54 protein-coding genes (2 of these 54 running past the window's edge) are annotated in these 56,984 nt (G+C 59.0%); 21 read left to right on the forward strand and 33 right to left on the reverse strand.

The window, feature by feature from the left end:
• A protein-coding gene (locus tag PL640_RS13280) for an MBL fold metallo-hydrolase (RefSeq protein ID WP_271362243.1) crosses the window boundary here: on the forward strand, positions 1-857 show its 3' portion. Its footprint begins 109 nt before the window's first position; 857 of the gene's 966 nt are visible here — the last part of the coding sequence; its start codon lies beyond the left edge, outside the window; its stop codon occupies positions 855-857.
• 57 nt (positions 858-914) lie between these two features.
• Here PL640_RS13280 and PL640_RS13285 read toward each other — a convergent pair whose 3' ends face one another.
• Positions 915-2,228, reverse strand: a complete 1,314-nt coding sequence (locus PL640_RS13285) for an MFS transporter (protein ID WP_110756092.1) — start codon at positions 2,226-2,228, stop codon at positions 915-917.
• Between the two features lie 338 nt (positions 2,229-2,566).
• Complete coding sequence (locus PL640_RS13290) at positions 2,567-3,136, reverse strand: GNAT family N-acetyltransferase (RefSeq protein WP_142840397.1); 570 nt, start codon at positions 3,134-3,136, stop codon at positions 2,567-2,569.
• Positions 3,137-3,432: 296 nt separating this feature from the next.
• On the opposite strand from PL640_RS13290, the gene PL640_RS13295 reads away from it, so the two are divergent.
• Positions 3,433-4,425: a glutathione S-transferase family protein gene (locus PL640_RS13295; RefSeq protein WP_271362244.1), complete on the forward strand. Its 993-nt coding sequence runs from the start codon at positions 3,433-3,435 to the stop codon at positions 4,423-4,425.
• 17 nt (positions 4,426-4,442) lie between these two features.
• Here the strand turns inward: PL640_RS13295 and PL640_RS13300 are convergent, their stop codons facing one another.
• The gene (locus PL640_RS13300; protein WP_271362245.1) at positions 4,443-4,934 is read right to left on the reverse strand and encodes an NUDIX domain-containing protein; all 492 of its coding nucleotides are present in this window, start codon (positions 4,932-4,934) and stop codon (positions 4,443-4,445) included.
• A gap of 66 nt (positions 4,935-5,000) precedes the next feature.
• Here PL640_RS13300 and PL640_RS13305 point away from each other — a divergent pair, with 66 nt between their 5' ends.
• The gene (locus PL640_RS13305) at positions 5,001-5,951 is read left to right on the forward strand and encodes a metallophosphoesterase family protein (RefSeq protein ID WP_271362246.1); all 951 of its coding nucleotides are present in this window, start codon (positions 5,001-5,003) and stop codon (positions 5,949-5,951) included.
• Positions 5,952-6,158: 207 nt separating this feature from the next.
• Here PL640_RS13305 and leuA read toward each other — a convergent pair whose 3' ends face one another.
• The 4 genes from leuA to PL640_RS13325 form a co-directional block, all read right to left on the reverse strand.
• Positions 6,159-7,868, reverse strand: coding sequence for a 2-isopropylmalate synthase (gene leuA / locus PL640_RS13310; RefSeq protein WP_271362247.1), 1,710 nt, complete (start codon positions 7,866-7,868; stop codon positions 6,159-6,161).
• A 319-nt stretch (positions 7,869-8,187) separates the two neighbouring features.
• On the reverse strand, positions 8,188-8,424 hold the full coding sequence (gene brnA / locus PL640_RS13315; protein ID WP_271362248.1) for a type II toxin-antitoxin system BrnA family antitoxin: 237 nt from the start codon (positions 8,422-8,424) through the stop codon (positions 8,188-8,190).
• Entirely contained in the window at positions 8,405-8,674 is a 270-nt protein-coding gene (locus PL640_RS13320) for a BrnT family toxin (RefSeq protein WP_271362249.1), read from the reverse strand. The genes brnA and PL640_RS13320 overlap by 20 nt, the downstream gene beginning before the upstream one ends.
• 34 nt (positions 8,675-8,708) lie before the next feature.
• Positions 8,709-9,887, reverse strand: a complete 1,179-nt coding sequence (locus tag PL640_RS13325) for a benzoate/H(+) symporter BenE family transporter (RefSeq protein WP_271362250.1) — start codon at positions 9,885-9,887, stop codon at positions 8,709-8,711.
• 281 nt (positions 9,888-10,168) lie between these two features.
• Here PL640_RS13325 and PL640_RS13330 point away from each other — a divergent pair, with 281 nt between their 5' ends.
• Positions 10,169-11,251, forward strand: coding sequence for an esterase-like activity of phytase family protein (locus PL640_RS13330; protein ID WP_271362251.1), 1,083 nt, complete (start codon positions 10,169-10,171; stop codon positions 11,249-11,251).
• Positions 11,252-11,314: 63 nt separating this feature from the next.
• Here the strand turns inward: PL640_RS13330 and PL640_RS13335 are convergent, their stop codons facing one another.
• Together PL640_RS13335 and PL640_RS13340 are read right to left on the reverse strand one after the other, a co-directional pair.
• Positions 11,315-11,959, reverse strand: a complete 645-nt coding sequence (locus tag PL640_RS13335; protein ID WP_271362252.1) for an NrsF family protein — start codon at positions 11,957-11,959, stop codon at positions 11,315-11,317.
• Positions 11,956-12,471 (reverse strand): sigma-70 family RNA polymerase sigma factor, encoded by a 516-nt coding sequence (locus PL640_RS13340; protein WP_161991280.1) that lies wholly within the window; start codon positions 12,469-12,471, stop codon positions 11,956-11,958. The genes PL640_RS13335 and PL640_RS13340 overlap by 4 nt, the downstream gene beginning before the upstream one ends.
• Before the next feature lie 219 nt (positions 12,472-12,690).
• Here PL640_RS13340 and PL640_RS13345 point away from each other — a divergent pair, with 219 nt between their 5' ends.
• A complete protein-coding gene (locus tag PL640_RS13345; protein WP_271362253.1) occupies positions 12,691-12,948 on the forward strand; it encodes a pentapeptide MXKDX repeat protein in 258 nt (85 codons plus the stop codon).
• Between the two features lie 172 nt (positions 12,949-13,120).
• On the opposite strand, the gene PL640_RS13350 is transcribed toward PL640_RS13345, so the two are convergent.
• Positions 13,121-13,702, reverse strand: a complete 582-nt coding sequence (locus PL640_RS13350; RefSeq protein ID WP_142840408.1) for an ATP-dependent Clp protease proteolytic subunit — start codon at positions 13,700-13,702, stop codon at positions 13,121-13,123.
• A gap of 232 nt (positions 13,703-13,934) precedes the next feature.
• On the opposite strand from PL640_RS13350, the gene PL640_RS13355 reads away from it, so the two are divergent.
• Both PL640_RS13355 and PL640_RS13360 read left to right on the forward strand, forming a co-directional pair.
• The gene (locus tag PL640_RS13355) at positions 13,935-14,525 is read left to right on the forward strand and encodes a HupE/UreJ family protein (RefSeq protein ID WP_271362254.1); all 591 of its coding nucleotides are present in this window, start codon (positions 13,935-13,937) and stop codon (positions 14,523-14,525) included.
• A 100-nt stretch (positions 14,526-14,625) separates the two neighbouring features.
• The gene (locus tag PL640_RS13360; protein ID WP_271362255.1) at positions 14,626-15,381 is read left to right on the forward strand and encodes a DUF2076 domain-containing protein; all 756 of its coding nucleotides are present in this window, start codon (positions 14,626-14,628) and stop codon (positions 15,379-15,381) included.
• Between the two features lie 25 nt (positions 15,382-15,406).
• Here the strand turns inward: PL640_RS13360 and queF are convergent, their stop codons facing one another.
• The 4 genes from queF to PL640_RS13380 form a co-directional block, all read right to left on the reverse strand.
• Positions 15,407-15,871 carry a preQ(1) synthase gene (queF, locus tag PL640_RS13365; RefSeq protein WP_142840411.1) on the reverse strand — a complete coding sequence of 155 codons (465 nt, stop codon included), beginning with the start codon at positions 15,869-15,871 and terminating at the stop codon, positions 15,407-15,409.
• Between the two features lie 17 nt (positions 15,872-15,888).
• Positions 15,889-16,791: a cation diffusion facilitator family transporter gene (locus PL640_RS13370; RefSeq protein WP_271362422.1), complete on the reverse strand. Its 903-nt coding sequence runs from the start codon at positions 16,789-16,791 to the stop codon at positions 15,889-15,891.
• Positions 16,792-16,946: 155 nt separating this feature from the next.
• On the reverse strand, positions 16,947-17,348 hold the full coding sequence (locus tag PL640_RS13375) for a glyoxalase superfamily protein (RefSeq protein ID WP_142840412.1): 402 nt from the start codon (positions 17,346-17,348) through the stop codon (positions 16,947-16,949).
• Positions 17,349-17,416: 68 nt separating this feature from the next.
• Entirely contained in the window at positions 17,417-18,523 is a 1,107-nt protein-coding gene (locus tag PL640_RS13380) for a branched-chain amino acid ABC transporter substrate-binding protein (protein WP_142840413.1), read from the reverse strand.
• 286 nt (positions 18,524-18,809) lie between these two features.
• Between PL640_RS13380 and PL640_RS13385 the strand changes: the two genes are divergently transcribed.
• Positions 18,810-19,985, forward strand: a complete 1,176-nt coding sequence (locus PL640_RS13385; protein WP_271362256.1) for a DUF3095 domain-containing protein — start codon at positions 18,810-18,812, stop codon at positions 19,983-19,985.
• A 139-nt stretch (positions 19,986-20,124) separates the two neighbouring features.
• Here PL640_RS13385 and PL640_RS13390 read toward each other — a convergent pair whose 3' ends face one another.
• The 4 genes from PL640_RS13390 to PL640_RS13405 all read right to left on the reverse strand — a co-directional run bounded on the left by PL640_RS13390 (position 20,125) and on the right by PL640_RS13405 (position 23,976).
• The gene (locus PL640_RS13390) at positions 20,125-20,448 is read right to left on the reverse strand and encodes an ArsR/SmtB family transcription factor (protein WP_046797913.1); all 324 of its coding nucleotides are present in this window, start codon (positions 20,446-20,448) and stop codon (positions 20,125-20,127) included.
• A 543-nt stretch (positions 20,449-20,991) separates the two neighbouring features.
• Positions 20,992-22,038 carry a choline ABC transporter ATP-binding protein gene (choV, locus tag PL640_RS13395; RefSeq protein ID WP_142840415.1) on the reverse strand — a complete coding sequence of 349 codons (1,047 nt, stop codon included), beginning with the start codon at positions 22,036-22,038 and terminating at the stop codon, positions 20,992-20,994.
• On the reverse strand, positions 22,035-22,886 hold the full coding sequence (gene choW / locus PL640_RS13400; protein WP_271362423.1) for a choline ABC transporter permease subunit: 852 nt from the start codon (positions 22,884-22,886) through the stop codon (positions 22,035-22,037). The genes choV and choW overlap by 4 nt, the downstream gene beginning before the upstream one ends.
• Positions 22,887-23,073: 187 nt before the next feature.
• Positions 23,074-23,976 (reverse strand): choline ABC transporter substrate-binding protein, encoded by a 903-nt coding sequence (locus PL640_RS13405; RefSeq protein ID WP_404944520.1) that lies wholly within the window; start codon positions 23,974-23,976, stop codon positions 23,074-23,076.
• A 385-nt stretch (positions 23,977-24,361) separates the two neighbouring features.
• On the opposite strand from PL640_RS13405, the gene PL640_RS13410 reads away from it, so the two are divergent.
• The 3 genes from PL640_RS13410 (at position 24,362) to PL640_RS13420 (ending at position 26,908) form a co-directional block, all read left to right on the forward strand.
• Positions 24,362-24,943: a thymidine kinase gene (locus PL640_RS13410; RefSeq protein ID WP_142840417.1), complete on the forward strand. Its 582-nt coding sequence runs from the start codon at positions 24,362-24,364 to the stop codon at positions 24,941-24,943.
• A 113-nt stretch (positions 24,944-25,056) separates the two neighbouring features.
• Entirely contained in the window at positions 25,057-25,509 is a 453-nt protein-coding gene (locus PL640_RS13415; RefSeq protein WP_065113916.1) for a pseudoazurin, read from the forward strand.
• 241 nt (positions 25,510-25,750) lie between these two features.
• Positions 25,751-26,908, forward strand: a complete 1,158-nt coding sequence (locus PL640_RS13420) for a DUF2333 family protein (protein WP_271362257.1) — start codon at positions 25,751-25,753, stop codon at positions 26,906-26,908.
• A 27-nt stretch (positions 26,909-26,935) separates the two neighbouring features.
• On the opposite strand, the gene PL640_RS13425 is transcribed toward PL640_RS13420, so the two are convergent.
• The gene (locus PL640_RS13425) at positions 26,936-27,652 is read right to left on the reverse strand and encodes a helix-turn-helix transcriptional regulator (protein WP_271362258.1); all 717 of its coding nucleotides are present in this window, start codon (positions 27,650-27,652) and stop codon (positions 26,936-26,938) included.
• Positions 27,653-27,752: 100 nt separating this feature from the next.
• The gene (locus PL640_RS13430) at positions 27,753-28,274 is read right to left on the reverse strand and encodes a TIGR00645 family protein (RefSeq protein WP_269702010.1); all 522 of its coding nucleotides are present in this window, start codon (positions 28,272-28,274) and stop codon (positions 27,753-27,755) included.
• A gap of 351 nt (positions 28,275-28,625) precedes the next feature.
• Between PL640_RS13430 and PL640_RS13435 the strand changes: the two genes are divergently transcribed.
• Positions 28,626-30,905, forward strand: coding sequence for a TonB-dependent hemoglobin/transferrin/lactoferrin family receptor (locus PL640_RS13435; RefSeq protein WP_271362259.1), 2,280 nt, complete (start codon positions 28,626-28,628; stop codon positions 30,903-30,905).
• Between the two features lie 56 nt (positions 30,906-30,961).
• Here the strand turns inward: PL640_RS13435 and PL640_RS13440 are convergent, their stop codons facing one another.
• Positions 30,962-31,870 carry an extensin-like domain-containing protein gene (locus tag PL640_RS13440; protein WP_271362260.1) on the reverse strand — a complete coding sequence of 303 codons (909 nt, stop codon included), beginning with the start codon at positions 31,868-31,870 and terminating at the stop codon, positions 30,962-30,964.
• A 282-nt stretch (positions 31,871-32,152) separates the two neighbouring features.
• Between PL640_RS13440 and PL640_RS13445 the strand changes: the two genes are divergently transcribed.
• Together PL640_RS13445 and PL640_RS13450 are read left to right on the forward strand one after the other, a co-directional pair.
• On the forward strand, positions 32,153-34,342 hold the full coding sequence (locus PL640_RS13445; protein WP_142840423.1) for an anthranilate synthase: 2,190 nt from the start codon (positions 32,153-32,155) through the stop codon (positions 34,340-34,342).
• Positions 34,339-34,851, forward strand: a complete 513-nt coding sequence (locus tag PL640_RS13450) for a GNAT family N-acetyltransferase (RefSeq protein WP_271362261.1) — start codon at positions 34,339-34,341, stop codon at positions 34,849-34,851. Before PL640_RS13445 ends, PL640_RS13450 begins: the two co-directional genes overlap by 4 nt.
• Here the strand turns inward: PL640_RS13450 and PL640_RS13455 are convergent.
• On the reverse strand, positions 34,848-35,795 hold the full coding sequence (locus tag PL640_RS13455; RefSeq protein WP_271362262.1) for an HD-GYP domain-containing protein: 948 nt from the start codon (positions 35,793-35,795) through the stop codon (positions 34,848-34,850). The genes PL640_RS13450 and PL640_RS13455 overlap by 4 nt on opposite strands.
• A gap of 272 nt (positions 35,796-36,067) precedes the next feature.
• On the opposite strand from PL640_RS13455, the gene ade reads away from it, so the two are divergent.
• A complete protein-coding gene (gene ade, locus PL640_RS13460; protein WP_271362263.1) occupies positions 36,068-37,762 on the forward strand; it encodes an adenine deaminase in 1,695 nt (564 codons plus the stop codon).
• Between the two features lie 100 nt (positions 37,763-37,862).
• On the opposite strand, the gene aac(6') is transcribed toward ade, so the two are convergent.
• Positions 37,863-38,315, reverse strand: coding sequence for an aminoglycoside 6'-N-acetyltransferase (gene aac(6'), locus PL640_RS13465; protein ID WP_271362264.1), 453 nt, complete (start codon positions 38,313-38,315; stop codon positions 37,863-37,865).
• A complete protein-coding gene (gene bglA, locus PL640_RS13470; RefSeq protein WP_271362265.1) occupies positions 38,312-39,976 on the reverse strand; it encodes a beta-galactosidase BglA in 1,665 nt (554 codons plus the stop codon). Before bglA ends, aac(6') begins: the two co-directional genes overlap by 4 nt.
• A 154-nt stretch (positions 39,977-40,130) precedes the next feature.
• On the opposite strand from bglA, the gene PL640_RS13475 reads away from it, so the two are divergent.
• Entirely contained in the window at positions 40,131-41,051 is a 921-nt protein-coding gene (locus tag PL640_RS13475) for a sugar kinase (protein ID WP_271362424.1), read from the forward strand.
• Positions 41,052-41,190: 139 nt separating this feature from the next.
• The gene (locus PL640_RS13480) at positions 41,191-42,240 is read left to right on the forward strand and encodes a bifunctional monoglucosyl/glucuronosyl diacylglycerol synthase (RefSeq protein ID WP_142840428.1); all 1,050 of its coding nucleotides are present in this window, start codon (positions 41,191-41,193) and stop codon (positions 42,238-42,240) included.
• A gap of 172 nt (positions 42,241-42,412) precedes the next feature.
• On the opposite strand, the gene PL640_RS13485 is transcribed toward PL640_RS13480, so the two are convergent.
• The 5 genes from PL640_RS13485 to PL640_RS13505 all read right to left on the reverse strand — a co-directional run bounded on the left by PL640_RS13485 (position 42,413) and on the right by PL640_RS13505 (position 46,946).
• Positions 42,413-43,048, reverse strand: coding sequence for a hypothetical protein (locus tag PL640_RS13485; protein WP_271362266.1), 636 nt, complete (start codon positions 43,046-43,048; stop codon positions 42,413-42,415).
• 120 nt (positions 43,049-43,168) lie between these two features.
• Positions 43,169-43,777: a DUF2026 family protein gene (locus PL640_RS13490; protein WP_142840429.1), complete on the reverse strand. Its 609-nt coding sequence runs from the start codon at positions 43,775-43,777 to the stop codon at positions 43,169-43,171.
• Between the two features lie 196 nt (positions 43,778-43,973).
• A complete protein-coding gene (der, locus tag PL640_RS13495) occupies positions 43,974-45,404 on the reverse strand; it encodes a ribosome biogenesis GTPase Der (protein ID WP_142840430.1) in 1,431 nt (476 codons plus the stop codon).
• 130 nt (positions 45,405-45,534) lie between these two features.
• Positions 45,535-46,206 (reverse strand): tetratricopeptide repeat protein, encoded by a 672-nt coding sequence (locus PL640_RS13500; protein ID WP_052818143.1) that lies wholly within the window; start codon positions 46,204-46,206, stop codon positions 45,535-45,537.
• A 155-nt stretch (positions 46,207-46,361) separates the two neighbouring features.
• Complete coding sequence (locus PL640_RS13505; RefSeq protein ID WP_271362267.1) at positions 46,362-46,946, reverse strand: NnrU family protein; 585 nt, start codon at positions 46,944-46,946, stop codon at positions 46,362-46,364.
• A gap of 151 nt (positions 46,947-47,097) precedes the next feature.
• Between PL640_RS13505 and PL640_RS13510 the strand changes: the two genes are divergently transcribed.
• Positions 47,098-48,081 carry a polysaccharide deacetylase family protein gene (locus PL640_RS13510; RefSeq protein WP_142840432.1) on the forward strand — a complete coding sequence of 328 codons (984 nt, stop codon included), beginning with the start codon at positions 47,098-47,100 and terminating at the stop codon, positions 48,079-48,081.
• A gap of 246 nt (positions 48,082-48,327) precedes the next feature.
• Here PL640_RS13510 and sbmA read toward each other — a convergent pair whose 3' ends face one another.
• The 4 genes from sbmA to PL640_RS13530 all read right to left on the reverse strand — a co-directional run bounded on the left by sbmA (position 48,328) and on the right by PL640_RS13530 (position 53,170).
• Positions 48,328-49,596, reverse strand: coding sequence for a peptide antibiotic transporter SbmA (gene sbmA / locus PL640_RS13515; protein ID WP_271362268.1), 1,269 nt, complete (start codon positions 49,594-49,596; stop codon positions 48,328-48,330).
• 183 nt (positions 49,597-49,779) lie between these two features.
• Complete coding sequence (locus tag PL640_RS13520) at positions 49,780-50,970, reverse strand: MFS transporter (RefSeq protein WP_271362269.1); 1,191 nt, start codon at positions 50,968-50,970, stop codon at positions 49,780-49,782.
• A 331-nt stretch (positions 50,971-51,301) separates the two neighbouring features.
• Complete coding sequence (map, locus tag PL640_RS13525; RefSeq protein WP_142840435.1) at positions 51,302-52,054, reverse strand: type I methionyl aminopeptidase; 753 nt, start codon at positions 52,052-52,054, stop codon at positions 51,302-51,304.
• Between the two features lie 54 nt (positions 52,055-52,108).
• Positions 52,109-53,170, reverse strand: a complete 1,062-nt coding sequence (locus PL640_RS13530) for an LLM class flavin-dependent oxidoreductase (RefSeq protein ID WP_142840436.1) — start codon at positions 53,168-53,170, stop codon at positions 52,109-52,111.
• A gap of 232 nt (positions 53,171-53,402) precedes the next feature.
• On the opposite strand from PL640_RS13530, the gene PL640_RS13535 reads away from it, so the two are divergent.
• The 3 genes from PL640_RS13535 to xdhB all read left to right on the forward strand — a co-directional run.
• A complete protein-coding gene (locus PL640_RS13535) occupies positions 53,403-54,179 on the forward strand; it encodes a 3-hydroxybutyrate dehydrogenase (protein ID WP_269701982.1) in 777 nt (258 codons plus the stop codon).
• 136 nt (positions 54,180-54,315) lie between these two features.
• A complete protein-coding gene (xdhA, locus tag PL640_RS13540; protein ID WP_271362270.1) occupies positions 54,316-55,785 on the forward strand; it encodes a xanthine dehydrogenase small subunit in 1,470 nt (489 codons plus the stop codon).
• Positions 55,786-55,788: 3 nt separating this feature from the next.
• Positions 55,789-56,984 carry the 5' portion of a xanthine dehydrogenase molybdopterin binding subunit gene (gene xdhB / locus PL640_RS13545; RefSeq protein ID WP_271362271.1) on the forward strand. Its footprint extends 1,144 nt past the window's final position, so 1,196 of the gene's 2,340 nt are visible here — the first part of the coding sequence; the start codon lies at positions 55,789-55,791; its stop codon lies beyond the right edge, outside the window.

The following is a 56,984-nucleotide window of genomic DNA, read 5'->3' on the forward strand; positions in this document are numbered from 1 at the left end:
CACCCGGCTTTTATCGGCTGATGGTCGGCAAGGTAGAAGTCACCGCCCTTTCGGACGGCGTCATTGCGCTGCCACTCGCCAAAATCTACACCAATACGACGCCGGAACATGCCGCCAAGGTGCTGCGGGATGCCTTCCTGCCGGAAGAGACGCCGACTTCGGTCAATGCATTTCTCGTCAACACCGGAGACAGGCTGGTGCTGATCGATGCCGGCACCGGCACCTATCTCGGCCCAAGCCTTGGCAGGCTCGTCGCCAATATCGAGGCCTCCGGTTACAACACCAACGAGATAGACGACATTGTCCTCACCCATATCCACACGGACCATTCCGGCGGGCTGTCCTCGAATGGCAACCGTGTCTTTGCCAATGCAACGCTCCGGGTCAATGCGCGTGAAGCCGCCTTCTGGCTTGACGAGGCAAAGGCCAAGGCAGCCCCGGAAGCGCTGAAGAAGGGTTATGCCGAAGCCAGGGAAAGCATCCAGCCCTATATCGATGCCGGTAAATTCGAGACTTTCGGCGACAATGCCGCACCGGTCTCCGGTCTTGGCTCGATCCTTTACGCCGGCCACACACCCGGCCACAGCGCTGTTGTTCTGGAAAGCGACGGCCAGAAGATCGTCTTCTGGGGCGATATCACCCATGGCGATATCCTCCAGTTTGATGAGCCTGACGTGGCGATCGAGTTCGATGTCGACCAGAAGGCCGCCGTCGTGGCACGCGATCTGGCGTTCAAACAGGCGGTGGAGGGCAGATATCTGGTGGCCGGCGCTCACATCGCTTTCCCCGGCATCGGCCATGTGCGCACCGACAGCACCAATTACGACTGGCTTCCTGTCAATTATACAACGCTGTAAGCGCAGAACAGAATGGCCTGATCGTGGATCAGATCAGGCCATCACCCTTGGCGGCAACTAAGTCAGCGCCACCTGCCGCGTTTCCGCATTGATCATCGTGGCCGCAATGGCAGCCAGCACCAGCAGTCCGGCAAATATGCCGATCGCGACACCAAAGCCCTGCGCAATGGCATAACCGAGCAGCGACGGCGCCAGCAGGCCGCCAAGCCTTGCCATGGCGCCCGCAGCCCCCATGCCGGTCGCCCGCGATTCCGTCGGGTAAAGCTCCGGCGTATAGGCATAAAGCGCGCCCCAGGTGCCGAGCAGGGCAAAACTCATGATGAGGAGCGAGGCGGCAATCATCGCTCCGCCGGAAGCGAGCGTAAACAGCAGGCAACCAAGCGCGGAGAGCAGGCAGAAGCCGATCAGCGTCGGCTTGCGGCCCCATTTTTCAACGCCATAGGCGGCAAGCGCGTAACCGGGGATCTGCGCCAGCGCCACCAGCACCAGAAAACCATAACCGCGCACGAAACCGAAACCATCGCCCGCCAGTTTCGCCGGCATCCAGGTGAAGACCCCGTAATAGGAAACGGAGACGAGGAACCAGATGGTGAGGATCATGATGCTGCGCTGCCGGAGCGCCGGTGAAAATATCCCCTGCCCCTTGGCCACATCAGGCTGGAAAAGCCCCGTCCCGGCATCGAGAGGCGCACGTCCATTTGTCACCAGCATACGGTTGACGACGGCCTTGGCTTCGTCCAATCGCCCGCTGCGCAGCAGGTAAAGCGGCGATTCGGGCACCAAAAAACGCAGGCCAAGACCAAGAACGGCCGGAAAAGCCGTCACGGCGAAGATATAACGCCAGGCATCGGCCACGCCGGCAAGGCTTGCACCCCAGGCCGCCAAGGCCACGATCAGCGTGCCGACAGCCCAGAAGCCCTCGAGAAAGACCAGCCAGCGGCCGCGATTTTTGGCAGGCAGGAACTCCGCCATCATTGCATAATCCACCGGCAGCGTGCCGCCCACCGCCGCGCCAGTGAGAAAACGCAGGATGAGTAGAATGGTGAAATCGGGCGAAAATATCGAAAGCACACCGAACAGCGCATCACAGGCGACGGTGACGATCAGCACACGACGACGCCCGTAACGGTCCGCCAGCCGCCCGAAACCGGCAGCACCGAGCAACATGCCGAAAAAGAATGCCGTTCCGGTCTGCAGGGCCTGCGGCACCGTCAGGCCGAAGGTTGCGGCAATCGAGGCGGCGGTGAAACCAACCGCCAGAACCTGCATGGCATCCGCCGCCCAGACGAGGCCGAAAATGCCCATCAGCCGCCGTTGATAGGCGCCTGCGCCCGCGCGCTCCAGCGCATCGTTCATGGTAATCGCCGTCATGCCCCGCCCCTTCGCAGTAATCGACTTTCACTAGCTATCGTATAGGGGGAGGAAACGGAATTGAATTCTGTGGAGGGGAGACGCGTTGTTTCGAGACAGACCATCGGAAGAAGATTTTACCACACAAAAAGATGTGCACGGCAGTCTCGATGTTTGCCATAGCGCGTAACGCCCCTTCCGTCATGCCGGACTTGATCCGGCATCCAGTCACGGCGCGTCTGCGCCGCGGGAAGAGTCCTTTCAGCCCAAAGACTTGGGTTGGCTGGATTCCGGCTCAAGGCCGGAATGACGGGGTTTAATGTTGCGCTAAAAAGCACACAGCCCCTTCCGATACCCCCTCAGCCGTAAACCCGAAGAGGCTCCTCAAAACCCTCATCGTCCGCCGCAGCGGCCGGCATCGCAGCCTCGCATTTGCGCCAGCCGATCTTGCCCTTCAGCCGCTGGTGCACGTCGTCACCAACAGGCACCACCAGCACCCGGTTCGGGTCGACCGGACCCGGAAAATCGAGCGCCGCATAAGCGACCTTCTCGAAACCGAGCGGCATGTAATAGGGCGGATCACCGATCAGGATAACGGCTTCGGAGCCCTTCCGCCGGGCCGCCGCAATGGCGATCCGCACCAGTTCCCGGCCGATGCCCTTGTTCTTGTGCGAGGGCCGCACCGCAAGCGGGCCAAGCATATGGCCCTTCACCCCGCCGGCCAGAACCGGCGTCATGCGCACCGAGGCAATCGTCTCACCATCATCGGCGCAGACGAAGGACAGAGACCGGTCATGTGGCCCCTGCTCGCGGATGCGCGCTGCCGCACGGGTGTGCCGGCCGGGACCAAAAGCTTCTTCGTTGATGACTTCGATGATGGCGTCGTGCGACGCGTCCTCGGTGAGGTAGACAAGATCGTGCTTGGACATGAAGAGACCGAAACTTCCAGAATGCGGATGCGACAATAGATGACGGCTGCGCCGGTAAGGGCGTTCAGGAGCGTCAGCGTCGTCGGAGCATCCGTGGTTCGATCATAGTCAGCAATTTCCTCAGATTTGTGAAAATCGCAATTATCAGGAAAATTCAAACCCGTCCAGAACAAATCTCGAAGCCATCTCATTCAGCCTATGCAAGAGCAGAAACGCATTGTTCAACGCCTTGCGGGTTCGCGAGACGACAGGGAACGGTTAGAATCGCCGTCAAGGAAACAATCAAGGAGATCGTCATGGGCATGCTGGTGGAAGGCGTATGGAAAGACGTCTGGTACGACACCAAGGAAACCAAGGGGCATTTCAAGCGCGGTGCCTCGCAATTCCGCAACTGGGTCACAGCAGATGGAGCCCCCGGCCCTTCGGGAGAGGGCGGTTTCAAGGCGGAGAAGGATCGCTACCACCTCTACGTCTCCTTCGCCTGCCCCTGGGCGCATCGGACCCTGATTTTCCGCAGGCTGAAAAAGCTGGAGGACCTGATCTCCGTCTCCGTTGTCGACCCGCTGATGCTGGAAAACGGCTGGGAATTCAAGCCTGAGAGCGAACGCACACCGGGAGCGACGGAAGACCACCTTTTCGGTTCCTCCACGCTCTGGCAGGTCTACACCAAAGCGGACCCCAAATATTCCGGACGTGTGACCGTGCCGGTGCTCTGGGACAAACAGCGCGGCATCATCGTCTCCAATGAATCCGCGGAAATCATCCGCATGTTCAACTCTGCCTTCAACGATCTCACCGGATCGAAGGCAGATTATTACCCCGAGGCGCTGCGCGCCGAGATCGATGCACTGAACGACGTCATCTACGACACCGTCAATAACGGCGTCTACAAGGCCGGTTTCGCCACCACGCAGGATGCTTATCAACAGAATGCCGTGAAGGTCTTCGAAACGCTGGATATGCTTGAGAACCGCCTGAAGGACCGGCGTTTCCTGTTCGGTTCAGAACAGACGGAAGCGGACTGGCGCCTGTTCACCACTTTAGTGCGGTTCGACCCGGTCTATGTCGGCCATTTCAAGTGCAACATCCGCCGCATCCACGACTATCCGCACCTGACGGGTTACCTGCGCGATCTCTACCAGACGCCGGGCGTGCCTGATACGGTGGATATGCGCCACATCAAGGAACATTATTACCGCAGCCACCGCACCATCAACCCGACCGGCATCGTGCCCGTCGGCCCGGAGCTGGATCTGACCATGGCCCATGGTCGCGAGGCGCTTCCCTGACCGGAAGCCTTCCGCCGCTACCAATGGTCGGCGATTTCCGCTTCGCCGGCAAGTTCGGCGAGGCGGCGGCGGGTGGCGGCTGTCACCCCTTCCGGCAAAGCCGAAAGGTCGAAAAAGCCGCTTTCGGCAATTTCATGATCCGGCTTTTTCGGCCGGGTCTGGGTGACATCAAGCCGGTAAAGCGCGACATGATCGCGATTGCTGCCTTCCAGATTGAGATAGACGTGGAAAAGCTCAGGCTTTGAAGCCGCTTCGAGATTGCCTTCCTCGCGGATTTCCTTGTGCAGTGCCGCGATCAGCGTCTCGCCACGCTCCACCCCGCCGCCCGGCAGATACCAACCCCGCAGATAAGTGTGCCGCACCAGGAAAATCCTGCCCTTTTCATCAAAACAGGCCGCACGCACGCCAAGCGTGGCGCCCCGCGTAAGCAGAAAAATGAAATGCAGAAAGCGGATGAAGACACGCATGTGGAACGGACGGGCCTTCTGCCCGGTTGTCTCGTCATTCACCCTGGTTTCTCCCCGCCGGCAGGCTTTTATTGGACGTGCCGCATATCATAGGTTATCTCTGCCGCCATGTTCAAACTTGCGCATATTTCAGACGTCCATTTGGGGCCACTGCCAAAACTCACTTTCCGGGAACTTGCATCCAAGCGTATCACCGGTTTCGTCAACTGGCACCGCAACCGCCGCAAGCACCTGTTCACCGATACGCTGGAAAAGCTGCTCGACGATCTCGAGACAAAGTCACCGGATCATCTGGCTATTACCGGCGATCTCGTCAATCTTGCGACCGGCATTGAAATTCGCGCCGCCGCCGACTGGCTGGAGGAAGTGGGCGATCCTGAAAAGACATCCGTCGTTCCCGGCAATCACGACGCCTATGTTTCCGGCGCGCACGACAAGGCCATGCAGGCCTGGTACCCCTATGTGCGCGGCGATGGCGACCCGCCGGAATGGGATGATGACCGCAAGATTTTCCCCTATATGCGCGTGCGCGGCCCCGTGGCGCTGATCGGCTGCTCGACCTCGATTGCCACGCCGCCCTTTTCAGCCACCGGCTATTTCGGCAACCGGCAGGCACGCGCCACGGCGGAACTTTTGAAAAAAGCTGGCGAACAGGGGCTGTTCCGCGTGGTGATGATCCATCACCCGCCCATCCGCGGCGCCACCGCCACCCACAAGCGCATGATCGGCATCCGCCGTTTCGCAGCGGCGCTGGGCGTCGGCGGCGCGGAACTCGTGCTGCATGGGCATACGCATCTGAACACGGTCTATTGGCTGAATACGCATCACGGGGAAGACCACATTCCGGTCGTCGGCATCGCCTCGGCCAGCCAGGGACCGGGTGGGGAAAAACCGCGCGCGGCCTATAATCTCTTCCACATTTCCGGTGGGCCGGGGACGTGGAACGTTACCTGCGAACGGCACAGCCTTGATGAGACAGGGACGGGCGTGGCGCTGGAGGATGTGCGGGTGTTTTATGACAACGGGCGTCCGCTGGGGTTTGCGCGGTTGGGGGAATAGCATTCGCCGGGTCGGAGGATGGGGCTTTACCCCCCTCTGCCCTGCCGGGCATCTCCCCCTCAAGGGGGGAGATCAGCAGGAAGCGCTACCGCCACTTCATTCGCAAACATTGAGATAGGCAAGACCCAACCACGAGTCGATCTCCCCCCTTGAGGGGGAGATGTCCGGCAGGACAGAGGGGGGTAAAGCCCCACCCTCAAGGCCCACTTACCGCGCCCGCTCTTCCAGCACCCGATTGGCCGCCGAAACGATCGCCTCCAGCGAAGCCGCCACAATATTCGTGTTGACCCCCGCCCCAAACAGCTTGCCGCCCGGATGCTCCATCTCGACATAAGCGATGGCCGAAGCATTCGACCCGTGCTGCAGCGAATGCTCCGAATAATCATTCACCGACAGGTCAATGCCGAGATAGACAGACAGCGCATTGATGAACCCGTCAATCGGGCCGGTGCCCTTGCCCTCAATGCGCTTCACCTCACCATTGTCGGTGATCTCGGCGGCAACGATGCGCACGCCCTTGAAATCGCCGGCCGGATAGGTGTGGTGATCGACGAACTTGATGCGCGCCTTCGGCTGCGTCACGTAACGCTCGATAAAGCGCTCATAGATGCGCTTGGCCGGCAGCTCGACGCCTTCTTCATCGGTAATGCGCTGGATATCCTCGCGGAACTCCACCTGCAGGTTGCGCGGCAGGTTGACGCCGTAATCCTGCTGCAGAATATAGGCGATGCCGCCCTTGCCGGATTGCGAGTTGATACGGATGATCGCCTCATAGGAGCGGCCGACATCCTTCGGGTCGATCGGCAGATAGGGCACTTCCCAGACGGGATGGTTGGCAACCTTGATCGCTTTCATGCCCTTGTTGATCGCATCCTGATGCGAACCGGAAAACGCCGTATAGACCAGTTCGCCGACATAAGGATGACGCTCGGGGATCGTCATCTCGTTGGAATATTCGTAAACCGACTTGATGCGCTCGATATCGCGGCAATCCAGCTCCGGATCGACACCCTGCGTATACATGTTCAGCGCCAGCGTCACGACGTCGACATTGCCGGTGCGCTCGCCATTGCCGAACAGCGTGCCTTCGACGCGGTCCGCACCGGCCATCAGGCCCAGCTCGGTCGCGGCAATGCCCGTCCCACGGTCATTATGCGGGTGCAGCGAGATGATGACGTTTTCGCGATTGTCGATATTGCGGCACATCCATTCGATCTGGTCGGCATAGATGTTCGGCGTCGCCATTTCCACCGTCGAAGGCAGGTTCAGGATCAGCTTGTTGTCGGCCGTCGGCTTCACAACCTCGACCACGGCGTTGCAGATTTCCAGCGCCACTTCCAGCTCGGTGCCGGTAAAGCTCTCAGGCGAATATTCGAAACGGTAACCGCCGCCGGCCTTGGCCGCCATGTCGGTGATCATCTTGGCCGCATCGACGGCGATCTGCTTGATGCCGTGCACATCCTTGCCGAACACCACGCGGCGCTGCAGTTCCGAAGTGGAATTGTAGAAGTGGATGATCGGCTTGTTGGCGCCTTCCAGCGCCTCGAAGGTGCGGGTGATCAGCTCCGGGCGGCACTGCACCAGCACCTGCAGGGACACATCGTCAGGCACATTGCCTTCTTCCACGCACCAGCGGGCGAAATCGAAATCCGTCTGCGAAGCGGAAGGGAAGCCGATCTCGATTTCCTTGAAGCCCATTTCGAGCAGCAGCTTGAACATGCGGGCCTTGCGGTCGTGGCCCATGGGGTTGACCAGCGACTGGTTGCCATCGCGCAGATCCACCGAACACCAGATCGGCGCTTTGTCGATGATCTTGCCCGGCCAGGTGCGGTCAGGGATGTTGATGGTCGGGTAAGGGCGATACTTCACGCTCGCGTCGTTCATGCCCTTGGAAATATTGGTGATCTTGCCGTCCATGTCGCTTCCTCCTTGCGCAGTCCGCGGGCTTGTCCAAGCCATCGGCGGATGCGCGGCCCTTGAGGGCCTAAATCCAGTATAAGATGAGATTTCAAGATGAGGAGCGTTTGCGCCAGCGGGCTTTCGGCCGCCGGGCGCTCCTCACTGGACCCGGCAACCGCGTGTAAGGTCGAGGCTAAGAAGCGAGAGTGCACCGCACGGCGAGGCCTTCGCAGAAATCTGCGCGCTCATGCCGAAAATGATTGCGATGCTGTTGCTCATGGCGACGTGTATAAACAGCGACTGGCAGTCTGACAAGTGATCTTGTTATCTTCCCCGCCTATTTTACTCGCTGATTACTCTCCAGCTTTTCCGATATCCATTTGACGATGAGGGCCTCGCGCGTCGTTCCAAGGCGAGCCGCCTCCGCATCCACCTGACGCAAAATCCCATTGGGAAGATCGAAATTGGTTTGTTCCTTACCGGGCCGGCTAGCCTTCGACCAGTCGACATAATCGTCGACGTCTTCGCCATCGTCGAATTTCCTGTCGAAATCTTCAGCGCTGATCGTCTTCATAACGCTGCTTCTCCTTGTCTCTGGAACGCCTGACGGAAATGATCCGCAACCGGTCATTTCTATAGGTGTAGATGGCGCTCCAGCACTTTCCGCGCAATTGCGCAATCATAATATACCGTTCTTCCGACGTGGTTTCGAGAGGTGCGACAAGTCTTTTCTCGTCCAGCCAAAGCGCTCTTGCCTCGACGAAATCCATTCCATGTTTGTCTTTATTACTTTCGCTTTTGGCGGGATCGAATTCGAAATCCATAAATAAATATTTCTTAAAACAATAAGCTCCCTATCTAATCACGCTTCACTACCCGCTGCAACGCCATCATCAGCCCGCCGCCGATCAGCCCCCAGAACGCCCCGGAAACGCCTGCAAAAGAAAGGCCAGATGCGGTGATGAGGAAAGTGATCGCCGCTGCCTCGCGGGTTTCCGGCTCCTTGAAGGCCGCGACGGCGGAACCGGAAAAGGCGCCGACCAGCGCCAGCCCCGCCACCGCCTGAATGAGGATGGGCGGCGCCAGCGCCACGAAGGCCGTGACCACGCCGGCCAACAGGCCGAAGATGATGTAACCGACACCGCCGATGATCGCCGCCCAATAGCGCCGTTTGGGGTCGGCATGGGCGTCCTCGCCCGCGCACATCGCCGCGGTGATCGCTGCGAGATTGACGGCATGGCCGCCGAAGGATGCGGAAAGCAGCGAGAAGAAGCCGGTCGTGGCGAAAAGCGGCCCGGGCTGCGGATCGTAATGATTGACCTTCAGCACCGCGATGCCGGGAATGTTCTGCGAGGCCATGGTAACGATGAACAGCGGCAGCGCGATGGAGACGACGGCATGCAGGCTGAAGACGGGCGTCACCCATTCCATCGGCGGCGTCAGCGATTGCGCCACGCTATCAAGCGCGCCCGCCGGAATATCGACCCCGAAGATCATGACGAGCACAAAGGCGGCAAGGGCGGCAGGCACGGCGAAAAGCCGCCTGAAGGCTCCCACCACGATCCAGGCAAGAATGATCGGCAAACCAAGCGCCGGGTTAAAGCCGATCGCCTTCACCGGCGCAAAGCACAGGCCGATGATGACACCTGACAGCATGGCATTGGCGAGCGGCGCGGGAATGGAGGCAACCGCGCGCCCGAGCGGCTTGAACAGGCCGGCGATGATGATCAGCACGGCGCAGATGATGAACCCGCCCACGGCCGCCGGAAACCCGCCCTCGATCACACCGGTGGTTGCCAGAAGGGCCGCACCCGGCGTCGACCAGGCAATGCTGACCGGCAGCCGGGTGGTGGCGGAAAGAACGATGGCGCAAAGCCCCATCGCCACCGAAAGCGCCATCAGCCCGGAGGCCGCCTCGAAATCCGTCGCGCCGACGGCTTTGAGGCCCTGTAACACGACGGCAAAGGAACTGGCAAAACCGACAAAGGCGGTAAGGCATCCCATGAACAGGCTCTGGACGGAAAAATCTTTCAGCATGAAGCACTCTGCGGGCCTGCTGCCAGTCGCTGGAACCGCAACGGACGGCGGGGCGACAGGCAGGAACAAAATTTGAAGCGTAGGGCGCGAATCCGGACAGCACGACACGCTTTGGATGAAGCATCACTATATTCAGGATCAAAAAAGACAAGGCTTGGCAAGATGAGCCGCCGGACTTCAGGTACGGAGATACGGAAAACGTCATCAAAGTTTAGCGGCAGGGCGCTAATCCTCGCGGCATCCATCCCAACAGGGCAGCCGCCACAAGAAGGATCGCCTCCATGTTTCGCATCGCCGCCATCGCCGCTTTCTGCCTTGTGGCCCTTCCGGCCGCCGCACAGACCCCGCCACCGCCAGCCTTTCTCGGCCAGATCGTCGTGCCTTCCGGCCTCTCCATCAATGGCGTTGCTTTCGGCGGCATTTCCGATCTGACTTTTGATAGCGAAACCGGCCGTTATCTGGCCATTTCCGATGACCGCGTCGAAAAAGGCCCTGCCCGTTATTACGAACTGGAACTGGCCGTGACGGAAGGGGCCGTCACGCTGAACATCGCCGCCACCCGCGAATTGAAGGACGAGACCGGCGCAGCCTTCGCGCTGAAGGGCATCGACGCCGAAGGCATCGCACTCGACCGCAAGGCCGGCAAGCTCTACTGGTCGTCCGAACGCGACCTGAAAAACCAGCCGGCGATCTATGTCTCGAACCTCGATGGCAGCGATGTAAGGCGGCTGGAACTGCCCGAGGCCTATCTCGTCAATGATGCAAAGACGAGAGGCGTGCAGAATAATCTCGGCTTTGAGGGGCTAACGCTGACATCCGGCAAGCTCATCGCCGCCACGGAAAACGCGCTGACCCAGGATGGCCAGAAGGCCACCCCGCAGGCCGGCAGCCCGTCCCGCATTCTCGTCATCGACACGGCGACACTGACGCCGGTTGCCGAACATGTCTATGTCACCGAGGCGATCTCGAAGACCCCGACAGCCGCCGAACCGAAATATAACGACAATGGTCTCTCCGCCATCGCCGCCATGCCGGATGGCCGGTTTGTCACGGTGGAGCGCAATTTCGCTTCCGGCGTCGGCAACCATATCCGCTTTTTCATTGCTGATCTGTCCGGCGCGGAAAACATCCTTGGCAAGGACAAGATCGAAGCGGCGAATGTGCGCGCCGTATCGAAAACCCCGTGGTTCGAGATCAACGAAGGCGATTTCGGTCTCGACATCGACAATATCGAAAGCTTCGCATTCGGACCGGTGGTGGATGGCAAGCAGCTTTTCTTCATCGCCTCGGACGACAATTTCAATCCGGGCAAGCAGTTCACCCAGTTCGCGGCCTTCGCAGTTCCCGCCAATCTGGGCCAGTGAAATCCGTGACGACATGAGACACCGGCTCCGGACCACGTTCGGAGCCGGCAAGAGCAGCGCCTTTCACCAGCGCAGAAAACGGGAACCTGCAAAGGCACCGATCAGGCCCATCATGAGAATGCCTAGCGAATACCAGATCAGCACGAATGCCATGCCGTTTTCGGTGCAGAACCAGGAATAGACCCAGGCTCCGGCCGCACCCGCGGCAAGGCCACCGACAAAACCGGCAAGCGTCGGGTCAGCCGGAGCGGCGCGTTTGAGAACGGCGAAATTCGCCAAAAAGACGGGAAGCGAAAAAGCCGCGATCAGAAACGGGCAATGCAGCGCCGACCGCCCCAGAATAAGGGCGCGATAACTGCCCGGCACGGCAAAACCGAGCTGGACAAGCGCTATCGCCACCATCGCGACGAAAATCAGCGCAAGCCAAACGAAGAAAAAGCCGCTGTCCCCATCGGGGCTGGCAAGTCGTCTGACGGCGACAAATGCAGCAACGGCCAGCAGGGCGTTATAGGCAGACTTGATCCAGAAACCCAGTTCGGTGAAAGCATCGTCCATATCGACGCGCAGCCCGAGAATGACGAGCATCAGCAACAGCGAAATGCCAAGCGCGGGCAAGACCGCAAGCGCGAGCCTGCGCTCCATCGCAAAAGCGGGCACGGGCCTGAGGTCACCCGCCAGTTGGTCAATGATGTCGTCCGTCTTTCTCACGAATCTCCCCGCAATTTTGCCGCCAGGACTTTCAGCGTCCTGTGAATGCCGACCCTTGCTGCAAGCTCGGTCTGGCCGGATTTTTTTGCCGCTTCGGCAATCGACTGCCCTTCAAGCTTCACATTGCGAATGAGGTCGCGTTGCCGTTCCGGCAAGTCGTCGAGCAGCCGTTCCACATCCATGCGTGCCGTCACCGCATCGATGGTTGGCTCGGCCTCCAGCGTCTCATCGAGCTCCACTTCCGCCAGCATGCGCCCACCCCTGCCACGATAGTGGTCGATGAGCTTGTAGCGCGCGATCGAAAAAAACCAGGCCGTGAAAGGTCGCGCACGATCATAGGTCCCCCGTTTGGCGTGAAGCGACAACAGGGTTTCCTGTACAAGATCCTCCACATCGCCTCTGGAAGTGGAGGCCATGCGCCGCCCATAATAGGCAATAAGCAGCCGGCGCAAGGCGTGGAGCAAATGCCTGTAGGCGCTATCGTCCCCGTCAAGGGAACGCAGCATCAGTATCTTTAATGTTTCTTCCGAAAGGCTGCCTGTCATCGTCACTATCGGGTTATTCGCAGTCCGCAGGATATTGTTACATAATGGCTTAAAAATAATCTCGCCCGAATATGCTCTCACAAGCACGTGAAGCTGTAACGATGGGCCGTTTCCGACCGAATGGAAAGTCGTGAGCCCCCGGCACAACGCCGGCGGACATAAAATGACGTCCAGAGGAGACCTTTCATGATCCGCATTTTTGGCACCATTGCCGTCGCTTCCATGCTGTCCGCCCTGTCTTTCGCAGGCATCGCCCATGCCGACAGCATGAAAACCGACACGATGAAGAAGGATGCCATGCACGGCGACAAGATGAAAATGGAGACGATGAAAAAAGACGGCATGTCCATGACAGGCAAGAAGGACTGCATGCACAAGGCTGGCATGGAAATGGACAAGATGAAGAAGGCCGACATGATGAAGGCCTGTGACGCCATGAAATGACACCGGGGCATTTCCGCTTTTCTCCGAAACGCGAAAACACTCTGTCGCTTTGTTGTTACCCATTGTTCTGATGCAAAAGCGATCCCGCTTTACTGGAGATGCCCTAGCCTGAACGGAAAAAGCCCGCGCCGGTTTTCACCGGCGCGGGCTTTTTCAACAGATAATCAGAAACTCAGAGTTCCGACTGGCTCTCGACGATCTTGCCGACGAGGCCGTAATCCTTGGCGTCATCCGCACTCAGCCAGTAATCGCGATCGATATCCTTGGCGATCTTTTCTTCGCTCTGGCCGGTGGCCTTGGAGAAGATCTTGATCAGGCGCTGGTTCATCTTGATGATTTCGCGGGCCTGGATCTCGATGTCGGATGCCATGCCACGCGTACCGCCGGAGGGTTGGTGCAGCAGGAAGCGGGTGTTCGGCAGGCAAAGACGACGTTCCTTCGGCACCGAAACATAGATCAGCGCGCCAGCGGAAGCGACCCAGCCCGTGCCGATGATATAGACCTTCGGCTTGATGAACTTGATCATGTCATGGATGGAATCACCCGATTCCACGTGACCGCCCGGCGAATTGACGTAAACGCGAATGTCGTCGTCACTGGCGGCGGCAAGCGCGACCAGCTGCGTGCAGACCTTCTGCGCCAGTTCCTGCGTGATGCCACCATAGATGAAGATCGAACGCGACTTGAAAAGATTCGCTTCCGTTTCCTTGCCGATCGGCAGTTCCTTGCTCTTGTCGTCTTCGTCTTCGTTCATCAACGGCTCTCTCCAGCGTAATTCTTGCATGCCCTTCGGACATAGTGCGACTTGTTACGTAAGGCAATGAGCGAAAAAGACAAGGTTCGCGCCTGAACAATAAACAGTACCCCCGGCAGATGACGCATGGACAGCTTCTTTGCGTTCACGATATCGTCGGCCCCTCATTGCAGCGCTGCCCATACCGGAAGCCCAGGATCCGGACCGGCGGCAACAATCGAAAGAGGGAAACATGCTGAAAAGATTAGGCCTTGCCGCTACAGCGCTCGGCGTTACCGCCCTGCCCGCCTTTGCCCATTTGAACCCGGAAGAACACGGCTCCTTCATGGCCGGCGTTTCCCACCCGTTCTTTGGCGCGGACCATATTCTGGCAATGGTGGCCGTCGGCATATGGGCCTCGCAGATCGCCGCCGCGAACAGTGACCGAAAAGCCTTGTGGATCGTGCCGTCCGCCTTTGTCGGCACCATGGCCGTCGGGTTTCTGATGGCGGTTTACGGTATCGGTCTTCCCTTTGTCGAACCCGCCATCCTCGCCTCCGTCATTGGTCTCGGCCTGCTGGTTGCCGCAGCGGCAAAGCTTCCCGCGACAGCGGCGGCAGCGATCGTCGGCGCTTTCGCGCTTTTCCACGGCCATGCCCATGGCGGTGAACTGGGCAGTGCCGGCGCCTGGCAATTCGGCCTTGGCTTCATGATCGCCACCGCGCTGCTGCATCTGGCCGGCATCGCGCTCGGCCTTGGCATTGCCCGTTTCGGCTCGGCGGCAAGCCGCACCATCGGTGCGCTGACGGCAATCGCCGGCCTGTCGCTTGCCCTCGGCGGCTGACGATCATTACCGAAATTTAAAATTCGGGCCGCTTTGAAAAGCCTGAATTGAGGCCTACCTCCTTATCGTGGATTTACGCTTCACGGTAAGGAGGCAGCATATGTCACCGGAAGAAAGCCAGCTTCTCAAGGGCCTGTTCGACAGGACCAAAACCGCATCCGCCACCCCGCGTGACCGCGAGGCGGAAACATTGATCGCAGACGCCGTGCGCGATCAGCCCGCAGCCCCCTATTATCTCGCCCAGGCGGTGATCGTTCAGGAAAAAGGGCTGGAAGCGGCAGCAGCCCATATCAGGCAGCTCGAGGACCGCATCCATGCGCTGGAAAGCGGTAACAACGCCCCGCAGGCGGCCGCACAGGGCGGGTTCCTGAGTTCCATTTTCGGCACCGGCCAGCCCCAGCCACCCGCACCCACGCCAGCCCCTGCCGCCGCCCCAAGCTCATGGCGCAATGATACCGCCGGCCAGACGGCTGGCCCCTGGGGATCGCCGGCCGGTCAGCAGCAACCCGGCGGCCCCTGGAGCCAGCAGCCCAATGCCGTCGGACGTTCAGGTGGTGGCTTTCTGCAGGGTGCGCTTGGCACCGCCGCCGGCGTCGCGGGCGGCATGCTGCTAGCCAATTCGTTGAGCGGCATTTTCGGCAGCCATATGTCGTCGCTGGGACTGGGTTCACCCTTCGGCGGCACTAATGCCACAGGCAACGCCCCCGTCGAAGAAACCGTCGTCAACAATTATTACGGCGACAGCGCAAGCCAGCAGAATAACGACGACGATGACGATAATATCCAGCAGGCCGATTATGACGACAGCGCCGACGATGTGGATTCCGATTCAGGCGACGACGGGTCGTTCGCCTGAATCGTCATGCCTGTAAACAGCCGGATCAGCCCCGACCGCGATAGGTCGGGACACCCTGATCCGGCAGCCACACGCCTTCGGGCGCAGCTCCAGTCTGCCAGAAGACGTCGATTGGAATGCCGCCACGCGGATACCAGTACGCGCCGATCCTCAGCCATTTCGGCTGCAGCAGTTCCACCAGACGCTTGGCGATATAGACGGAGCAATCCTCGTGGAATGCGCCGTGGTTACGGAAGGACTGCAGGAACAGCTTCAGCGACTTCGATTCCACCAGAAAATCACCCGGAATATAATCGATGACGATATGGGCGAAATCCGGCTGGCCGGTCATCGGGCAAAGCGAGGTGAATTCGGGCGCGGTGAAGCGCACCACGTAATCAGTGCCGGCATTGCCGTTCGGCACCTTTTCGAGAATGGCCTTTTCCGGGCTCTCGGGCGTATCGACCTTCGTGCCCAGCTGCGACAGGCCGGAAACATCCGTCACGGACATGGAAAACTCCTGACTACTTATACAATGACTTTGACGCCATGCGCCTTTTCGCCCTCAGGCTCGACGTGAATGGCAAGGCTGGCGCCCGGTATGACCTCCCTTATGGCATCTTCAAGGCGGTCGCAAATATCATGCGCCTCCCGCACCGTCATCGTGGCCGGAACCACCACGTGGAAATCGATGAATGCCGCCGAACCGGCACGGCGGGTTCTAAGGTCATGCACACCCATCACGCCGCCGGAATGTTCGGCAATCGCCTTCTTGATCGCCTCGTCTTCTTCCGGCTCCACGGCCCGGTCCATCAGCCCGCCCAACGAATGCAGGATGACCTTCGATCCCTGAAACAGGATGTTGATGGCAACCAGAATGGCGAGCAGCGGATCGAGAATGGCGTAACCCGTCAGAAGCGCCAGAATGAGGCCGACGAGAACACCCGCCGAGGTCACGACATCGGACATGATGTGATGGCCATCGGCCGCAAGCGCCGGCGAGGCGTATTTCTTACCGACGCGGATCAGGGTTGTCGCCCAGACGGCATTGATGACGGCTGCAAAGGCGTTGATGGCAAGACCGAGAACCGGCGCTTCCGGCAGCCTCGGACTGAAAAGGCTGCTCCACGCTTCCTGCACGATCAGGAGCGCGGCTACGACGATCAGCACGCCTTCCACCACGGCGGAAATATACTCCGCCTTGTGGTGGCCGAACTGATGGTCGTCATCGGCGGGCTTCTGCGCATAACGAATGACGAAATAGGCGATGAAGGCCGCGACCACGTTGACGGTCGATTCCAGACCATCAGACAGAAGTGCGACGGACCCCGTGACCCACCATGCCAGAAGCTTGAGGCCCAGCACGCCGAAAGAAAGTGGAATGCCCCAGAATGCGAGCTTCCTTACCAGTGCATTGCCTTCACTGTTCATTTTTGCCCCCGTGCGGATGCGAACGAATTGCATGACCGACTGCCAAAACGCACGAACCGCGCGCACGGGGTCTCCGTGCGCGCGGTTCGCTATTGGGGTTTTCTATCGTTCAAACCGCAGGCAAGGTCAAGAGCCTCAAGATCGCATCAACGACCTCAGTCCTCGCTTTTCTGTTCGCAGAAACGGATGCGGTTGCCGAAGGGATCGGTGACTTCCATCACATCGCCCCAGGGCAGTTCTTCTACGCCCGGCTTCATGAAGCGATAGTCATGCGCCGCCAGTTCCTGCCGATAGGCGTGAACGCCGCGCATGGTGACGAAGATGTTGGAGCCCGGGGTCGCATCGCCGTGATGGCCGCTGAGGTGCAGCCCCATTCCGGCGCGCGATACCTGCATATAGAGCGGGAAATTGTCACCGAAGCGATGTTCCCAGTCGATCTCGAAACCGAGAAAATCGACATAAAACTCACGGGCCTTGGCCTCGTCGAAAATCCTGACGATCGGGAACGTCCGCTCGAAACCGATTTCTGAAAGGCTGTGCTTTTCGGCGTCGCGCATGCGCACTTTCCCGTTTTTAAGGCCATGAAAAAATACCGGCCGCAACAGGTGCGGCCGGTATCGTCAGCTTATTCGGCGGCGACGATCTTGCCGTCCTGCCACTTGAAGAGCGAGAAGGTCTGCGACGTCAGGTCGCCATTCTCGCCATAGGTGACCTTGCCGATTGCCGTGGCGAAAGCATCACCGCTCTTCAGAGCCGTGACAACCGCTTCGGCATCCTTGGCGCTTCCAGCCTTCTCGATGCCGGCCTTCAGAACTTCAACGGCAGCGTAGGCATTGAGGGTGAAGGCTTCCGCCGGAATGTTGGCAGCCTTCAGCGCTTCGGCTGCGGCCTTGGAGTCGTCGTTCTTCAGCGCGTCAGAGGCGTTGGTGAAGATGGTGCCTTCGCCAGCCTGCGAACCGATGTTCCAGAACTCGCTGTTCGACAGGCCGTCACCGCCAATGACGGCAGCCTTGGAGCCGATGTCCTTCAGCTGGCGCACCAGAAGACCGGCTTCCGGATGGTAACCGCCGAAATAGACGACATCGGCATTGTCGGACTTCAGACGGGCTGTCAGCGCGCCGAGATCCTTTTCGCCGGGTGTCAGGGCATCATAGAGAACTTCGGTCACGCCACCGGCATTCAGCGTTGCCTTGAAGGCATCCGCAAGACCTTTACCGTAGGCGCCCTTGTCGTGAATGATGGCGATCTTCTTGTCCTTGAGGTTGGCGAGAACGTATTTCGCCGCAACCTCGGCCTGCTGGTCGTCACGACCACAGGTACGGAAGACGTTGGAAAGGCCACGGTTGGTCAGGCCCGGCGCAGTTGCCGTGGGGGTGATCATCAGTACGCCGTTTTCGGCAAAGACATCCGATGCCGGAATGGCGACGCCAGACGTCACCGGACCGACGACGAAATGAATGCCTTCGGCAACGAGCTGGTTGGCCGCGGAAACGCCCTGCTTCGGCTCGCCGCCATCGTCGGCCAGCTTCAGCACGACCTGTTCGCCGAGGATGCCGCCCTTTTTGTTGATTTCATTGACTGCCGTCTGCGCGCCGTTCTTGACCTGGTCGCCATAGGCAGCGACGGGGCCGGTGAGCGGCGCAATCAGGCCGATGACGATTTCGGCATGGGCAAGGGGTGCGAATGCGAAGGACGCGGCAAGCGTCACGCTGGTCAATGTCTTCAGTTTCATCCTGGTGTCTCCTTAAAAGGGGTCGCGGACCCGGTGAGCGCCATGGGCGTTGACCGAATGAAACTTATCGGACGCCTCCCGGCGAAAACTCGTTCCATGTTTGAATTCCGAGCCTTCAATCTCAACTCATACGGAAGGTTTGATGATTTATGCAAGTCACCTTTGTTGGATAAGGTCTATTACCTGTAAATCAATCGCCCCGCCCGTCATGATTGCGCTATCAGAACCTATAATCGACCCTTCGTAAACCCTTGGCGTTTGGCTGCCAGAAGTGGATAATACCGGCATGATCGCAGCAGATGACGCATTTCTGACGGGCCTTCCCGTCTTCCGGCATTTTGAGGACGTGGCAGACCCGGCGCTTTACCGCGCCCTGCCGCCGGGATGGGGCCTGGCCATCGCCGATATCGTCGATTCGACGGCCGCGATCGGTGCCGGCAGGTACAAGTCCGTCAACATGGCTGGCGCGGCGGTCTTATCAGGCGTCTCGAACAGTCTTGGCCGCCATGACCTGCCATTCGTCTTTGGTGGCGATGGCGCCGCCGTCGCCGTGCCGGCAAATGGAATGCCGCTTGCGGGCATCGCCCTTTCGAACGTTCAGCGCTGGGTGAAGGACGACCTTGACCTTTCGATGCGGGTTGCCCTGGTGCCGATCGAAGACATCCGCACAAACGGCTTCGATGTCAGGGTCGCACGCTTTCAGGCAAGCGAAGATGTTTCCTATGCAATGTTTTCGGGCGGCGGCAACAGCTGGGCGGAAGCGCAGATGAAGGCCGGGCAATATACCCTGCCAGCCGCCGCAGCGGGTGAGCGGCCGGATCTCACGGGCCTCTCATGCCGCTGGAACCCCATTCCGGCCACCCATGGCAAGGTGGTGTCGATCATCGCCGTGCCGGGACCGTCGCAGGATATGCCCGCCTTCCGGCAACTGGTCGTCGATCTCGTTGATCTGGCCGCCCAGGATGCAAGACATGGCCACCCCGTGCCGGAGGACGGACCGAAACTCGGTTTTGTCGGAGAAGGCCTCGGTCTCGAAGCAAAGGCTGGCGCTGCCTATCACGATGGCTGGGGGCAGAAGCGCCGTTCGCTGCGCATCCTCGGCGAAAGCCTGCTCGTCAATCTTCTCGGCCTGACCGGGGTGTCGCTCGGGCGGTTCAATGCGGAGCGTTACCGACGCTCGGTGGCCAGCAACACCGATTTCAGGAAATTCGATGACGGCCTGAAGATGACGGTGGACATAGACGCCGCGCGGTTCGAAAAAATCCATGCCCGGCTGGAACAGGCCCGCCTGTCCGGAACCTGCTATTTTGGCCTGCACGAACAGGAGGCCGCCCTGATGACCTGTATCGTGCCCTCGCCGCTTTCGCGGGATCACATGCATTTCGTGGACGGTGCGGACGGCGGATATGCGGCAGCGTCAAGCCGCCTCAAACAACAGATGCAGGCGGCGCTATCCCCATAAGACCCGCCGGTGTGAGAGGTGCGCCTCTTAAGCCTGATGGTCCTCCGATCCAGACGCAGGACCTGAAAACGAAAAACCGGCGTCGTGCGCCGGTTTCAACGGATATGTTGCCGCGAAGGCCCGAAAAATGGCCGTGGGATCAAGCGGCGGTCTTGCTGCTGCTCTTCTGCACCTGGCAATAAATTTCCTCGAGGGAGGCGAGGATTTTTTTGACGGATTCGGAGTTGCTGGAGTAATAGATGGTCTGCGCATCCCGTCGTGTCTTGACCAGCCGTTGCGCACGCAATTTGGAAAGATGCTGCGAAAGAGCGGACTGGCTGAGACCAACCTGCGAAGCGAGAACACCGACCGGCACTTCCGTATCCACCAGCGTGCATAAGATCATCAGGCGCTTGGGATTCGCCATCGCTGAGAGCAAGTCTGCAGCGGCGATGCTATGTTCCGACAGAGATTGGTTATCCATACGCTCAAGTCTCCTGATGACAGTCGGAAAGACCGTCATGGTGGCTATAATAGGTGTTCCAAAAGAAGTTTTTATAATTCGGCGGATACGTTGTATATACCTAAATCTTGCTTATATCGTGTCCCTTTCAAAGACTATTCTTGACCATTTATTTACTTAAGACATCGCGACTAAATTATAATCTTTTTGCCTGATTTTTATCAATTTAGCAATAACCTTATGTATTAGCAGTAGTATTTATAAGCAGTAAACGATCAAAATTTGAGCGTATAAATCTTGACGACCAGTGCCCGGTTTTGAGGCTGCAATCTTATACCACCTTAAATTTAGCAACGGCCTACAGAATCTAGATTAACTTTGCGCAATTTTCTCGAAATTTGCAATATGATTTTTATTAGTAATTATTTTCATGCATAACTTATGATACCAAAAATATTCTTTGCTACCGTGGGAAGGTATAACTTGCGCCGCAGGCCCGCTTTAAAAGCATAAAGGGCCCTCCATCACGGAAGGCCCTTTTTGCTTTTTCACCGCGGGGGAATATTATTTTTTGCGATGCCGGGTCAGCCCGGTCACGATCTCGTCGGCGGAGATTGTGCCTATGATCGCGCCATTGTCGACGACACCGATCGCGCCCGAATGCTTCGCAAGCGCATCGAGAATGTCGATCAGCGGCGATGACGCAAGCGCGGTAGCGGCCACGGTCAGTCGCCCGTTTCGCTCGTCGACACCGGGCTTCATCACGTCGGCGGCGGTGAGCATCGAGATCGGGTTCATGTTCTGCACGAAGTCAGCGACATATTGCGTGGCCGGCTGCTTGACGATCTGCTGTGGGGTACCGCACTGGATGATGCGCCCGCCTTCCATCATGGCGATGCGATTGCCGATGCGGAATGCCTCGTCCAGATCGTGACTGACGAAGAGAATGGTCTTCTTCAGCCGGCTCTGGAATTCCAGAAGCTCATCCTGCAAACGGCTTCTGATCAGCGGATCGAGCGCCGAAAACGGCTCGTCCATCAAGAGAATCGGCGCGCCGGTGGCGAAGGCACGGGCCAGCCCCACGCGCTGCTGCATGCCGCCGGAAAGTTCTCCCACCTTGCGGTCGGCCCAGGCGGAGAGGTTCACCAGTTCCAGCTGCTCGGCCACCATGCGTTTGCGCTCCGCTTCCGGCACGCCGGAAAGCTCGAGCCCAAAACCGACATTGTCGGCCACATTGCGCCAGGGCAGAAGGCCGAATTGCTGGAACACCATGGAAACCGTGTGCGTGCGCAGGTCGCGCAGCGCCTTCGCCGGGCAGCGATAGGGATCGACATAACCGGACTTGGTCTTGACGCCGACATTGCCGCGCACCACCGGCGCCAGACCATTGACGGCGCGAAGCAGCGTCGATTTGCCGGATCCGGAAAGCCCCATGAGCACGAGGATTTCGCCTTCACTCACCGACAGCGAGGCATTGGCAACACCGAGCACCAGCCCGGTCTCGTTATTGATCTCGTCGCGGGTACTGCCTCTGTCGATCATCGGCAGGGCGGCATCGGGCCGGTCGCCGAAAACGATATCGACATTTCCGAAGATGATGGCGTCGCTCATAGGTCATCCTCCGCGCCTGGAAGTCGGAAAAGCCGGTCGAGAACGATCGCCAGTATGACGATACACAGCCCTGCCTCGAAGCCCATGGAGATATTGACGGTGTTGAGCGCGCGCACCACCGGTACGCCGAGCCCGTTGGCGCCGACGAGAGCGGAGATGACCACCATTGACAGCGACAGCATGATCGTCTGGGTCAGGCCCGCCATGATCTGCGGCGCGGCGAAGGGAAGCTCCACCTTGCGCAGAACCTGGGACGGCGTCGCACCGAAGGCGACCGCCGCCTCCACCAGCGCCGGTGGCGTCGAGACGATGCCGAGGCGGGTAAGCCGTACGGGGGCCGGAATGGCGAAGATAACGGTGGCGATGAGCCCGGGAACCATGCCAAGGCCGAAAAGCACCAGCGCCGGGATAAGATAAACGAAGGTCGGGATGGTCTGCATCAGGTCCAGCACCGGGCGCATACCGGCATAAATCCATTTGCGCCGCGCCGCCAATATGCCGAGCGGTATGCCGATGATCATGCACACGGCGCTCGCGGCCATCACCAGCGCCAGCGTTTCCGTCGTGGCTTTCCAGTAACCGAGATTGATGATGAGCAACAGGCCGAGCGCCGTGAAGAGCGGCATGCCGACGGACCGGCGTGTCCAGGCCGAAAACGCCGTCACTATCGCGACGATGATCAGCGGATGCGGCGCCTGTAAGACATAAAGCAGGGCGTTGATGACGCTTTGGAAGATGAAAGAAAGCCAATCGAAGAAAAAAGCGAGATTGCCGGTCAGCCAATCGATGGCCTCCTTGGCATATCGGCCGACAGGCAGGCGGTTTTCAGGAGCGCTGAGCCATTCCACGGTAAGAAAAGACCTTTCGTGAACAAATGCAGAAACGACGGCCGGCAGCGGGACTGCCGGGCGCGGTGCTGGCGCATGACCTGCGATGCGGCAAAATTCGCCGGCTGAGGTCATGCATGGGCATCGTTATTTCCCGCTGCAATCCGGCCTGTCGCACAGGCCGGACGCAGTCATGCATAGTCTTGCGTTAAAGGCCCAGCGCCTTCTTGGCGGCGGGCAAGGCGTCGGCACTGCCGTCCCTGGTCTTGACGTTTGCGAGCCAGGGCTCGATCGCCGCCGGATTGGCCTTCAGCCAGGCGGTCGCTGCCGCTTCGCCCTCAAGGCCGTCATTCAGGATCTTGCCCATGATCTCGTTTTCCATGGGCAGGGAAAATTGCAGGTTCTTCAGAAACGCGCCGACATTCGGGCACTCCTCGACATAACCCTTGCGCACATTGGTATGGATCGTCGCGCCGCCGAGATTGGGGCCGAAGACCTCGTCGCCACCGGTCAGGTAGGTCAGCTTGAAATTCGCATTCATCGGATGCGGTTCCCAGCCGAGGAAGACGATCGGCTCGCCGGATTTTTCCGCACGGGCAACCTGCGACAGCATGCCCTGTTCGGAAGACTCCACCACCTCGAATGATTTCAGGCCGAAACTATCCTTGGCCACCATGTCGAGGATCAGGCGATTGCCGTCATTGCCCGGCTCGATGCCGTAAATCTTGCCGCCGAGATCGGCGCTATGGGCGGCGATATCCTTGAAGTCCTTGATGCCGAGTTCGGCACCCTTGGCGTTGGTCGCCAGCGTGTATTTGGCGCCTGTCAGGTTTTCACGCAGCGTCTCAACAGATTTGTCTTCGCGGTAAGGCGCGATATCGCCTTCCATGGTCGGCATCCAGTTGCCGAGGAAGACATCGATGTCCTTGTTTTTCAAGGATGTATAGGTAACGGGTACGGAGAGAAGCTTGACGTCGGTTTCATAACCCAGGCTTTTCAGAAGTACGGTGGCCGTCGCCGTTGTGGCCGTGATGTCGGTCCAGCCAACATCTGAGAAACGCACCGTACCGCAACTTGCCGGCTCGGCGGCACCGGCCGCGCTGAACGTCATGGAGGAGATTGCTGCGGCCAGGGCCAGACAGCGGCTTCTATTTGCAAACATTGTTTGCTCCCTTTTTTTTCGTTCCCTTGCCATTATCAATATCTGCCGGCCACAATCAACTCGCGTGCATTTGCGTGCTTTGGCCCACCGTTTGCGACAAAACCGTGAAAATGTCGGCCTTCAACCGTGTAATGTCGAGAATGGCAGGCCGCGGAAATCTGTGTTTTTTCCATCTCCGCACTTTTCAACCCGCTTCTTCGCCGTCAAAAGACGCAGATTGCAGCATCGGCTCGGGAATGAGAATCGGTTTTGCAAGGCGCGATGCGCCGATTCAGAAAATTGGAGCATGGTTGCGACGCGTCTGACGAACGCAAAGGCGCTCCGGGAGTGGATAATGGCAAAACTCTATTTCAATTATTCGACGATGAATGCCGGCAAATCGACCATGCTGCTGCAGGCGTCCTATAATTATCAGGAACGCGGCATGCGCACCCTGATCTTCACGGCCGCCTTCGACAACCGGGCGGGCGTCGGTCGCGTCGCCTCGCGCATCGGCCTGTCCTCCGACGCCCTGACCTTCGATGAAAATACCGACCTCTTCGCCGAGGTATCGGCCCTTAATGCCGAGGCGCCGGTCGCCTGCGTTTTCATCGACGAAGCCAACTTTCTCTCCGAACACCATGTCTGGCAGCTGGCCAATATTGCCGACAGGCTGAATATTCCGGTCATGACCTATGGCCTGCGCACGGATTTTCAGGGCAAGTTATTCCCCGCCTCGAAGGAACTGCTCGCCATCGCCGACGAGCTTCGCGAAATCCGCACCATCTGCCATTGCGGTCGCAAGGCGACGATGGTGGCCCGTTTCGACAATGAAGGAAAGGTCGTGACGGAAGGCGCGCAGATCGAGGTCGGCGGCAATGAAAAATACGTTTCCTTCTGCCGCCGCCATTGGGTGGAGACCATCAAGGGCGGCTGAGCCTCTGCGTCCGGTTGCCGCATTTGATTTTTCGCAAAGATGGCTGCCCTGCTCCTGCGCTAAGACGAGGACGACACATTCGCGTGGATGTGCTTTCTCTCAGGAGCAAAATTATGCAGAACAAAACTGCCAAATTCGCCAGCCTCGCCATCATCGCAGGCCTTTTCGCCTTTCCCGCCCTCTCGGCTGAAATCGAAGTAAAGATGCTCAACAAGGGCAGCGACGGCCAGGCGATGGTCTTCGAACCGGCAACCGTCAAGGCCGCTGTCGGTGACGTCATCACCTTCGTTCCGGTCGACAAGGGCCATGATGCGGCAGCCGTCAAGGAAATGATCCCCGAAGGTGTCGCCGACTTCAAGGGCAAGATGAACGAGACGGTGAAGGTGACGGTCGACAAGGAAGGCGCATATGTCGTCAAATGCACACCGCATCTTGGCATGGGCATGGTGGCTCTCATTGTCGTTGGCGACGCACCGCCGGCCAATCTGGATGCTGTCAAGAACGGTAAGCTGCCGAAGAAAGCCCGTGACCGGCTGAATGCCGAGATCACCAAACTGGGCCTGTAACCGCATATCCCCACGGTTCCGCGCCGGCAATATCCGGTTAAGCAGTCTGAGCATGCCGGAATGGCCGACGCGGACCGCAGGTTGAGAAAAGTTTCGCAATCATGTTGTATCCCGGTTGACCGGGACATATCTGGAAGACAGTAAATGACCGTGGTTTTTCCGAAGCGCCGAAGGGCGCCCGGTTGAACCGCGGATTTTTCTTCCGGCGTCCAGCCCCACGGGCAGAGGAGACTATGACGACATGATCGACCGGATCACCGCATTGATTCAGGCAGCCTTCAGCGCCATCGGCAAGGCCGCCGGCATGGTCGTCGCCTGGCTTTTGTGGCCCTTCATGGCCGCCCATGGCTGGTATCGCGACCGCAACTGGATCATCAAGGGACCGATCGCGCTGGTTCTCATCCTGCTTGCCGGCTTTTACGGATATTTCGTCTGGCAGACGCAGGTCTGGAGCAATTTCGACCCGGATTACATTTCCCGTTACAAGCTGTCTGAACGCACCGTGCCGCCCGGACAGGAATTGCCGGCAGCCACCCCGGCTGCAGCCGCCGGCGCCACAGGCGCTGCCGCCAACACGTCCGCACCCGTGTGCCAGCGATCCGCCATCGTCGATGCCGCCGCCGATCTCACCGATTTCAACGTCAACCAGAATGCATGGATTTCCTCCATGCTGCTTTACCGTCTCGGCCTTTTCGGCATGGATTGGGACAGCACGCCGTTTCTGGATAACAAGGCTTCGTTCCAGCGCGGCGTGAACCAGGCCGTGCGCCGCACCTCGGTGGAACTGGTGGATACGCTTGGCCGCGTGCGCGGCACCTCTGGTATCAACAACAATCTCCAGGAAGCGCGTGGCAACATGCAGTTCAGCGAATATTCCTGGTATTTCGGCCTTGATCCCTTCGGTCCGAAGACGCCTACACCCAGCTATTACCGCGCCGCCATCCGCAGCTTCCAGGCTTTCAACGGCGAACTGACCGCCTGCAAGGCCGTCTTCGATACCCGTGCCGACAACCTCATCCAGTTCATCGACCGTATTGCCGGCGATATCGGCTCCACATCGGCAATTCTACGCGAGCGTTCGGAAAATTATAATGGCGGCTGGTTCGATACCCGCGCCGACGACCGTTTCTGGTTCGCCTATGGCCAGCTCTACGGTTATTACGGCGTGCTTTCCGCCGCCGGATCGGACTTCGCGCAGGTCATCCGCGAGCGTAACCTCACCAACCTGTGGAACGACACGCTGGTGCAGACCCGCGCGGCGCTGCGCATCCAGCCAGCCATCATTTCCAACGGCGAGGAAAGCGGCTGGATCATGCCCTCGCATCTCGCCACCATGGGATTTTACGTACTGCGGGTTCGCTCGAACCTCGTCGAGCTCCGTTCCGTTCTCGACCGCTGACAATGATGCCGGCCCTTTGCGGCCGGCTCAATCTATCAGGCGCTGACGTATGGTCTTTGCCACCAGCTGCGTGCGGTTGACGCAGTCGAGCTTGCGCATGGCGTTGTTCATATAGGTATTGACGGTGTGCTCCGAGATGGAGAGAAGCTCGGCGATCTCCACGGAGGTCTTGCCCTGCGCGGTCCAGCGCACCACATCGAGCTCCCGTTTCGTCAAAGGCGACGGGCTTTTGGAGCCGATGCGGCAAAGACGGTCATAGACCTCCAGAGCATGCAGCACGATCATGCCCAGTTCATTCAGCGATGCCTGTGAGAGGGCATCGCGATCGCCGGCAAAATTCATCAGGTGCCGGTTTCCGCTCATGCCGCTGACGGGCACCATGAGCCCGGAGGTGATGCCGATGCTGCCGAGTGATGCCCCCGCTTCCGCCAGCGTTCCACAGGAAATATCCGCGTCGTCCAGCGACCAGTATTGCGGCATCATCGATGAGGCGCCACGCTTGATAACGGGACACTCGCCAAGCGCACCATTCGCGGTCATCGCATTCACAACCCAGACCGGCAGGCTGCTTTCCACAACTGTTGGCAAGGCATAGGCATTGCTGCCGCCGGGTAATTTCATCAGCGTCACATGGGCATAGCCGAACGCGCGCATTACCTCTAGCAGCGCCATCAGCCATTGCTGCCTGTCGGCAGCGGCCGACAGGTCACGGCAAAGTCTGGCCTGGCGCTCCGTTTTCGACATTCAGCCACCACCACCCGATGGGCGCAAGATGCCCCAATGTGAGGAACAGACAGCAAAGGCGAAGACGGTTGCGACCTTCATGACCGGCGGACCACCTGAATTAAAGCGCGGGTTTTTCGGACTTGTCCTTTGGCTTGGCCATCAGTTTTTCCAGAAAACCGAGCATAACCGCCGAGACGACAAAAGCCAGATGAATGATGGTGAACCACATCAGCTTGCTGTCCGAATATTGGTTGGCGTTGAGGAATATCTGCAGCAGATGGATGGACGAAATCGCCACGATCGACGATGCGACCTTGATCTTCAGACTGCCGGCGTCGAGCTTGCCCAGAAACGAAACCTCATCATCCGCATTGTCGAAGCGGCTGACGAAATTCTCGTAACCGGAAATCATCACCATGACGATCAGGCTGGCGACCAGCGCCGCATCGATCAACCCAAGCATGGCGAGGATCATATCCGACTCGTCATAAATAAAGACGTTTTTTGCAACCTTCAGGAATTTGAGCGCGAAGGAAAACGCATAAACCGCCAGCGCCGCGACAAGCCCGAGATAAAAAACGACGAGCAGCCAGCGGCTGGAGAGGATGATCCGCTCGACGAGCAGTTCAAGAGACTTCATTTCCGTATCCGATAATAATCTGTTTACTGTTGGAGCATGCTTTCTTTCGCCATGTAAACTGGCTGCGAATATCCTAGCAAGCGGCAATGTCGGGACTTTGGCGGCACCATGGCGTTTTTGCCGCATTCAGCGGCTGGAAGACGCCACGACAGCTCGTAACATTTCTGCAACATGCCGTTATGCTTTAAAACATGATGCGAAAAGTCATATATAATATGTTGACAGTTATCATCATGTTTTCTAGTCCTCACCTATCGGCTCGCCCGTAACAATTCAGAACATTTTCAGCCGCGCACAAGTGCGGCGCGTTTTCGCGCGCCGTGTTTATCCGCGCGCATACCGGGGGTACTAATGTCCATCTCGCGCACACATTCCGCGCTGCTTCTGTGCACTGCCATGTCTCTTCTGCCGCTTGCCGGCCCTGCACGGGCGCAGGATGCCGCTTCGCAGGCGAACGGCACGACGACGCTTGAAAAGATCGTGGTCAAGGGCAAGCGCGTCAAAAGCGCCAACGCCGCAGCCGATACGCCGCTGGCAAGCCAGACGACAGCGGAAGAGATTCGCAAGAAGGAAATTAATAACGTCCGCGATTTGGGCAACACCGCAGAACCCGGTGTTGATTTCATCGAATCCAAGCCCGGCAAGCCGGGCGGCCTGTTCATTCGCGGTCTGGGCGGAGCGCGCGTAACGACGCTGATCGACAACATTCCCGTTCCCTTTTTCGAGAACTATGCACGCAGCACGGTTGCGACGACCGGTATGAGCGATGCCAATAACAGCTATGACTTTTCTTCCCTCTCGACCGTCGATGTCGTGCGCGGCGCCGATTCCAGCCGGATTGGAGCCGGCGCCCTGGGAGGTGCGCTGGTACTGCGCACGCTGGAACCGGAAGACCTCATCGAAGACGGTCGTGACTGGGGTGGTGTAGCAAAGACGACTTATGACAGCGAAGACAAAAGTTTCGGTGGGTCTCTGGCTGTTGCCAAGAAAATCGAAAATACCTCCGTGCTGTTTCAGGGCGGCTACAAAAAAGGTCATGAGCGAGACAGTCAGGGGACAGCGGATATTCTCGGCATAAATCGCACGGAAGCGAACCCCAGCGACTACGACCAGTACAATCTCCTGTTCAAGGTCCGTCAGGATCTGGAAGGGGGCCATCGCATCGGCCTGACCGCCGAGCGCTTCAATCTCGACAGCACCACCGATCTGAAAACAGTTCAGGGGCTTATTCCGAACCCGCCCGCACCGGCCTCGAATTTCACACCCGGCAACTACTCGGGCTACGATGACACGCGGCGTGAACGTGTGTCTCTTGACTACAGCTATGAAGCCCCATCCACGGATGGGCTGATCGATTCCGCCAACCTCGCTCTTTATTGGCAAAGACTGCAAAAAGAGGCAGGCTCTTACGGAACGCGCGGCATACCGCCAGCGGCACTGTCGGCATATTCCCGTGACAACGACGTGGAGGAAAGCTCTGTCGGCATCGTCGGCGACGCACTTTCAGAATTCAGCGTGGGTAATTTGAACCACGCGGTCCGTTTTGGCGGATATTTCCAGTATTCTGAAACGCAGCAGTTCCTCCGCGTCGTGCCGGCCAGCACGGTAGTATCACAATCGGATATGCCGGATGTCGATGGCAAGCGTCTGGGTCTTTATCTCGACGACCGTATCTCCTTTGCAGATACCGGCTTTGCTCTAACGCCCGGCGTTCGGCTCGACTGGTACGATTACAGCCCTAAGAATTCCGACGCCTTTAGAAACAACACCGGTTTCTCGGTATTCGGCTTACCGGACGGGCAGGATGGTATTCGCGTTTCACCAAAACTTTTGGCAACCTACCAGCTTACGCCGGAAATCGAATTGTTCGGGCAATGGTCGATGGCGTTCCGCCCACCGACCGTCAATGAACTCTATATCGATTTTCGCAACGGCAACAGTTACGCAAATATCGGCAATCCCAACCTGAAACCCGAAACCGCGCAGGGCTTTGAAATCGGCGCGAATTATGCGAGCAACGATCTCAATGGAAAGCTCACGCTGTTCCATAATCGCTACTCCAATTTCATCGATGTTTTCCGGACAACCGGCAACGTCGTTGCTGGAGAGCCCGCCATGTTGTTTACCTGGCGCAACCGCGACAAGGTCGAGATTTCGGGTGTTGAAGTCAGCGCCCGCAAAGATTTTGCAAACGGCATATTCCTGCATGGTTCTCTTGCTTATGCCTATGGCAAGGATTCAGACACCGGCGAGTTCATTCGTACTGTAGCACCCCTGAAATCAGTCCTCGGCATCGGCTACGAACAGGAGCAATGGGGGCTGGATTTCTCCAGCATCCTGTCTGCCGGCATGCGCGAAGACGGGCCGGCGACGACAATCACCGGCACGTCCTATCAGACCTTCGATGCACCCGGCTACGGCATCTTCAATCTTACAGGCTGGTGGGAGCCGGAACAGACAAAGGGGCTGCGCATTCAGGCAGGTATCTACAACGTCTTTGACAAGACCTACTGGAATGCAGTCGGTGTGCGTGACGTCAGCACAAGCAGCACATCAACGACGAACCAGCCGGTTGATTTCTATTCCGAAGCCGGACGCACCTTCAAAATCTCTCTGACCCAGAAATTCTAAAACCGGGCAGAAACATCATCTCCAGTCGGGGCGGCCTTCGGGTCGCCCCTTTTTTGTCAGCGGCAATAGAGGTAGCCGCCCTTGCGTTCGAGGACGTCGAGATGCAGGTGATCCTGATGGGTGGCATCGCTGCCGGGGGAAAGAACGGTGCGGAAGAACAGGCAGGCGGCGGCCGTAATCGTCCGCTGGAAGGCGCCTTCCGGCGTCCCGTCCTCGCCGCGCGGTTTCATCACCAGCGGCTCGCCCTTATCGAAGGCGATGGTGGAAATATCCACCGCATTGCCCTTGGCATGTTCGGAAATCTTGCCCGTTTCGGCACTGTTACGGTTGCGGCAGATATAGGTCGAGGCATTGGCGATCGCCGTCACCTTCTTCTCCGGCAGGGCAAGGGCTGCTGCCGGCAGCATCATCTCCTTGGTCCAGCGGGAAAGGGCAAGCGCGGTTTCACAGCGCATGGTGCCTGAAGGTTCGAGCTTGATGCCGGGCAGAACCGTGGAAAGCTCAATCGGCGCTTCAATGCCGCAGCCCTGTTCCTCGTCCCGGATCGGTTCAAGCTTTTTGAATTCCGCGCCGATTTCCTTCAGCGCACCGAGGCAGGCCTCAAGTGGCGCCGGGTCTTCCGGCTTTACCGGCTCCGGCGGTTTTTCCTCCGGTTTTGCCGCTTCGTCAGCCGGTTTTTGTTGTTCCCCGCCGTTCTTGCCCTCGCTTTTCCCCTTCGCATCATCCGAACCCTTATCAGCGGGTGTCTTTTCACCATCGGGCCTCTGCTTTTCCGGAGCCTGTGGCTTCGGGACCGGTTTCGGCGCTTCCACCGGATCTTGCACCTTTTCCTCAGCGGGTTGTTCCGGGGGGGTGGAGGATTGCGCCTCACCCGGTTTGGGCTGTGGCACGGGCACCTGGGGCGGCGGTTCCGAGGCGGAAATCAATGCGAGGCTGGCTACCAGAAGACACAGGCGATGAAGCATTATACGGGGTACTCCTGACCGTTTCGGCAGGAGAGCAACGCAGCAGCGGCAGGTAAGGTTCATTCCCTCACCGAAATCCGCTTGCCAAGGCGGATCGTGCACGCTAACAATTTTCCCATGAATATCGTGTCTATGAACATTGCTAACTGGTGGTGGAGCAGCTTTACGCGGCCTTGACCAGTCATGTCTTCAGACAAAGTCCAAGCCGCCCGAATTTTCAGGCGGCTTTTTTGTTATTTTGCCGCCTGTCATCGGGCCTGAACAACAGGAAGTACGAAAGAAATGGTAACGATCATTCAGGATGACGGAGCGGAAACCTACGAGACGAAAGGCGACATAAAAGTCAGCCGGAAGCGTCGGCCCGCCGATTACGCCAGCGCCATCGATAATTACATCGAAAAGCTCGATTCCCATCGCGGCGCGGTTTTTTCGTCCAACTATGAATATCCCGGCCGTTACACGCGCTGGGACACGGCCATCATTGACCCACCGCTCGGCATTTCCTGTTTTGGCCGCAAGATGTGGATCGAGGCCTATAATGGCCGTGGCGAAGTGCTGCTCGGCTTCATCACCGAAAAGCTGAAGACGACACCCGATCTTACCCTCGGCGCTTCCACCACGCGCCGTCTCGATCTTACCGTCAATGAGCCGGACCGCGTCTTCACCGAAGAGGAACGCTCGAAAATCCCGACCGTCTTCACGGCGCTCAGAGCCATCGTCGATCTCTTCTATTCGAATGCGGATTCGGCCATCGGCCTGTTCGGCGCCTTCGGTTACGATCTCGCTTTCCAGTTCGATGCGATCAAGCTGTCGCTGGCACGCCCGGAAGACCAGCGCGACATGGTGCTCTACCTGCCGGATGAAATCCTCGTCGTTGACCACTATTCCGCCAAGGCCTGGATCGACCGCTACGATTTCGAAAAGGCCGGCGTGACGACGGACGGCAAGTCCTCCGACATTACGCCCGAGCCCTTCAAGACCACCGATACGATCCCGCCCAAGGGCGATCACCGTCCAGGCGAATATTCCGAACTGGTGGTCAAGGCCAAGGAAAGCTTCCGCCGCGGCGACCTGTTCGAGGTCGTTCCCGGCCAGAAATTCATGGAGCGTTGCGAAAGCAATCCGTCGGCGATTTCACGCCGCCTGAAGGCGATCAACCCGTCGCCCTATTCCTTCTTCATCAATCTCGGCCATCAGGAATATCTGGTCGGCGCCTCGCCGGAAATGTTCGTGCGCGTCTCCGGCCGCCGCATCGAGACCTGCCCGATCTCAGGCACCATCAAGCGCGGCGACGATCCGATTGCCGATAGCGAACAGATCCTGAAGCTGCTCAATTCGAAAAAGGACGAATCCGAACTGACCATGTGTTCGGATGTGGACCGCAACGACAAGAGCCGCGTCTGCGAGCCGGGCTCGGTGAAGGTCATCGGTCGCCGCCAGATCGAGATGTATTCGCGCCTCATCCACACCGTTGACCATATCGAAGGCCGCCTGCGCGACGACATGGATGCCTTTGACGGCTTCCTCAGCCACGCCTGGGCCGTCACCGTCACCGGCGCACCGAAACTCTGGGCGATGCGTTTCATCGAAGGCCATGAAAAGAGCCCGCGCGCCTGGTATGGCGGCGCGATCGGCATGGTCGGCTTTAATGGCGACATGAACACCGGGCTGACGCTACGCACCATCCGCATCAAGGATGGCATCGCCGAAGTGCGCGCCGGTGCGACGCTGCTTAACGATTCCAATCCGCAGGAAGAAGAAGCAGAAACCGAACTGAAGGCTTCCGCCATGATATCAGCCATTCGTGATGCCAAGGGCACCAACTCTGCCGCCACAAAACGCGATGCCGCCAAGGTTGGCACCGGCGTCAAGATCCTGCTCGTCGACCACGAGGACAGCTTCGTGCACACGCTGGCGAATTATTTCCGCCAGACGGGCGCCACGGTCTCCACCGTCAGATCGCCGGTCGCTGCGGACGTGTTCGATCGCTTCCAGCCCGATCTCGTCGTTCTGTCTCCCGGCCCCGGCAGCCCGACGGATTTCGACTGCAAGGCGACGATCAAGGCCGCCCGCGCCCGTGACCTGCCGATCTTCGGTGTCTGCCTCGGCCTTCAGGCCCTGGCGGAAGCCTATGGCGGCGAGTTGCGCCAGCTTGCAGTGCCGATGCACGGCAAGCCCTCGCGCATTCGCGTACTGGAACCCGGTCTGGTCTTCTCCGGTCTCGGCAAGGAAGTCACCGTTGGCCGTTACCATTCGATCTTCGCCGATCCCACCACCCTGCCGCGTGATTTCATCATCACCGCGGAAAGCGAGGACGGCACGATCATGGGTATCGAACACGCCAAGGAGCCGGTGGCCGCCGTTCAGTTCCACCCGGAATCGATCATGACGCTCGGCCAGGACGCCGGCATGCGGATGATCGAAAACGTCGTGGTGCATCTGACCCGCAAGGCGAAGACGAAGGCGGCATGATGGCTGCTGCCGACGCCATCAGCATCGAACCCATCCGGGCGGAGCACGTTGAAAGCTTTCATCGTGCTCTCGATGCGGTGTCGCGCGAGCGGAAATATCTGAGCTTTCTGGAGGCGCCGCCGCTCGAAGCGGTGCGCGCCTTCGTGCATGACATGATCGAAAACGGCCATCCGCAATTCGTGGCGATTGTGGACGATGAAGTTATTGGCTGGTGCGATATTCGCCGCGTGAGCAGAGAAACCCGCGCCCATTGCGGCACGCTCGGCATGGGCATCCTGCCAGCCTATCGTGACAAGGGACTGGGTGCGCGGCTGATGCGGCGGACGCTTGATGCCGCCCGTCAATGTGGGCTGCACCGTATTGAATTAAGCGTGCATGGGGACAATGCCAGAGCCATTGCGCTTTATGAAAAGATCGGCTTCGTGCATGAAGGCCGGGCACGCGACGCCGTTCTGATCGACGGGCATTACACCGACAGCCTGCAGATGGCGGTCATCTTCGGCGATTAAGCCCTCGGCAGCGAGGCGGAGATGCAGAGCGCGAACTTCTTCAGAAGCTGCACATCGAAATGACCTTCACGGCGCAACATCCAGGTCAGCGCATCATTCGCCGTCCACGGCTTCTTGTAGGGCCGGACCGAAGTGACGGCATCATAGACATCGCAGATCGCCGCAATGCGGGCGTAAAGGCTGATCTCGGCACCAGACCGGCCGCTTGGATAACCACCGCCATCCATCCGCTCGTGGTGATTGAAGCAGACATCCAGAACCATCTCCGGCATCTGATCGTTACGCGACAGGATTTCCCGGCCGAAGGCGGGATGGAGATTGATGATCTCCCGCTCACTGGAGCTCAGACCATCCGCCTTGTTGAGGATCGACGAGGGAATCTCCACCTTGCCGATATCATGCAGCAAGCCGCTGATCCCCAGCAGATCCACCGTTGCCTTGTCCAGCCCGAGATAGCAGCCGAAATGCATCATCAAACCGCTGACGGAAACCGAATGCACGAAAGTTGTTTCGTCTTTCGATTTCAGGCGGGTGACGCCGATGAAGATCGCCGGGTTCGACTGCACCGCTTCGGAAATCTTGCTCGTTTCTGCCGCCATGCCTTTCAGCGAGACACCACCGCCGGCTTCTGCGACCGCAAAGGTCTGCGCAACTGCATCGGCTGCCGAACGAACGGCATGGCTGACGGCCACCGTGGTTTCGGAGGAATTGCCCGGTTTTACTGATGCAGGTCCGTCAACGCCTGACCTTCCCTCGACATCATTTCCCCTGGCCGTATTGATGACGATGCTTTCCGCGCCGCTCGATTTCAGCTGGCGCACCACATCCTCATGCCGCAGGAGAAACCGATGTCGCTGCATGACATGCCGGTTTGACAGCGTTCCCTCAACCGCTTCGATAAACATGCCAACAGTCAATTGCCGGGTGGAAATTCGCTTGAGCATCAGACGCTTTTATTTTCCTTCCCGGGAATGATAACGTGACCCGCTATTGGTAAAGACCAACATAAAACCAGCCTTCAGACGGATAAAGATAAGTCCACCGAACTATTTAACTCTGCAACACAGAACATAAGATAGCACGAATATGAAAATTATTTACTCAGGATATATTTAAAAACCGAAGAATCAATCTGAATATAGCAAGAAACAACCTGAGAATGTAAATATTAAAAATTCTCGCTTACGACGTAAACCAGGAGCTGAAGAAGAGCCGCATGAATTCGAAACTTGAAACGCGCATCGATCAGGGTACTGGCCGTGAACCGGTAGATATGATTCTCAAAGGCGGACGCTTCTTCGACCTGGTGACCGGCGAACTTGTTGCTTCGGATATCGCCATCTGCGGCGATACCATCGTCGGTACCTGCGAGAACTATGAAGGCCGTCGGGAAATCGATATTACCGGCAAGATCGTTGTTCCAGGTTTCATCGATACGCATCTTCATATCGAATCATCGCTCGTCACTCCGCACGAGTTCGACCGCTGCGTTCTGCCTTATGGCGTCACGACGGCCATTTGCGACCCGCATGAGATCGCCAATGTTCTGGGGGTGGAAGGGCTGCAATTCTTCCTCGACAGCGCCATGGAAACCATCATGGATATCCGCGTGCAGCTATCCTCCTGCGTGCCCGCGACCCATCTGGAAACCTCGGGCGCCGATCTGCCGATCGAGAAACTCTTGCCATTCCGCAATCACCCGAAGGTCATCGGGCTTGCCGAATTCATGAATTTTCCCGGCGTCATCCATAAGGACCCGGTGTGCATGGCGAAACTGGAGGCCTTTCAGGGCCAGCATATCGACGGCCACGCGCCGCTTCTGTCAGGCACTGCGCTGAATGGCTATCTCGCCGCCGGCATCCGCACCGAACATGAATGCACGAATGCACCGGAAGCGCTCGAGAAAATCCGCAAGGGCATGCATATTCTGGTGCGCGAAGGCTCGGTCTCGAAAGACCTGCACGCCCTGATGCCAATCATCACCGAGCGCCTGTCGCCCTATCTGGCGCTATGCACGGATGATCGCAATCCGCTCGATATCGCCGAACAGGGCCATCTCGATTATATGATCCGCACCGCCATCGCCAGCGGCGTCGAACCGCTCGCCATCTACCGCGCCGCCTCGATTTCCGCCGCAAAGGCCTTCGGCCTGCGTGATCGCGGCCTCATCGCGCCCGGCTGGCGCGCCGATCTCGTGGTCATCGACAGCCTGCAGAACTGCAAGGCCAGCATGGTGCTTTCCGGCGGCCGGGTCGTCGATGACGCCCTGTTTGCCACCCGCAAGCCGGTTGCCCCCGTTGGTCTTGATAGCGTCAAGGCAAGACCGGTGCTCGCTTCCCATTTCGGCGTGCCTGTCACCGAAGGCGAAACACCCGTCATGGGCGTGCTTCCCGGCAAGATCATCACCGAACATCGCCGCTATAAACTGCCGACGGATGGCAACCAGACGACAGTCGATCTCGAGAACGACATCATCAAGGTCGCCGTCATCGAACGCCACGGCAAGAACGGCAACCATGCCAATGGTTTCGTGCAGGGCTTCGGCCTGAAGAAAGGCGCCATCGCCTCCACCGTCGGCCATGACAGCCACAATATCTGCGTCGTCGGCGTCGGTGAGGACGACATGGCGCTGGCCGCCAACCGGCTCGGCGAAATCAAGGGTGGTTTCGTGGTGGTCGAAGACGGCAAGGTGACCGGCGAAATCCCGCTCCCCGTCGCCGGCCTGATGAGCCTCGACCCCTATGAGACGGTGCGCGACACGCTGCATACACTCCGAAAGGCAGCCTATGCGCTCGGCACCACGCTGGAAGAGCCCTTCCTGCAGGTCGCCTTCCTGCCCCTGCCCGTTATCCCGCATCTGAAGATTTCGGATATGGGCATGGTGGACGTGGACCGGTTTGCGCTGATTTGATTGACCGGAAAACATCCCGGCTGGGCGGATGAAATGCCGATCCCTATTCCTGTGCTTGTCACAAGAGTGGAGGATCGGCAAAAATCATTGTGTCTCCCCTTCAATCCGAGGGCAGCAGCTTGCGGAAATAAACCACCCGTTCCGTTTCCTCAAACCCCAGCGCCGCATGCATGCGATGTGAATCGACGTTTGCAATATCGGCATCGGAAGCAAGTTCGCTCACGCCCTGACCAACCGCCCAGCGGGTCACTTCGGCCACCAGTGAGGCAGCAATGCCTTGGCCGCGAAACACCTCCTCGACATAAATCCCCTCAAGAAATGCCACGGGCGAGGTATCGCAGCCATTGACGTAGTCCCGCCGCAGGCTGACCTCGGCAAAACCGATGGCCACTCCGGCCGGATCATGGACAATCAATCCAGCCCCGGTTTCGGAGACGTCCTGCAATTCCGCCATATGTTCGGCGGGCGAGGTATCCGGCCACAGGCGATGTCGCAAAAGCGACCAGTCATCTCGATGGTCGGCGGCGTTTCCGATGATGAATGGACCACTCATGTGACAACCCCACAAAACACATCCAGCCCCTCGAGCTTCACGATATCAGCATCGAATAGCGGCGCAAAACCCGGCATCGGCAGGATATCCGTAACACGCATCGTCTTGGGCATGGGAAATTCAGCCGGCTCGCGGGTGAGGTTGAAAACAAATAGCAGTTTTTCGTCACCCTTGCTGCGCGTGAAGGCCAGCACATCGAGATTGGTCTTGATGAAGTGTATGTCCCCGTCACGCAATGCGCCGTGGCTTTTACGGAAGGACAAAACCGCACGGTAATGGTTCAGCACCGAATCCGGCTTGCGCTCCTGCGCATCCACAGCCTGCATGGCATGAACATAGGGCACTGGCAGCCACGGCTTTTCAGCGCTTGAAAACCCGGAATTCGGCTTGCCGGTCTCCCACACCATCGGTGTGCGGCATCCATCGCGCCCCTTGAAGGCCGGCCAGAAACGAATGCCATAGGGGTCGCGCAGATCCTCAAAGGCAAGCTCGGCCTCCGTCAGCCCCAGCTCCTCACCCTGATAGAGACATATGGAACCGCGCAGGCTGGCAAGAACGCAGATGGCGAGCTTCGCCACCCGTGCCTGTTCTTCCACGCTTTCGGAAAAGCGGCTGAGATGGCGCACCACATCATGGTTGGAAAAGGCCCAGCACACCCAGCCATCCGTCACCACCTTGCCGAAGGTCTCGACCGAACCGCGCAGGTGTTTTGCGCTGAAATCCGGCCCCAGCAGGTCAAAAGTGTAGCACATGTTGAGCTTGTCATTGCCGGACGTATAGGAGGCAACCGTCTTCAGCGAGCGCGCCCCATCGCCCACCTCTCCCACCGTGGCGCGGCCCTCATATTCATCGAGCAACGCCCGGAAGCGTTTGAGAAAGGCAACATTTTCCGGCCGCGTCTTGTCATAGAGATGGTCCTGCATGCCGTAAGGATTGACGTCTGAGGCATCGAGACCAAAGCTCTCCTCGTCGAAAAGCGGCGGGTTGTCGCGCAGCAGCTTGTCATGGAAATAGTGGTTGACGGTATCGAGCCGGAAACCGTCAACGCCGCGATCCAGCCAGAACCGCACGGTTTCCAAGAGCGCGTCCTGAACCTCGGGATTATGGAAATTGAGATCCGGCTGCGAAGCAAGGAAGCTGTGCATGTAATATTGCTTGCGCACGCCGTCCCATTCCCATGCCGGCCCGCCAAACACGGAAAGCCAGTTGGTGGGCGCCGTACCATCAGGCTTCGGATTGGCCCAGACATACCAGTCGGCCTTGCTGTTCGTCCGGCTCGCCCGGCTGTCCACAAACCACGGATGCTGGTCTGACGTGTGTGAAATGACCTGGTCAATGATGACCTTCAACCCCAGCCGATGCGCTTCGGCCATCAGCGCATCGAAATCGGCAAGCGTGCCGAACAACGGATCGACATTGCAATAATCGGAAACATCGTAACCCATATCGGCCATGGGCGAGGTGAAGAACGGCGAGAGCCAGATGGCATCAACGCCGAGCGACGCGATATAGGGCAGCCGTTTCGTCACCCCGGCAAGATCGCCATAACCGTCGCCGGTCGTATCCTGAAACGAGCGCGGATAGACCTGATAGATCACCGCTCCCTTCCACCAGTCCGATTGCGCTTGAGGTTTGTGGACCGGGGCATGGGGTAGCGTCATCGGCAATCTCCTGATGTGTCTGGCGGGAGAATATAAAGCCTGTGCGGCCGCGTAAACCGGAACTTCGCACACGCACAATCGGCCAGAACCGCCCTTGTCAGCGGCGCGCGCGCGTCGTAAGCCGCATGGCTGGATAAAACGGGAGGATGACGGCGTGGGCGGACGGTTTTTATCGATTGGCGAATGCATGGTGGAACTGTCGCAGGCCGGCAACGGTCTGCTGCGCAAGGGTTTCGCCGGAGATACGTTCAATACCGCCTGGTATGCCCGTGCCTGCCTGCCGGAAGACTGGTCCGTCGATTATTTCACGGCGCTCGGCGATGATCCGCTTTCAGAAGACATGCTCGCCTTCATTGCGGAAGCCGGCATTGGCACCGAAAAGATCCGCCGCATTAAGGGCGGCACGCCCGGTCTCTACCTCATCAACCTGAAGGACGGTGAACGCACCTTCAGCTATTGGCGCAATGCCGCCGCCGCAAGACAGCTGGCCGCTGACGCGGATCACCTGCGCCGAACGGTGGAAAGCGCTGACGTCATCTATTTCTCCGGCATCACCCTAGCCATCCTCGCCTCCGCCCATGATGTCGATACGTTTCTGGCCGAGCTTCGCCGCGCCAGGGCGTCGGGCAAGCCCGTGGTTTTCGATCCGAACATCCGCCCGCGCCTCTGGGCAGACAAGGACGTGATGCTCGAGACGATTTCCAACGGTGCGCGCGCCGCAACACTTGTCATGCCGAGCTTTGATGACGAGGCCAGCCATTTCGGCGACGCCTCCGTGGAAGCGACCATCGACCGTTACCGCTCCCTCGGCGTCGAAAACATCGTGGTGAAAGACGGCGCAAAGGGTGCGACACTCGATTTCGGCGGCAACCGCACCCATGCCCCGGCGGAAAAGGCCGTGGAGGTGGTGGATACGACGAGCGCCGGCGACAGCTTCAACGGCGCCTTCCTTGCCCGTTATGTAACCGGCAGCTCGCCACAGGAAGCCGCCGCCTTTGCCGCAAGAGCAGCGGCAACCGTCATCGGCCACCACGGCGCGCTGATCAGCCCCGAACTGCTGCCGCTGGTCGGATAGGCCGGCAGGCTACCCTGAAAAGGGACGATATTGACAGTCATATGGCCTGACATGATCCTGTAACACGCGCGCCGCATATACGGGCGGAAGCCGGGCAATGGGGATTCGCCTGCGCGCAGATGAGCAGGATCAGTGTTTCATGACGAGAATCACGATTGTCACAGATGCCTGGCACCCGCAGGTCAACGGCGTGGTTCGCTCGATCGAGAACACCAATACCGAGCTGGCGCGGCTGGGTGTGGATGTGAACATGGTCACGCCCCAGAGTTTCTACAGCATTCCCTGCCCCACCTATCCGGAAATCCGCCTCTCCGTCGCCGGCTATCGCCGTGTCGCGGCAGAGATCGAAAAAAGCCAGCCCTCCTTCGTGCATATCGCCACCGAAGGGCCGCTGGGGTTCATGGCGCGGCGCTGGTGTGTGAAGAACCACATGCGGTTTTCCACCAGCTATCACACCCGCTTCCCGGAATATGTCGCGGCGCGTTTCCCGATCCCTGAAAGCTGGCTTTACGCCTTCGTGCGCTGGTTCCACAATGGCGGCAACACCTGCATGGTGGCGACCCCAAGCCTCGAGACCGAGCTGGAAGCGCGCGGCGTCAAGAACCTGAAGCGCTGGAGCCGGGGCATCGACGCCGAACTGTTCCATCCGCGCCCGAAAACCACGCTGCCCTTTGATCTGCCAAGGCCGATCTTCATGACCGTCGGCCGTGTGGCGGTGGAGAAGAACCTGCCGGAATTTCTGGAACTCGACCTGCCCGGATCCAAGGTCGTCATCGGCGACGGCCCGGCCCGTCACGAATTGCAGGAAAAATATCCCGGCGTGCTGTTTACCGGCGTCAAGACCGGCGAAGAGCTGGCCGATGCCTATGCGCAGGCCGATGTCTTCGTTTTCCCCTCAAAGACCGATACCTTCGGCAACACCATTCTGGAAGCGCTGGCAAGCGGCGTGCCCGTCGCCGCCTTCCCCGTCACCGGGCCGATCGATATTCTCGGTGGCAACCCGGCCGCCGGCGCGCTGGATGATAATCTTCGCAATGCCTGTCTGGCGGCGCTGGATTGTTCGCCGCAGGAGGCCTTGGCGCTTTCAAAAAGCTACAGCTGGGAAAAGGCCTCACGACAGTTCCTCGACAATGTCATCCATGCGGCGGGAAAATCCCTGCCGCTCCTGTCGCGTTCACAGCTTGCCTGAAGGCAAACGCATCCCCGTTTTTTTTGCACAGGGCCAGTGGACGAAACATGACGGTAATGTCACAAGGCGATCAGGACGCGACTGCCGTTATCTTTAGAACGGGGTCGGGCTGCTGATTGACGTCAGGCGGTTGCCGCGAGATTACGCTGGCCGTCCTCTTTCCCGATAATACTCAGCCGCCCCCTTGAGATGCGCTTCCGGGTAAAGGAAGAAGCTCTTTTTGCTGGGCTGCGCACCAATCATTGATCTTCTCGACAATCTGCATCGGCGCCATCGGCAGCGCGCTGTTGGGGATGACAACCACTGTTCCATGGAAAACCAGCACCAGACTGTCCGGCGGCGTGAGTGCGAGATGATAACGCGCCCAGCTCAATTGCACGGTGTCCAGTCGCGTGATCTGCTTAAAGCCATCGGGCCCGATTTCGATCTGCGAGTGCGGCGAATACATACGCTCGTGCGCGATATTCCAGTGTGCCAAAACCTCGTAATAGGATTTCGCCTCCCGTCTCGCGCCCTGCCAGATAATGTACCAGACGACGAGGGCCACAAATGGTGCAGGGGCAAACACCCAATAACCGACCACCGGCCAGACACCCGGGAACCATGGCAGGCTTAGGGAATAGATAAAACCGGCCGCCAGTCCCGCAAATATCGACAGCTTCACTCTCGCCGAGGCAAGATGGCGCGTCCAGGACCTGTCGAGAATCATGCCGTAATTTTCATAGGCCTGATGTTGATAACCGTGGACATAGTCGGAGACATGTTTCGGGTCGGGCGTGAAGCTTATTGAAATCGTTTCATCGGCCATAGGAGCACGTCATCCCGTCCCTGTGCAGTTTAATCTGCGTAACAGGGTTGCCCTTATAAATCAAAAGACCTTTCGCCGCCGAAACCTCTGGGGATCAACGCCGTGCGGCGAAACCTGCCTTCACCATGCTCCGGTAAGCATTTGCCCGGAAAGTGGTACAGTCCGCGCCTTACCGTCCTTGTCCGTCACCGAGAGCGATGCAGACATCTGCTTTGGCGATTTGCGGAACCAGCTGGCGGCGACGCTTGCCATATCGCCAAGCATGGCGTGGCTGTGCCAGTCGGCGAAACGTCTTGCCGTCGCTTCTGCTTCTGAACGGTAGAAGAAATCACCGGATTGTCCGAGATCGTTGATCGATGCCGCCATTGCAGCAAGCGGCCGCTGAAACATCTTCGGCGGCACGGACAGTTCCCGCGCGCCATCTGAAAAAGCCGGCGCCATGAAATCAATCGCCCAGCCATCAGCCTCGACCCAGCAATGGAAATTCTCGCCAGCACCCGTCACGTAACCATCATCGCGATGATCCGCAAACAGCAGGACCTTTCCACCGAGATTATAGGCGGCAAGCCCGCCCTTCGGCACAGCCTTGACCTTGTAATGCTGTTTGAGGATGAAAGCGCCGAAGGTACTGAAATACATCGAGGCCGAAGCGGGATCGGCATTCTGGCTGATGAGCAGGCTGTTGATGACCCGGTAAATCCGGTGATAGTCGGTCTGCTTGATCAGCATGGTTTTTACTCTTCAAAACAAGGCGTTGGATGAGCGTCAGCCGCCTGTTTCTTCTCCCCGAGGAGGAGAAGTCCGCGGCAGCGGGATGAGGGGGCGAGGGTCGAGATATGCGGAGAGGTTGCCCCTTCATCCGCCCCTTCGGGCCACCTTCTCCCCGATGGAGAGAAGAAAGACGCGGCGACCCTTCACGTCAAGATCAACGCCGCTTCTTCGCCTTGTTCTCGAACGGATTGTCCGACCCACGATAATGCACGCGGATCGGCACGCCCGGCATGTCGAAATCCTTGCGCAGGCCGTTCACCAGATAACGCGTATAGCTCTCCGGAATGGCTTCCGGCCGCGTGCAGGAGATCATGAAGGCCGGCGGGCGGGCCTTGACCTGCGTCATATATTTCAGCTTCAGGCGACGGCCGGAAACGGCCGGCGGCGGATGCTGCGTGGTCTGCCCATCCAGCCAGCGATTGAGCCTTGCGGTCGAGATACGGCGGTTCCAGACCTTGTCCGTATCGATGATGCTCTGCATCAGCCGGTCGAGGCCATAACCCGTCTGGCCGGAGATCGGCACGGCGCGAATGCCGCGCGCCTGCGGCAGCAGCCGCTCGGTCTTTTCCCGCAGATCGGCCAGATAGGCCTGCGGGTCTTCGACCAGATCCCACTTGTTGAAAGCGAGCACGGCGGCGCGGCCTTCGCGAATGACGAGATCGACCAGTTGCAGATCCTGCTTTTCGAACGGGATGGTGCTGTCGAACACGATCACCACCGTCTCGGCAAAACGGATGGAGCGCAGCGAATCCGCCACCGAGAGCTTTTCCAGCTTCTCCGTCACCTTGGCCTTGCGGCGCATGCCGGCCGTATCGAACATCTTGATGGTGCGGCCGCGCCAGTCCCATTCGACCGAAATACTGTCGCGGGTAATACCAGCTTCCGGGCCGGTCAGCAGTCGGTCTTCGCCGAGGAAACGGTTGATGAGCGTCGACTTGCCCGCATTCGGTCGACCGATAATGGCGACGCGCAGCGGCTTGGTCTCGTCATAGACGGGCTCTTCGTCTTCCTCTTCCTCACTGCCGGGCTCAGTGCGCGGCAGAACGATATCCGTCTCCGCCTCGTCCACTTCAGGCGGGAAGGCGGCGTCTTCGCCGATCGCCGCAACGATGGCGTCGCGCAGGTCGATCATGCCCTGACCGTGTTCGGCCGAGATCGGGCAAGGCTCGCCAAGACCGAGCGTAAAGGCATCATAGAAACCGGCGTCAGAACCGCGCGCTTCGGACTTGTTGGCCACCAGCACCACAGGCTTGCCGCGACGGCGCAGCATTTCGCCCAGCGTCTCGTCGGCGGGCGTCAGCCCGGCCTTGGCGTCAACCACGAACAGCGTCACATCCGCTTCATCGATCGCTGCTTCCGTCTGCGCCCACATGCGGCCCTGAAGCGTTTCCGGCCCGGATTGCTCCAGACCGGCGGTATCGATGATGGTGAAACGCAGATCGACAAGCTTGGCGTCGCCGGGGCGGCGGTCGCGGGTCACGCCTGGCGTATCGTCCACCAGCGCCAGCTTCTTTCCGACCAGACGGTTGAAAAGCGTGGACTTGCCGACATTGGGGCGCCCGACTATGGCGACGGTGAAGCTCATTGTTGTCTGTTCCTTAGAGCAAGTCTGCCCAAAACGTTACCTGTTTTGGGCAAAAGACATGCGTAAAATAATCAGTTGGATCGCTTTGGCAATGCGAAGAAATGCCGGCGATGGCGCGGGACAAGCGGTTTTAAGCAGCTTTGCCCGAAGCGGTGATATTGTCGAGCATGATCTGCGCACGGCTCGTCACGTTGCGCGGTGCCTGCGTGTCGTTGACGATCTGCTCGAACCATTGTTTGGCCTTGACGAAATCGCCGGCCTTGTAGGCGGCAAGTCCGAGAGCCTCACGGGCCGACGCCCGCATGGTCTGGCCTTCGGCGCTCAAAGGCTCGGCCAGTGCAACCACCTGATCATAGGTGCCGTTGTCCACCAGCAACCAGGCCGCGCGCACCTTTGCCGTGTCGCGGAAGACCTGCGGTGCGGATGTGTCGTTGCCAATGGCGGTGAAGGCAGCGATGGCGCCGGCGGCATCACCCTTCTGCGACAGCAGCGTGGCCGAGCGGAACTTCGCCAGCACCGGATAATTGCCATGACCGGAGGTTTCGAGATCGGCAAAGGCCTTCAGCGCCTCATCCGTCTTGTTTTCGGAAGCAAGCGTCAGCGCCGCAAGGAACTGGTCGCCGGAATTGGAAGCGCGGCTGGTGTTCCAGTATTCGTAAATGCCGGCGCCGGCGGCACCGAGAACCACGAGAACGGCGGCGCCCGCAACCACGATACCGTAACGGCCCCAGAAGCGCGACAGCTGCTCGGAGCGGATCTGCTCGTTCACTTCGCGGATAAAGGTATCATTTTCGTTTGCCATCAAATTCTCCGTTACCCGCGCGGAGATCGTCGCCGATCCATCCGTCCGCGGACATACCAAGCCGCTTACCCGGGCAAGCACAAGCGTGGCCGACCGGGTCATGGTCGGCCTTCTAGCCTATTTTGCCTGATATGTAAGGGGGAAACGTTGATTTCCTACATCGCGATCGGCTGAACGCCGATCAACCATTCGTGCAGTTTCAGGATGAAAGCCCCCCAGAGAACGATGCCGCCGACAATGGCCACCACATCATAACGGCCCGAGACGAAGGGACGGAGCACGTTTTCGCCCGCCCTTTCCCGCCGCTTCAGCGAAATGCGCATCACCACACCCCAGGCAAGGAAGGATGCAAAAAGCAGGATCGAAGAGGTTTCGCCATTTGCCAGAAGATGGGCGAGCGCCCAGATCTTGACGGAGAGAATGAGCGGATGCTTCGTCTTCACCGCGATGTTGCCAGCCGGGATAAGGCTGGCGATAAGACAGATCATCGCGGGCAACATCAGCGTCACGGCAAGATGGCTCGTCCAGACCGGCGGATACCACAACATGCCCGTCTCCTGCCGGGCTTCCCCAAAAGCATAGATGACGAGACCGAGCGTGATGAGGCTGGCGACGGAATAAAGCCCCTTGAATGGACCTTCACCCAGCTTCGCGATCATTCGCGCGCGAAATGGCGGCGCAAACACCTTCAAAAGATGCGTCAGGAAAAACAAGGCAAGACAGAGTACGAGAAAAAGCATGGAACACGGTCCCCCGATGGATCGGAACGCGGCCCTATCACCGCGAGGCAGAACAGGAATTAGGCTGAAAGACGTAAAAAAGCCAGACTATTCAAAGCTTCGCCTTATTCCACCCGCAAAAGGCCACGGTGTATCATATGACGGATGACTGATGTTTCGCCCATTTGCCGCTTTTTCCCTGTCGCTTCTCGCCGCCCTGCCCGCTTTTGCCGAAAATACGGAAAAGCCGAAGCAGCTTGTGATCGTGTCCTTTGACGGTGCGGGCGACAATACGCTGTGGGAAAGAAGCCGGGCGACGGCGAAGGAAGTCGGCGCGCATTTCACCTATTTTCTCGCCTGCACACTGGTCATGGACCGCAAGACCAGCGCCAAGACCTATCAGGGTCCGGGCCAGAAGGCAGGTCGCTCCAATGTCGGCTTCGGCCAGTCGCCGGAAGAGGTGGAGACGCGGCTGAGAAACATCTGGGCCGCCTATCGTGAAGGTAACGAGATCGGCAACCACACCTGCGGCCATTTCGATGGAGGCCAATGGACCGCCGAACAATGGGACGGCGAATTCACCACCTTCACCAGCACGCTGGAAAATGCCTGGCAGATGATCGGCAAGAAGGGCGAGGAGCCCGAAGGCTGGCGCAACATGGTGAAGAACATCAACGGTTTCCGTGCGCCCTATCTGTCGCAGGGACCAGCACTGACCACCGCCCAGAAAAAACACGGCTTCGTTTACGATGCCACCAGCATCACCAAGGGGCCGGAATGGCCGGCGGAGCGCGACGGTATCGAGCATTTCGGCCTGCCGCTCATTCCCGAAGGGCCGGGCAACCGCCCCATCATCGCCATGGACTACAATCTCTTCATCCGTCATTCCATCGGCGTCGAGACGCCGGATCGCGCCAGGGAATTTGAAGACCGCGCCTACACCGCCTTCCGCAACGCTTTCGACAGACAATACAATGGCGAGCGCATTCCGCTGCAGATGGGCTTTCATTTCGTGAAGATGAATGGCGGTGCCTATTGGAACGCTTATGAACGCCTGCTGCGCGAAGTCTGCCGGAAAGACGATGTCGCCTGCGTGAGTTATGCTGAGGCCATGCCGATGATCGAGGCGCGGAAGAAGCAGAAAACCGAGGGGTAAACTTCCTCACACTCTCCGTTTCGTGACAAAGGTCGAATACCTCTCCTCCGTCATGCCGGGCTCGACCCGGCATCCAGCCACGGCGCGTCTGCGCCGTGATAAGAGCCTTTTGCGATCAAGGACTTGATCGCGCTGGACCCCGGATCAAGTCCGGGGTGACGACGTGCGGATGAGGCAGCTCACCAAACACATCGTCTCCGTAGGACGTGCTCAAGACCTGAAGGCGGCCAATCGACCGCCTTTTTCTCAGGGTTTGTTGGCCGCCAGTTCACCGGCTTCCGCTTCGCGCTGCAGATAACGCTCGTCAATGTCAGGCAGGGGCTTGTCGTCGATTGCCGCTTCGAAGGCGACAAGACGTTTGTGGATGGAGAGCAGTTCGATGATCGTCGTCCAGGAGTTGACCAGATACTGGAACGAATTACTGACCTGACCGAAGGCAGTGGCGATCTGCTGGTAGATACCATAGGTGATCTTGCCGGCAACGATGGTGGGAACGAGCATCAGGAGCAGGAACACCGCATCGGCCTGAATGTAGAAATACCGCGCCACGTTGAAATAGAGATAGTGCCAGTACATGCGGAAATAGTTCTTCCGCACATTGGAGTAGAGCTCCTTGACTGTTGGCGGCTGGGCGCGGTCGGCGTGATCCTCACCATAGACAAGTTCCTTACGATAGGCGGCTTCCACACGCTGATTGCGGAAGTTCAAACCGGGCAGTTTGATGCCGACCGTTGCCAGAAGCACCGTACCGAATATCGACCAGACGATCGCCAGCCAGAACAGCGCATGCGGCACTTCGCCGATGATCGGCAATTCGGAGACATAGGAAGACAGCGCAAACAGGATCGGCAGGAAAACGACGAGCGTCATCACCGAATTGATCAGGGTGATGCCCAATGCCTCAAGCGTGGAGGAGAACCGCATCGTATCTTCCTGAACGCGCTGGGAAGCACCTTCGATATGGCGCAACTTTTCCCACTTGGACATGTAGAAGTCGTTCATCGCGGTTCGCCAGCGGAAGATGTAATGGCTGGTGAAGAAATCCGTCAGGATCGAAACCGCCATGCTGAGAAAGGCAATCTTGGCGAAGACGATCTGGAGGCTGTAGAAATCCCAGACTTCGATACCCGGTTGTTTGGAAAGGGCATTTTGCAGAAGGTCACCGAAAGGCCGCCGGAAATTGTTGATGACAACGGAAATCTGAACGCCGAAATAGGTCACTGCGATAATCAGCAGCGATCCCCAGATAGACCAGAGCTTCCAGGGGTGATCCTTGGCGATGACGGTCCAGACAACGCCGAATACCGCCAGGCACGATGCAAGATAGCCGTAAAAGAACAGATTTGCCGGAACCAGAAAATAGCTGAGATCGTAGGGTTCCTGCTCGGGCATCACATAACCCCAGGACGCCCCTAGCCTTTCAAAGATGAAATACCAGGCAAGAATGGCGAAGAAGGCCCAAACGATGGCGGAGGTAAAGAAGGCTTTCGGCCTGGGAAAGAAGGAATGAAACACGTTTTCGAACTCACGCGCGTTTGAAATCAGCCATTATTGGCGAAGCACTAGATGGCCCGAACCTAGGGCAGAAATTTGTGCACAGCAACGGAGAAGCGCGGACCTTAACAAGATGTAAGGCGAAGCTGGCGAAACGAGCCGCGATGGAACACCGCAGAAAGACGGGGAGAGACCGCCCGCTGCCTAACGCCGCCGCTCGGTAGCGAGCACCGGCAGCATCAGGAGAATGCTGACGACGAGCACCGCGGAAGCGAGAATGCTGGGTGCGGTAAAACTGCCCGTCACCTCGGCAATCCAGCCGGCGGCCAGCGGCCCGACGATCTGGCCCGTTCCGAAGGCGGCCGTCATCAGCGCAAAGGCGCGGCGCGGGCTTGGACCGGCAAATTCCCGGCCGAGCTGCAGGCCATAGGCGGTGATGACCATGAAGGTCAGCCCCAGAAGCAGGCCGCCCGCGAGAACACCGGGCACCGGCGGCAGCATCACGGAAGCGAAGACGCCGATGGCTTCGACGGCGAGAACGATCACGAAAGCGCGTTTCAATCCCTGCGACTTAAGCACCGGTTTCCACAGGAACAGTGAAATGGCGGCGGCGCAGCCGGTGATGAACCAGGCCAGAAACTCCACGAAGGCACCGGCAGCAGCCATGCGCGCAATCGCCACGATGAAGGTCGCGGTGATGACATAACCAAAACCGAAAAGCCCGTAGGCAAGCGTCGTCAGGACGAGCGGCCGCGTCCATTGGAGTGGCGGCTCGGCCACAGAGGACGCATGCCGCGGCGGGCCTGCGGGCAGCACCCGCCAGACAAAAAGGAAGGTCAGGAAGGAAAAGACGGCACCGGCGATCCACTCCTCCCGCCATGAGGCGCCGCCGCCATCAAAAACGACGCCGATCAGATAAACCGCAAGCGAGGAGATGGCGATACCCGCGCCAACCCCGCCATAATGCAGTGCCTGAATATGATCCTTGCCGGCCTTCATGGCATGGCCGATGACGATCTGCGACGTGAAGATCATCGTCAGCGCGCTGGCGACACCGGCCAGAAACCGGATGACGGTGAAGGCCGCGACAGAATTGAAAGCCGCCATGGCCAGCAGCAGCGCGGCGGTGGAAAACAGCCCGCCAAGTGCTACTAGCCGCTCCCTCCCCGAACCCCAGGAATAGGCCGAAAGCACCGCACCCGCCAGATAACCGGCAAAATTGCCCGCCGCCACGATGCCAGCATCCCCAGCCGAAAGCGGCACATCCGCCATCATGCCGGGCAGAATGGGGGTGAAGGAAAAGCGGCCGAAGCCCATGGCGGACGCCATCATGAGAGCCCCGGCGAAACCGAGTGCAGTCAGATGTCTGGCGGAAAGTGGCTTGTCGGTGATCATGCATGGCTTATCGCAACCGGGCGGATAAGCGACAAGCGAGTTATTTTGATCGGCGTCATAAGCCGCCTTTATCGGTCACGCGGCGCGCATCCGATATGTTCCGAAGGTGCCGCGAGTTTCTTCTCCCCGCCGGGGAGAAGGTGGCCCGAAGGATCGGATGAGGGGGCAAGCTCTCCGTATATCTCGACCCTTACCCCCTCATCCCGCTGCCGCGGACTTCTCCCCCTCGGGGAGAAGAAACAAGGGGCACCCGCTCGCCCCACTCAGGGGCGAGAACGAGAAGATAGACGTTTGTAATTTGCCCTTGATGAACGGAACTCAGCCCCACCCGTCACTCAACCAGCGTCAGCACCAGCGGCCCGTTCTTCGTCGCCACCACCGTATGCTCATATTGCACCGTCGGCGCGCTCGGATCGCTATAGAGCGTCCATGGATCATCGTCGCCGTCTTCGGCCCAATAGGCGCCCGTCGAAAGAAACGGCTCGACGGTGAACACCATGCCTTCCTGCATGATGCGGCGCTCGCCCTTGTCGGGCCAGGTCGCCAGTTCCTTCGGCTCCTCATGCAGGGAGCGGCCGATGCCGTGGCTGGCAAGGTTGGTGATCAGCGTATAGCGGTTCTTTTTGGCAAAAGCGCCGATGGCATTGCCGATATCGGCAAAGGGCCGGCCGGTTTTCACCTGTTGCAGGCCCGTCCACATGGCGCGTTTGCCATCACGGCACAGGCGTTCGATATCCTTCTTCACCGGCGGCACGGCGAAAGACGAACCCGTATCACCGAAAAAGCCGTTTTTCACCGCCGAGACATCGATATTGACGAGATCACCCGCCTTGATGATGCGTGGCCCCGGAATACCGTGGGCCACTTCCTCGTTGACGCTGATGCAGGTCGCGCCGGGAAACTTGTAGCAGAATTCCGGCGCCGATTGCGCACCATTATCCTCCAGCACCTTGCGGCCGATAGCATCCAGTTCGGCCGTGGTGATGCCGGGTTCCAGCGCGTCCGCCATGGTCTGCATGGCAACGGCGCACAAACGGCCGATATCCTTCAGCAGATCAAGTTCTTCTTCGGTGGAAATGACCATGTCTCTGTCCGTCGTTCTGTCTGGCGGGTCTGAAAACGCCCGCCTTGGTAATCATCAGGCCGTGGCTTTCACCGGATCGGCACTCCCCGTCAATTCTTTTCTGACAACAGGGGCGACTTTCGTACCATAAAGCTCGATGCCGCGCATGATCTGATCATGCGGCATCAGGCCAATCGCCATCTGCAGCAGGAAGCGATCATTCCTGAACACGCCATGTGCCTTGATGATCTTTTCCGCCACCAGTTCCGGCTCACCGAGGAAAAGATTGCCCTCCGGCCCGCGTGCCGCATCGAAATGCGCGCGGTTGGTCGGCCCCCAGCCACGCTCGCGGCCAATGCGGTTCATCACCTCCGCCTGCGGGCCGTAAAACTGGTCCGCCGCCTTTTCGGTGGTGTCGGCAATGAAGCCGTGCACATTGATGCTGGTGCGCAGCTTGGTCTTTTCCTGCCCCGCCCGGCGGGCCGCCTCATGGTAGAGATCGAACAGCGGCGCGAAACGGCGATATTCGCCGCCGATAATGGCAAGCGCCACCGGCAGGCCCATGGCCCCGGCCCGCGCCACCGATTGCGGCGTGCCGCCCACCGCGATCCACACCGGCAGACGTTCCTGCAGCGGGCGCGGATAGACGCCGCGCCCGTTGATGGCCGGATGTTTGGTGCCGGACCAGGTGACGATTTCCTGTTCGCGCAGTGCAAGAAGCAGATCGAGCTTTTCGGCGAAGAGCACATCGTAATCTTCGAGATCGTAACCGAACAGCGGGTAGGATTCGATGAAAGAACCGCGCCCGGCCATGATTTCGGCGCGACCGTTCGAGAGAAGATCGACGGTCGAAAATTGCTGGAATACCCGCACCGGATCGTCCGAACTCAGCACCGAGACGGCGCTGGTGAGACGGATGTTCCTGGTTTTGACAGCCGCAGCTGCAAGCACGGTGGAGGGTGAGGAAGCGACATAATCCGGACGGTGGTGCTCGCCCAGCCCGAAAACATCGAGCCCGACCTGATCGGCAAGCTCGATTTCCTCGAGAAGATCCTTCAGCCGGCGCGCGCCTTCCGGCCCGCGGCCATCGGCGGGGTTGGGATTGACATCCGCGAATGTGTAAAGACCGAGTTCCATAAACGATACCTCTGTTTGCTTGCCTCAGAGATAGGGACGCACAGCCCCCCAGACAAACGCAAAATCTGGAAGCTTAGCTTCGAAAAAATGGATAGGCGCAGCCGGATTCGCCACCGCGTCACCCTTGCCTGAAATGGCCCGTGCAATGACGCCCGAAATGGCGATTGCCAGCCCGCCCCCTTTGGGCATAACCTGCTTAAACATGTGCGAAGTAATGCAAAAAGGGGAAAGCATGCATCGGACAGTTATCGTGACAGGCTCCACAAGCGGTATCGGCCTTGCCATCGCCCAGAGATTTGCGAGGGAAGGCGCCAATATCGTGCTGAACGGTTTCGGCGACGAGGACGAGATTGAAAAACTCCGCCTTTTGCTGGAAGCCGAAAGCGGCGGGCGCGTGCTTTATCACCCGGCCGATATGACGAAACCGGACGAAATCGCCGACCTTATCAATTCCTCCCATGAAAAACTCGGCTCGGTGGATGTGCTCATAAACAATGCCGGTATCCAGCACATTGCGCCGATCGAGGACTTCCCGACGGAAAAATGGGACTGGATCATCGCCATCAATCTGACCAGTTCCTTCCATACCATGCGTGCCGCGATACCGCTGATGAAGAAGGCCGGCAAAGGCCGCATCATCAATATTTCCTCGGCCCACGGCCTCGTCGCCTCGCCGTTCAAATCGGCCTATGTGGCGGCCAAACACGGTATCATGGGCCTGACGAAGACAGCGGCGCTGGAACTTGCGCAGACCGGCGTCACCGTCAACGCCATCTGTCCCGGTTACGTGCTGACGCCGCTGGTCGAAAAGCAGATACCGGAAATGGCCAAGATGCGCGGCATCAGCGAAGAGGCGGTGAAGAACGACGTGATGCTGGAATTACAGGCGACCAAGCAATTCGTCACCGTCGATGACGTGGCGGCGGCTGCCCTTTTTCTGGCAAGTGACGCCGCAAGCAATATCACCGGCACGCATATCTCCGTCGATGGTGGATGGACGGCGCAATAATTGCCGGATTTTCTTTCCGTTATGGAAACAATGAATTGCCAAAACGGAAATCGATATGCACGCGCGGTCGTGCATAGATATGCTGAGATAATGACAAGAAACCGGCTCGGCAGCCGGACAAAAAGCAGGGCATTGCATGAAAGACGCGATCAGCTTCATCCTCAACAGCGAAACCATCTCGCTCAGGGATTTCGGACCGACGGACACGCTTCTCGATTACCTCCGCATCAGCAAGCGGTTGACCGGGACCAAGGAAGGTTGTGCGGAAGGCGACTGCGGTGCCTGCACGGTGCTGGTCGGGCGGCTGCTGGATGGTTCGTTGCGTTATGAAAGCGTCAATGCTTGTATCCGTTTTCTGGGCTCGCTGCACGGCACCCACATCGTCACGGTGGAGCATCTGGCCGCGCGCGATGGCACGCTGCACCCGGTGCAGCAGGCCATGGTGGATTTCCACGGGTCGCAATGCGGCTTCTGTACGCCGGGCTTCATCATGTCGCTTTACGGCCTCTGGCTGACCAGCGAAAAACCCGGCCGCGCCGATATTGAAAAGGCACTGCAAGGCAATCTCTGTCGATGCACGGGTTACGAGCCGATCGTGAAGGCCGCCGAAAAAATCGCCGCGGCCCGCCCGAGTGCGCTCTTCGATCCGCTGCAACGGGACCGCACCGACATCATGGCACGGCTCTGGGCGATCCGCGAAAATGAGACGATCACCGTCGTCAGAGGCGAGGATCGCACCATCATTCCGGCGACGCTTTCCGATTTGACCGAGATTTACGCTGCTGAACCAAAGGCCACCATCGTCGCCGGTTCCACCGATGTCGGCCTGTGGGTAACGAAGCAGATGCGGGCGCTGAACCCCGTCATCTTCATCAACAATCTCGGCGATTTGCAGGCGATTACGGTGGATGAGGATGGCGTGACACTCGGTGCCGGCGTCACCTACAGCCAGGCCTTCAAGACCATTGCAGACCATTTCCCACCGCTTGCCCGGCTGTTCAACCGCCTCGGTGGCGAGCAGGTGCGCAATATGGGAACCATCGGCGGCAACATCGCCAACGGCTCGCCCATCGGCGACACGCCACCGGCGCTGATCGCGCTTGGCGCGACGCTCACCCTGCGCTCGTCTTCCGGCGGCCGCACCGTGCCGCTTGAAAGCTATTTCATCGATTACGGCAAACAGGACCGGCTGAGCGGAGAATTCGTCGAAAAGCTTTTCATTCCGTTCCAGAAGCCGGAAAGCCACTACGCCGTCTACAAGATTTCCAAACGGCGCGACGAGGATATTTCCGCGCTGTGCGCCGCCTTCAATCTGACGCTCGACGCTGACGGCACCGTCGAGGACATCCGCATCGCCTTTGGCGGCATGGCCGGCACGCCGAAACGTGCCGCTCATCTGGAGGCAGCTCTTCTCGGCAAGGCGTGGTCGCAGGATACCATCGACGCAGCGCGCGATGTGCTGGACGAGGATTTCACCCCGCTGACCGACTGGCGCGCCACCGCCGAATATCGCCAATTAACGGCCAAAAACCTGCTGACGCGGTTCTTCCTTGAGACTTCGGGCGAGAAGCAGGAACTCGCGCGCTTCACGCTGGAGGAGGCTTGAACCATGGACACCACAAGCTTCGACAAGACCAAAACCGAAATCGACGGCCCCATCCACAGGTCGCTCCGGCACGACTCCGCCCACAAGCACGTGACGGGCAGCGCCGAATATATCGATGATATCCCTGAGCCCGCCGGCCTCGTTCACGGCGCACTCGGCCTTTCCGACCGCGCACATGCCGAGATCGTCTCGATGGACCTTTCCGAAGTGGAGGCCACACAGGGCGTGCTCTGGGTCATGGTTGGCAAGGACGTGCCCGGCGAAAACGATGTCTCGTCAGGCGGTCGCCACGACGAACCTTTGCTGGCCGAGACAAAGGTCGAATTCCACGGCCAGCCGATCTTCGCGGTCTTTGCCGAAACCCGCGATATCGCCAGAAAGGCGGCCCGCAAGGCAAAGATCACCTATAAGGACCTGCCGCATTTCACCGATATCGATACGGCGATTGAAAATGGCGGCGCGCTCGTCATTGATCCGATGACGCTGAAACGCGGCGATGCGAAGATCGAAATGGATGTCGCACCCCGCCGCCTTACCGGCACGATGCGGATCGGCGGGCAGGAGCATTTTTATCTCGAAAGCCACATCGCCATGGCCGTACCGGGCGAGGATGACGAGGTGACGTTGTGGAGTTCCACCCAGCATCCGAGCGAAATCCAGCACATCGTCAGCCACATCCTGCAGGTGCCGTCCAACGCCGTCACGGTGCAGGTGCGCCGCATGGGCGGCGGTTTCGGCGGCAAGGAAACGCAGGGCAACCAGTTTGCAGCACTCTGCGCCATCGCCGCCAAGAAGCTGAACCGGGCCGTGAAAATCCGCCCGGACCGCGACGAGGACATGAGCGCCACCGGCAAGCGCCATGATTTCCGCGTCGATTACGAGTTGGGCTTCGATGAAGAAGGCCGCATCCACGCGGTCGACGCCACCTATGCCGCCCGCTGCGGTTTTTCCTCCGATCTGTCAGGTCCAGTCACGGATCGCGCGCTGTTTCATGCGGATTCCAGCTATTTCTACCCGCATGTGCATCTCACCTCGCGGCCGCTGAAAACCCACACCGTCTCCAACACCGCCTTTCGCGGTTTCGGCGGGCCGCAGGGCATGCTGGGGGCGGAACGGTTCATCGAGGAGATCGCCTATGCCGTTGGCAAGGACCCGCTCGATATCCGCAAGCTGAATTTCTACGGCGAGACCGGCTCCGG

Source organism: Agrobacterium sp. ST15.16.024, assembly GCF_027956545.1.
GTDB lineage: Bacteria > Pseudomonadota > Alphaproteobacteria > Rhizobiales > Rhizobiaceae > Agrobacterium > Agrobacterium cucumeris.

Excerpts from the sequence above, each read along its gene's own strand:
- queF (WP_142840411.1), bottom strand. The coding sequence starts at position 15,871 with ATGTCCGTGACGGATGTTTCCGGCCTGTCGCAGCTGGGCACGAAGGTC.
- der (WP_142840430.1), bottom strand. The coding sequence starts at position 45,404 with ATGAGCTTCACCGTCGCCATAGTCGGGCGCCCCAATGTCGGCAAGTCC.
- PL640_RS13410 (WP_142840417.1), top strand. The coding sequence starts at position 24,362 with ATGGCAAAACTCTATTTCAATTATTCGACGATGAATGCCGGCAAATCG.
- PL640_RS13350 (WP_142840408.1), bottom strand. The coding sequence starts at position 13,702 with ATGAACGAAGACGAAGACGACAAGAGCAAGGAACTGCCGATCGGCAAG.
- PL640_RS13375 (WP_142840412.1), bottom strand. The coding sequence starts at position 17,348 with ATGCGCGACGCCGAAAAGCACAGCCTTTCAGAAATCGGTTTCGAGCGG.
- PL640_RS13405 (WP_404944520.1), bottom strand. The coding sequence starts at position 23,976 with ATGACGTTCAGCGCGGCCGGTGCCGCCGAGCCGGCAAGTTGCGGTACG.
- PL640_RS13440 (WP_271362260.1), bottom strand. The coding sequence starts at position 31,870 with ATGCTTCATCGCCTGTGTCTTCTGGTAGCCAGCCTCGCATTGATTTCC.
- PL640_RS13290 (WP_142840397.1), bottom strand. The coding sequence starts at position 3,136 with ATGTCCAAGCACGATCTTGTCTACCTCACCGAGGACGCGTCGCACGAC.
- PL640_RS13445 (WP_142840423.1), top strand. The coding sequence starts at position 32,153 with ATGGTAACGATCATTCAGGATGACGGAGCGGAAACCTACGAGACGAAA.
- PL640_RS13480 (WP_142840428.1), top strand. The coding sequence starts at position 41,191 with ATGACGAGAATCACGATTGTCACAGATGCCTGGCACCCGCAGGTCAAC.
- PL640_RS13500 (WP_052818143.1), bottom strand. The coding sequence starts at position 46,206 with ATGGCAAACGAAAATGATACCTTTATCCGCGAAGTGAACGAGCAGATC.
- PL640_RS13285 (WP_110756092.1), bottom strand. The coding sequence starts at position 2,228 with ATGACGGCGATTACCATGAACGATGCGCTGGAGCGCGCGGGCGCAGGC.
- PL640_RS13360 (WP_271362255.1), top strand. The coding sequence starts at position 14,626 with ATGTCACCGGAAGAAAGCCAGCTTCTCAAGGGCCTGTTCGACAGGACC.
- PL640_RS13510 (WP_142840432.1), top strand. The coding sequence starts at position 47,098 with ATGTTTCGCCCATTTGCCGCTTTTTCCCTGTCGCTTCTCGCCGCCCTG.
- PL640_RS13345 (WP_271362253.1), top strand. The coding sequence starts at position 12,691 with ATGATCCGCATTTTTGGCACCATTGCCGTCGCTTCCATGCTGTCCGCC.
- PL640_RS13435 (WP_271362259.1), top strand. The coding sequence starts at position 28,626 with ATGTCCATCTCGCGCACACATTCCGCGCTGCTTCTGTGCACTGCCATG.
- PL640_RS13485 (WP_271362266.1), bottom strand. The coding sequence starts at position 43,048 with ATGGCCGATGAAACGATTTCAATAAGCTTCACGCCCGACCCGAAACAT.
- choV (WP_142840415.1), bottom strand. The coding sequence starts at position 22,038 with ATGAGCGACGCCATCATCTTCGGAAATGTCGATATCGTTTTCGGCGAC.
- PL640_RS13425 (WP_271362258.1), bottom strand. The coding sequence starts at position 27,652 with ATGTCGAAAACGGAGCGCCAGGCCAGACTTTGCCGTGACCTGTCGGCC.
- PL640_RS13530 (WP_142840436.1), bottom strand. The coding sequence starts at position 53,170 with ATGGAACTCGGTCTTTACACATTCGCGGATGTCAATCCCAACCCCGCC.
- PL640_RS13415 (WP_065113916.1), top strand. The coding sequence starts at position 25,057 with ATGCAGAACAAAACTGCCAAATTCGCCAGCCTCGCCATCATCGCAGGC.
- PL640_RS13325 (WP_271362250.1), bottom strand. The coding sequence starts at position 9,887 with ATGCTGAAAGATTTTTCCGTCCAGAGCCTGTTCATGGGATGCCTTACC.
- PL640_RS13370 (WP_271362422.1), bottom strand. The coding sequence starts at position 16,791 with ATGAACAGTGAAGGCAATGCACTGGTAAGGAAGCTCGCATTCTGGGGC.
- PL640_RS13380 (WP_142840413.1), bottom strand. The coding sequence starts at position 18,523 with ATGAAACTGAAGACATTGACCAGCGTGACGCTTGCCGCGTCCTTCGCA.
- xdhA (WP_271362270.1), top strand. The coding sequence starts at position 54,316 with ATGAAAGACGCGATCAGCTTCATCCTCAACAGCGAAACCATCTCGCTC.
- PL640_RS13330 (WP_271362251.1), top strand. The coding sequence starts at position 10,169 with ATGTTTCGCATCGCCGCCATCGCCGCTTTCTGCCTTGTGGCCCTTCCG.
- PL640_RS13450 (WP_271362261.1), top strand. The coding sequence starts at position 34,339 with ATGATGGCTGCTGCCGACGCCATCAGCATCGAACCCATCCGGGCGGAG.
- PL640_RS13390 (WP_046797913.1), bottom strand. The coding sequence starts at position 20,448 with ATGGATAACCAATCTCTGTCGGAACATAGCATCGCCGCTGCAGACTTG.
- bglA (WP_271362265.1), bottom strand. The coding sequence starts at position 39,976 with ATGACGCTACCCCATGCCCCGGTCCACAAACCTCAAGCGCAATCGGAC.
- PL640_RS13355 (WP_271362254.1), top strand. The coding sequence starts at position 13,935 with ATGCTGAAAAGATTAGGCCTTGCCGCTACAGCGCTCGGCGTTACCGCC.
- PL640_RS13305 (WP_271362246.1), top strand. The coding sequence starts at position 5,001 with ATGTTCAAACTTGCGCATATTTCAGACGTCCATTTGGGGCCACTGCCA.
- PL640_RS13420 (WP_271362257.1), top strand. The coding sequence starts at position 25,751 with ATGATCGACCGGATCACCGCATTGATTCAGGCAGCCTTCAGCGCCATC.
- brnA (WP_271362248.1), bottom strand. The coding sequence starts at position 8,424 with ATGAAGACGATCAGCGCTGAAGATTTCGACAGGAAATTCGACGATGGC.
- PL640_RS13455 (WP_271362262.1), bottom strand. The coding sequence starts at position 35,795 with ATGCTCAAGCGAATTTCCACCCGGCAATTGACTGTTGGCATGTTTATC.
- PL640_RS13520 (WP_271362269.1), bottom strand. The coding sequence starts at position 50,970 with ATGATCACCGACAAGCCACTTTCCGCCAGACATCTGACTGCACTCGGT.
- PL640_RS13385 (WP_271362256.1), top strand. The coding sequence starts at position 18,810 with ATGATCGCAGCAGATGACGCATTTCTGACGGGCCTTCCCGTCTTCCGG.
- PL640_RS13320 (WP_271362249.1), bottom strand. The coding sequence starts at position 8,674 with ATGGATTTCGAATTCGATCCCGCCAAAAGCGAAAGTAATAAAGACAAA.
- PL640_RS13535 (WP_269701982.1), top strand. The coding sequence starts at position 53,403 with ATGCATCGGACAGTTATCGTGACAGGCTCCACAAGCGGTATCGGCCTT.
- map (WP_142840435.1), bottom strand. The coding sequence starts at position 52,054 with ATGGTCATTTCCACCGAAGAAGAACTTGATCTGCTGAAGGATATCGGC.
- PL640_RS13490 (WP_142840429.1), bottom strand. The coding sequence starts at position 43,777 with ATGCTGATCAAGCAGACCGACTATCACCGGATTTACCGGGTCATCAAC.
- leuA (WP_271362247.1), bottom strand. The coding sequence starts at position 7,868 with ATGGACGGCAAGATCACCAATATTTCCAAGGGCATGAACGACGCGAGC.
- PL640_RS13505 (WP_271362267.1), bottom strand. The coding sequence starts at position 46,946 with ATGCTTTTTCTCGTACTCTGTCTTGCCTTGTTTTTCCTGACGCATCTT.
- ade (WP_271362263.1), top strand. The coding sequence starts at position 36,068 with ATGAATTCGAAACTTGAAACGCGCATCGATCAGGGTACTGGCCGTGAA.
- PL640_RS13430 (WP_269702010.1), bottom strand. The coding sequence starts at position 28,274 with ATGAAGTCTCTTGAACTGCTCGTCGAGCGGATCATCCTCTCCAGCCGC.
- PL640_RS13295 (WP_271362244.1), top strand. The coding sequence starts at position 3,433 with ATGGGCATGCTGGTGGAAGGCGTATGGAAAGACGTCTGGTACGACACC.